Annotated in this window: 51 protein-coding genes and 2 pseudogenes (1 of these 53 running past the window's edge); 38 read left to right on the top strand and 15 right to left on the bottom strand. The window is 64.7% G+C overall.

What is annotated here, in order from left to right; all coding sequences use genetic code 11:
* Positions 1 to 1,054 carry the 5' portion of a TolC family protein gene (locus tag WH265_RS14825; protein WP_339558776.1) on the bottom strand. 305 nt of this gene lie to the left of the window's left edge, so only the first 1,054 of its 1,359 coding nucleotides appear in the window; its start codon is at positions 1,052 to 1,054; its stop codon lies beyond the left edge, outside the window.
* A gap of 210 nt (positions 1,055 to 1,264) precedes the next feature.
* On the opposite strand from WH265_RS14825, the gene WH265_RS14820 reads away from it, so the two are divergent.
* The 5 genes from WH265_RS14820 (at position 1,265) to WH265_RS14800 (ending at position 5,039) form a co-directional block, all read left to right on the top strand.
* Positions 1,265 to 1,954, top strand: a complete 690-nt coding sequence (locus WH265_RS14820; RefSeq protein ID WP_027010427.1) for a heavy metal response regulator transcription factor — start codon at positions 1,265 to 1,267, stop codon at positions 1,952 to 1,954.
* Positions 1,951 to 3,312: a heavy metal sensor histidine kinase gene (locus tag WH265_RS14815; protein WP_339558775.1), complete on the top strand. Its 1,362-nt coding sequence runs from the start codon at positions 1,951 to 1,953 to the stop codon at positions 3,310 to 3,312. Before WH265_RS14820 ends, WH265_RS14815 begins: the two co-directional genes overlap by 4 nt.
* Positions 3,313 to 3,424: 112 nt before the next feature.
* Positions 3,425 to 3,919, top strand: coding sequence for a MarR family winged helix-turn-helix transcriptional regulator (locus WH265_RS14810; protein ID WP_339558774.1), 495 nt, complete (start codon positions 3,425 to 3,427; stop codon positions 3,917 to 3,919).
* On the top strand, positions 3,916 to 4,686 hold the full coding sequence (locus WH265_RS14805; protein WP_339558773.1) for a DNA alkylation repair protein: 771 nt from the start codon (positions 3,916 to 3,918) through the stop codon (positions 4,684 to 4,686). Before WH265_RS14810 ends, WH265_RS14805 begins: the two co-directional genes overlap by 4 nt.
* A 14-nt stretch (positions 4,687 to 4,700) precedes the next feature.
* Entirely contained in the window at positions 4,701 to 5,039 is a 339-nt protein-coding gene (locus WH265_RS14800) for a DUF6616 family protein (protein ID WP_339534746.1), read from the top strand.
* Positions 5,040 to 5,052: 13 nt separating this feature from the next.
* On the opposite strand, the gene WH265_RS14795 is transcribed toward WH265_RS14800, so the two are convergent.
* The 4 genes from WH265_RS14795 to dbpA all read right to left on the bottom strand — a co-directional run bounded on the left by WH265_RS14795 (position 5,053) and on the right by dbpA (position 8,629).
* Positions 5,053 to 5,634: a sugar O-acetyltransferase gene (locus WH265_RS14795; RefSeq protein ID WP_339558772.1), complete on the bottom strand. Its 582-nt coding sequence runs from the start codon at positions 5,632 to 5,634 to the stop codon at positions 5,053 to 5,055.
* Positions 5,635 to 5,719: 85 nt separating this feature from the next.
* Entirely contained in the window at positions 5,720 to 6,184 is a 465-nt protein-coding gene (gene dtd, locus WH265_RS14790) for a D-aminoacyl-tRNA deacylase (RefSeq protein ID WP_339534742.1), read from the bottom strand.
* Between the two features lie 59 nt (positions 6,185 to 6,243).
* On the bottom strand, positions 6,244 to 7,197 hold the full coding sequence (locus tag WH265_RS14785) for a cation diffusion facilitator family transporter (RefSeq protein WP_339558771.1): 954 nt from the start codon (positions 7,195 to 7,197) through the stop codon (positions 6,244 to 6,246).
* A 22-nt stretch (positions 7,198 to 7,219) separates the two neighbouring features.
* Positions 7,220 to 8,629, bottom strand: a complete 1,410-nt coding sequence (dbpA, locus tag WH265_RS14780; protein WP_021024953.1) for an ATP-dependent RNA helicase DbpA — start codon at positions 8,627 to 8,629, stop codon at positions 7,220 to 7,222.
* Between the two features lie 155 nt (positions 8,630 to 8,784).
* Here dbpA and WH265_RS14775 point away from each other — a divergent pair, with 155 nt between their 5' ends.
* Complete coding sequence (locus WH265_RS14775; RefSeq protein WP_021024952.1) at positions 8,785 to 10,269, top strand: AMP nucleosidase; 1,485 nt, start codon at positions 8,785 to 8,787, stop codon at positions 10,267 to 10,269.
* A gap of 173 nt (positions 10,270 to 10,442) precedes the next feature.
* Positions 10,443 to 12,149 (top strand): tannase/feruloyl esterase family alpha/beta hydrolase, encoded by a 1,707-nt coding sequence (locus tag WH265_RS14770; protein WP_339558770.1) that lies wholly within the window; start codon positions 10,443 to 10,445, stop codon positions 12,147 to 12,149.
* Positions 12,150 to 12,265: 116 nt separating this feature from the next.
* Here the strand turns inward: WH265_RS14770 and purT are convergent, their stop codons facing one another.
* Positions 12,266 to 13,495 (bottom strand): formate-dependent phosphoribosylglycinamide formyltransferase, encoded by a 1,230-nt coding sequence (purT, locus tag WH265_RS14765; RefSeq protein WP_339558769.1) that lies wholly within the window; start codon positions 13,493 to 13,495, stop codon positions 12,266 to 12,268.
* Between the two features lie 155 nt (positions 13,496 to 13,650).
* Here purT and WH265_RS14760 point away from each other — a divergent pair, with 155 nt between their 5' ends.
* The 6 genes from WH265_RS14760 (at position 13,651) to WH265_RS14735 (ending at position 18,055) form a co-directional block, all read left to right on the top strand.
* A complete protein-coding gene (locus tag WH265_RS14760; protein ID WP_148293008.1) occupies positions 13,651 to 14,547 on the top strand; it encodes a 3-hydroxybutyryl-CoA dehydrogenase in 897 nt (298 codons plus the stop codon).
* A gap of 36 nt (positions 14,548 to 14,583) precedes the next feature.
* Positions 14,584 to 14,958 (top strand): hypothetical protein, encoded by a 375-nt coding sequence (locus tag WH265_RS14755; protein ID WP_339516308.1) that lies wholly within the window; start codon positions 14,584 to 14,586, stop codon positions 14,956 to 14,958.
* A 33-nt stretch (positions 14,959 to 14,991) separates the two neighbouring features.
* Entirely contained in the window at positions 14,992 to 15,795 is an 804-nt protein-coding gene (locus tag WH265_RS14750) for an HpcH/HpaI aldolase family protein (RefSeq protein ID WP_021024947.1), read from the top strand.
* A gap of 157 nt (positions 15,796 to 15,952) precedes the next feature.
* Entirely contained in the window at positions 15,953 to 16,423 is a 471-nt protein-coding gene (locus WH265_RS14745) for a MarR family winged helix-turn-helix transcriptional regulator (protein WP_021024946.1), read from the top strand.
* 42 nt (positions 16,424 to 16,465) lie between these two features.
* Positions 16,466 to 16,885: an organic hydroperoxide resistance protein gene (locus tag WH265_RS14740; protein WP_027010425.1), complete on the top strand. Its 420-nt coding sequence runs from the start codon at positions 16,466 to 16,468 to the stop codon at positions 16,883 to 16,885.
* Between the two features lie 117 nt (positions 16,886 to 17,002).
* Positions 17,003 to 18,055, top strand: a complete 1,053-nt coding sequence (locus tag WH265_RS14735; protein ID WP_339558768.1) for a serine/threonine protein kinase — start codon at positions 17,003 to 17,005, stop codon at positions 18,053 to 18,055.
* Between the two features lie 181 nt (positions 18,056 to 18,236).
* Here WH265_RS14735 and WH265_RS14730 read toward each other — a convergent pair whose 3' ends face one another.
* A complete protein-coding gene (locus WH265_RS14730; RefSeq protein WP_339558970.1) occupies positions 18,237 to 18,722 on the bottom strand; it encodes a hypothetical protein in 486 nt (161 codons plus the stop codon).
* Positions 18,723 to 18,936: 214 nt separating this feature from the next.
* On the opposite strand from WH265_RS14730, the gene WH265_RS14725 reads away from it, so the two are divergent.
* The gene (locus tag WH265_RS14725; protein ID WP_339558767.1) at positions 18,937 to 20,148 is read left to right on the top strand and encodes an MFS transporter; all 1,212 of its coding nucleotides are present in this window, start codon (positions 18,937 to 18,939) and stop codon (positions 20,146 to 20,148) included.
* Between the two features lie 2 nt (positions 20,149 to 20,150).
* Here WH265_RS14725 and WH265_RS14720 read toward each other — a convergent pair whose 3' ends face one another.
* The 4 genes from WH265_RS14720 to htpG all read right to left on the bottom strand — a co-directional run bounded on the left by WH265_RS14720 (position 20,151) and on the right by htpG (position 28,835).
* Positions 20,151 to 20,879 carry an exosortase H-associated membrane protein gene (locus WH265_RS14720; protein WP_339558766.1) on the bottom strand — a complete coding sequence of 243 codons (729 nt, stop codon included), beginning with the start codon at positions 20,877 to 20,879 and terminating at the stop codon, positions 20,151 to 20,153.
* A gap of 96 nt (positions 20,880 to 20,975) precedes the next feature.
* Positions 20,976 to 21,527: an exosortase H gene (gene xrtH, locus WH265_RS14715; protein ID WP_116927747.1), complete on the bottom strand. Its 552-nt coding sequence runs from the start codon at positions 21,525 to 21,527 to the stop codon at positions 20,976 to 20,978.
* 180 nt (positions 21,528 to 21,707) lie between these two features.
* Entirely contained in the window at positions 21,708 to 25,895 is a 4,188-nt protein-coding gene (locus tag WH265_RS14710; RefSeq protein WP_339558765.1) for a hypothetical protein, read from the bottom strand.
* A gap of 990 nt (positions 25,896 to 26,885) precedes the next feature.
* Positions 26,886 to 28,835 (bottom strand): molecular chaperone HtpG, encoded by a 1,950-nt coding sequence (gene htpG / locus WH265_RS14705; RefSeq protein WP_339558764.1) that lies wholly within the window; start codon positions 28,833 to 28,835, stop codon positions 26,886 to 26,888.
* A 410-nt stretch (positions 28,836 to 29,245) separates the two neighbouring features.
* On the opposite strand from htpG, the gene WH265_RS14700 reads away from it, so the two are divergent.
* From WH265_RS14700 to WH265_RS14670, 7 genes and pseudogenes are all read left to right on the top strand, one after another.
* Positions 29,246 to 31,393: a hypothetical protein gene (locus WH265_RS14700; RefSeq protein ID WP_339558763.1), complete on the top strand. Its 2,148-nt coding sequence runs from the start codon at positions 29,246 to 29,248 to the stop codon at positions 31,391 to 31,393.
* Positions 31,394 to 31,490: 97 nt separating this feature from the next.
* Positions 31,491 to 32,111, top strand: a complete 621-nt coding sequence (locus WH265_RS14695) for a hypothetical protein (protein ID WP_232539510.1) — start codon at positions 31,491 to 31,493, stop codon at positions 32,109 to 32,111.
* Positions 32,111 to 32,782: a hypothetical protein gene (locus WH265_RS14690; protein ID WP_339534720.1), complete on the top strand. Its 672-nt coding sequence runs from the start codon at positions 32,111 to 32,113 to the stop codon at positions 32,780 to 32,782. The genes WH265_RS14695 and WH265_RS14690 overlap by 1 nt, the downstream gene beginning before the upstream one ends.
* 12 nt (positions 32,783 to 32,794) lie before the next feature.
* Positions 32,795 to 33,286: a hypothetical protein gene (locus tag WH265_RS14685; protein WP_339534718.1), complete on the top strand. Its 492-nt coding sequence runs from the start codon at positions 32,795 to 32,797 to the stop codon at positions 33,284 to 33,286.
* Entirely contained in the window at positions 33,283 to 34,098 is an 816-nt protein-coding gene (locus WH265_RS14680) for a hypothetical protein (protein ID WP_339558762.1), read from the top strand. The genes WH265_RS14685 and WH265_RS14680 overlap by 4 nt, the downstream gene beginning before the upstream one ends.
* The gene (locus WH265_RS14675) at positions 34,095 to 34,760 is read left to right on the top strand and encodes a hypothetical protein (protein WP_339558761.1); all 666 of its coding nucleotides are present in this window, start codon (positions 34,095 to 34,097) and stop codon (positions 34,758 to 34,760) included. Before WH265_RS14680 ends, WH265_RS14675 begins: the two co-directional genes overlap by 4 nt.
* 38 nt (positions 34,761 to 34,798) lie before the next feature.
* Positions 34,799 to 35,131: pseudogene (locus tag WH265_RS14670) on the top strand (amidase family protein); the annotation flags it as partial.
* Between the two features lies 1 nt (position 35,132).
* Here the strand turns inward: WH265_RS14670 and WH265_RS14665 are convergent.
* A pseudogene (locus WH265_RS14665) lies at positions 35,133 to 35,633 on the bottom strand (ATP-binding protein); the annotation flags it as partial.
* A 411-nt stretch (positions 35,634 to 36,044) separates the two neighbouring features.
* Between WH265_RS14665 and WH265_RS14660 the strand changes: the two are divergent.
* The 8 genes from WH265_RS14660 (at position 36,045) to WH265_RS14625 (ending at position 43,355) form a co-directional block, all read left to right on the top strand.
* The gene (locus WH265_RS14660) at positions 36,045 to 38,183 is read left to right on the top strand and encodes a hypothetical protein (protein WP_339558760.1); all 2,139 of its coding nucleotides are present in this window, start codon (positions 36,045 to 36,047) and stop codon (positions 38,181 to 38,183) included.
* Between the two features lie 61 nt (positions 38,184 to 38,244).
* Positions 38,245 to 38,859, top strand: a complete 615-nt coding sequence (locus tag WH265_RS14655) for a hypothetical protein (protein ID WP_339558759.1) — start codon at positions 38,245 to 38,247, stop codon at positions 38,857 to 38,859.
* Positions 38,859 to 39,515 carry a hypothetical protein gene (locus tag WH265_RS14650; protein ID WP_339558758.1) on the top strand — a complete coding sequence of 219 codons (657 nt, stop codon included), beginning with the start codon at positions 38,859 to 38,861 and terminating at the stop codon, positions 39,513 to 39,515. The genes WH265_RS14655 and WH265_RS14650 overlap by 1 nt, the downstream gene beginning before the upstream one ends.
* 13 nt (positions 39,516 to 39,528) lie before the next feature.
* Positions 39,529 to 40,020, top strand: a complete 492-nt coding sequence (locus WH265_RS14645) for a hypothetical protein (protein WP_339558757.1) — start codon at positions 39,529 to 39,531, stop codon at positions 40,018 to 40,020.
* Complete coding sequence (locus WH265_RS14640) at positions 40,017 to 40,832, top strand: hypothetical protein (protein WP_339558756.1); 816 nt, start codon at positions 40,017 to 40,019, stop codon at positions 40,830 to 40,832. Before WH265_RS14645 ends, WH265_RS14640 begins: the two co-directional genes overlap by 4 nt.
* Complete coding sequence (locus WH265_RS14635) at positions 40,829 to 41,494, top strand: hypothetical protein (protein ID WP_339558755.1); 666 nt, start codon at positions 40,829 to 40,831, stop codon at positions 41,492 to 41,494. The genes WH265_RS14640 and WH265_RS14635 overlap by 4 nt, the downstream gene beginning before the upstream one ends.
* Before the next feature lie 76 nt (positions 41,495 to 41,570).
* The gene (locus tag WH265_RS14630) at positions 41,571 to 42,887 is read left to right on the top strand and encodes an amidase (RefSeq protein WP_339558754.1); all 1,317 of its coding nucleotides are present in this window, start codon (positions 41,571 to 41,573) and stop codon (positions 42,885 to 42,887) included.
* A 9-nt stretch (positions 42,888 to 42,896) separates the two neighbouring features.
* Entirely contained in the window at positions 42,897 to 43,355 is a 459-nt protein-coding gene (locus WH265_RS14625; protein WP_339558753.1) for a hypothetical protein, read from the top strand.
* Between the two features lie 73 nt (positions 43,356 to 43,428).
* On the opposite strand, the gene WH265_RS14620 is transcribed toward WH265_RS14625, so the two are convergent.
* Positions 43,429 to 45,102, bottom strand: coding sequence for a pseudouridine synthase (locus WH265_RS14620; protein WP_339558752.1), 1,674 nt, complete (start codon positions 45,100 to 45,102; stop codon positions 43,429 to 43,431).
* Between the two features lie 333 nt (positions 45,103 to 45,435).
* Here WH265_RS14620 and WH265_RS14615 point away from each other — a divergent pair, with 333 nt between their 5' ends.
* Entirely contained in the window at positions 45,436 to 45,660 is a 225-nt protein-coding gene (locus tag WH265_RS14615) for a hypothetical protein (protein ID WP_339558751.1), read from the top strand.
* A gap of 5 nt (positions 45,661 to 45,665) precedes the next feature.
* Here the strand turns inward: WH265_RS14615 and WH265_RS14610 are convergent, their stop codons facing one another.
* On the bottom strand, positions 45,666 to 46,406 hold the full coding sequence (locus tag WH265_RS14610; protein WP_021028675.1) for a Crp/Fnr family transcriptional regulator: 741 nt from the start codon (positions 46,404 to 46,406) through the stop codon (positions 45,666 to 45,668).
* Positions 46,407 to 46,606: 200 nt separating this feature from the next.
* On the opposite strand from WH265_RS14610, the gene WH265_RS14605 reads away from it, so the two are divergent.
* Complete coding sequence (locus WH265_RS14605) at positions 46,607 to 46,861, top strand: acyl-CoA-binding protein (RefSeq protein WP_021028674.1); 255 nt, start codon at positions 46,607 to 46,609, stop codon at positions 46,859 to 46,861.
* 11 nt (positions 46,862 to 46,872) lie between these two features.
* Here the strand turns inward: WH265_RS14605 and WH265_RS14600 are convergent, their stop codons facing one another.
* A complete protein-coding gene (locus WH265_RS14600; RefSeq protein WP_339558750.1) occupies positions 46,873 to 47,841 on the bottom strand; it encodes an alpha/beta hydrolase family protein in 969 nt (322 codons plus the stop codon).
* Positions 47,842 to 48,027: 186 nt separating this feature from the next.
* Here WH265_RS14600 and WH265_RS14595 point away from each other — a divergent pair, with 186 nt between their 5' ends.
* The 7 genes from WH265_RS14595 to WH265_RS14565 all read left to right on the top strand — a co-directional run bounded on the left by WH265_RS14595 (position 48,028) and on the right by WH265_RS14565 (position 56,540).
* Positions 48,028 to 49,974: an AMP-dependent synthetase/ligase gene (locus WH265_RS14595; RefSeq protein ID WP_339558749.1), complete on the top strand. Its 1,947-nt coding sequence runs from the start codon at positions 48,028 to 48,030 to the stop codon at positions 49,972 to 49,974.
* A 25-nt stretch (positions 49,975 to 49,999) separates the two neighbouring features.
* Complete coding sequence (locus WH265_RS14590; RefSeq protein ID WP_133855165.1) at positions 50,000 to 50,782, top strand: ABC transporter ATP-binding protein; 783 nt, start codon at positions 50,000 to 50,002, stop codon at positions 50,780 to 50,782.
* A gap of 22 nt (positions 50,783 to 50,804) precedes the next feature.
* A complete protein-coding gene (locus WH265_RS14585) occupies positions 50,805 to 51,734 on the top strand; it encodes a branched-chain amino acid ABC transporter permease (protein WP_021028670.1) in 930 nt (309 codons plus the stop codon).
* A 15-nt stretch (positions 51,735 to 51,749) separates the two neighbouring features.
* Positions 51,750 to 52,814 carry a branched-chain amino acid ABC transporter permease gene (locus WH265_RS14580; protein WP_021028668.1) on the top strand — a complete coding sequence of 355 codons (1,065 nt, stop codon included), beginning with the start codon at positions 51,750 to 51,752 and terminating at the stop codon, positions 52,812 to 52,814.
* 77 nt (positions 52,815 to 52,891) lie between these two features.
* Positions 52,892 to 54,205: an ABC transporter substrate-binding protein gene (locus WH265_RS14575; RefSeq protein ID WP_021028667.1), complete on the top strand. Its 1,314-nt coding sequence runs from the start codon at positions 52,892 to 52,894 to the stop codon at positions 54,203 to 54,205.
* A gap of 131 nt (positions 54,206 to 54,336) precedes the next feature.
* Positions 54,337 to 55,176, top strand: coding sequence for an ABC transporter ATP-binding protein (locus WH265_RS14570; RefSeq protein WP_021028666.1), 840 nt, complete (start codon positions 54,337 to 54,339; stop codon positions 55,174 to 55,176).
* 104 nt (positions 55,177 to 55,280) lie between these two features.
* Positions 55,281 to 56,540 (top strand): phenylacetate--CoA ligase family protein, encoded by a 1,260-nt coding sequence (locus tag WH265_RS14565; protein WP_339558748.1) that lies wholly within the window; start codon positions 55,281 to 55,283, stop codon positions 56,538 to 56,540.
* The last annotated feature ends 72 nt before the right edge of the window (positions 56,541 to 56,612 follow it).

Here is a 56,612-nt window from a genome sequence, read left to right as displayed (position 1 = left end):
GCTGCTGCTCGGCCTGGTCCACCTTGCGCAGCGCCTGCAGCTGGTTGCCGGCGTTGCGGTCAAACAGTGGCAAGGGGATGCTGACGCCAACAAACACCTGGTTGCGCCCCACATCCTGCGCGCGCTTGACGCCCAGGGTCACGGTAGGGTCCTGCACGCGTTTGGCACGCTCCAGCGCCGATGTGGCCTGGCTTTGCGCCAGCGCGCGCTGCGCCAGCACCATGGCGGGCGCCTCATCGAGGCGCTGGTCCAGCTGCTCGGCAGTCGGGGCCGCCGTGGTGGTCAAGAAGTCGCCGCTGGCCAGCCCCAGCTCCGTACCGCGCCCGCCCCAGAGCGCGGCCAGGTTGTGCTGCGCCACGCCGGTCAATGAGCGCGCCTGCTCCAGCTCCATCGCCGCATTGGCCTGCGCCACCTGGGCGCGGCTGGCCTCCAGCGGCGGCACCTTGCCGGCCTGCACGCGCTTGTTGGCGGCATCCAGCGCCTGGGTCGCCAGCGCATGGGTCTGGGTCGCAAAATCCACCCGCTGCTGGGCCAGCAGCAGCTCATTGAAGTGGATCTGCAGCTGGTAGCGCAAGGCCGCCAGTGCGGCCACGACACCGGCTTCGGCCGCTGACTTTTCGGTATCAGCCAGCTGCATGCGTGCCTCGCGCTTGCCGCCCAGCTCGATCAGCTGGTTGATCTGCACGGTGTGGGTGCGCGTCTCGCGGCGGGTGTCTTCGATGCTGACAGCCAGCTCCGGGTTGGGACGCGCCTGGCTTTGCACCACCAGGCCTTCGGCGGCAGCTGCGCCATGGCGGGCCGCCTGCAAACCGGGGTTGGCCGCCAGGGCCTTGTCCCAGGCGGCGGCCAGCGTGATCGCCGGGTTGGCCTGCGCCGGCGCAGAGGCCGTGGCTCGCTCCAGGCCTTGGGCGGGTGCCTGGGCCTGGGCCTGGGGCAGCCAGGCGCTGGCCAGCGCGGCGCTCAGCAGCCAGGCTGGCCATGCCGGGCCTCGATGGCCTGGTGTGTGAGGGGGATGGATGCCGGCCCGGGTGGGGACTGGCTGCGGGGTGGTCATGGTGGCTTCTCCTGTGGTGGCAGACCGCGCGCAACCTGGCCTTGGCAGCGCAGGGCCCGCCAGCGGCGGCCCGCACCGCAGGCCCCAGTTGCAGGCGGTATCCCTATGCGATGCCAGCGACTGTAGAAAGCGGCAACGAACACCAGGCCGACGGGAACATGACAAATTTGTAATCCATGCCCGCGCGCACCATCAGGGACAATGGCAGCCATGAGACTGCTGCTGATTGAAGACGAAGCCAAGCTCGGCGAGTACCTTCGCAAAGGTCTGGCCGAGGAGAGCTATACGGTCGATGTCGCCACCAACGGCATCGATGGCCTGCACCTGGCCATGGAGCTGGACTACGACCTGGTCGTGCTCGACGGCATGCTGCCGGGCATCGACGGTTTTGCAGTGCTGGCGGCATTGCGCCAGGCCAAATCCACCCCGGTGCTGATGCTGACGGCCCGCAGCGATGTGCAAGACCGGGTGCGCGGCCTGCAAAGCGGCGCCGATGACTACCTGATCAAGCCTTTTGCGTTTTCCGAGCTGGTGGCCCGCATCCAGGTGCTGCTGCGCCGTGCGCAGGCCCACCCGGCGTCGCCCGAGCCCACGGTGCTGCGCCAGGCCGATCTGGAGCTGGACCTGATCCGCCGCAAGGCCGTGCGCGCCGGTGTGCGGCTCGATCTGACGGCCAAGGAGTTCAACCTGCTCGCCTTGCTGCTGCGCCGCCAGGGCGAGGTGCTCTCGCGCACCGAGCTGGCCTCGCAGGTCTGGGACATGAACTTTGACAGCGAGACCAATGTGGTCGAAGTGGCCGTGCGGCGCCTGCGCATGAAGGTGGACCAGCCTTTTGCCGCGCCCTTGATCCACACCGTGCGCGGCATGGGCTATGTGCTGGAGAGCCGGGCCCAGCCATGACCCCGACTACCGCCGTACCGCACCTGGGGCGCCGGCTCTCGCGCTGGATGGCGCTGCTGTCGATGCTGGGCCTGGGCGCCGTCAGCCTGGTGGTGTTTCTGGTGTTCGACAACACCTTGTCAGCCCGCCAAAAGGAGATGCTGGACCAAAAGCAGCAGTCGCTGATGCATGTGCTGCGCGATGACAGCACGGCCCACCGCGACAAGGCGCTGGACCACCTGCTGACCGATTTTCTGGCCGGCCACGGCGACTATGCGATCCGCGTGGTGGACAACCAGGGCCATGTGCTGTTCGACAGCATCCCGCCCGACTGGAGCGGCCACCACACCATGCAGCGCAGTTTTGCCGTCGGCATCACCGCGCCCCAGTACCACCAGGCGCGCGCCGCCACCGCCACCTTGGTGATGGACCTGCGCCCCGACGAGGCCTTGCTGCGCGGCCTGGGCTGGACCTTGTTTGCGGCCATGGTCGCCGGCTCCTTGCTGCTGGCGCTGTTTGGCGGCCTGCTGGTGCAGCGCAGCCTGCAGCCCATCGCCTCGCTGGTCTCGCAGATCAGCCTGCTGTCGGCCCGCGATTTTGAGCGCCGACTCGACGGCAGCGGCCTGCCCCAGGAGCTGCAGCCCATCGTCACGCAGTTCAATGCCCTGCTCGACCGCCTGGCCGATGCCTACCGCCAGCTCGAAGCCTTCAACGCCGATGTGGCGCACGAGCTCAACACGCCGCTGGCCACCTTGATCAGCAGCACCGAAGTGGTCTTGCGCAAGCCCCGCTCGGTGGATGAGCTGCGCGATGTGCTGGAGTCCAACCTGGAGGACCTGCGCCGCATCGCCGCGATGGTGGGCGACATGCTGTTTCTCTCGCGTGCCGACCAGGGCGTGGGCGCGCGCGAGACCGGGGTCGTCAGCCTGGCCGCCGTGGCCCAGGATGTGGTGGAGTTCTATGAGGCCGTCGCGCTCGATGCCGACCTGCGCCTGGAAGTGCTGGGCGACGCGCAGGCCCAGGTCGATGCGCCGCTGGTGCGGCGCGCACTGTCCAACCTGCTGAGCAATGCCACCCGCTATGCGCTGGCAGGCTCTGCGATCCGTATCGACATTCGCACGCGCTGGCAGCACGAGCATGCCCATGCGGTCATCTCCGTGACCAACACCGGACCCGACATTGCGCCCGAACACCTGCGCCACCTGTTTGACCGCTTCTACCGCGCCGATGCCTCGCGCCACAACGCCGAGCGCCACCATGGCCTGGGCCTGGCCATTGTCAAAGCCATCGCCAAGATGCATGGTGGCTCGGTGTTTGCCCAGTCGCAGGGCGGCGAGACGACGTTTGGGCTGATTCTGCCGGTGGCGCCCGTCCTGTGACGGCGCGCTGCTTCTAGCCACACAGCGCGTTCGCCAACCGCCATCCCCATGGCTTGCCACCAGGCAGCATGCTTTGCACATATAATTAGCCACCTTACTATTAGCCACCACCATGCAACTCGCCCAAAAATACAATGCCCTGCTGGACGAAGCCCAGCGGCGCGGCATGCCCGATGTGGCAGGGATTCGCCTTTGCTTCCAGACGCTCACGCTGGCAGCAGACATTGACCGCGACTGCGCCCGCTTGCTGGCGCCGCATGGCCTGTCGGAAGGGCGCTTTGTGCTGCTGTTCCTGCTGGAGGCAGCGGCCGATGGCCTGGCGCCCAATACCTTGGCCGAGCGTGCGGGCGTGACCCGGGCCACCGTCACCGGCCTGCTCGATGGCCTGGAGCGCGAAGGCCTGGTTGCCCGCCATGCCGAGGCCAGCGACCGCCGCGCGCTGCGCATACGGCTCACCGGCAAAGGCCGGCAGCTGGCCCAACAGGTGTTTGCCCAGCACAGCCACTGGATCGCCGGGCTGTACGGCGGCCTGTCGGCCAGCGAGCGCCAGCAGCTGGCCCAGCTGCTGGACAAGGTGGCCCGCAACCTGGGCCAGGCAGCGCCATGAGCAACCCCCGCAAAGGCGCCAGCCGCGCTGCTGATATTCCCGCCGATGTGCTGCAAGCACTGTCCAACGGCGAAATCGCCACCGCCACGCTGGCCGAATGCACGGCGCTGGACCAGGCGCAGCTGCTGCGCACCGTCTTTCCCGGTCTCTCTGCCCAGACCCTGCAGCAAGCCGATGCGGCTTGCACGCTGGGCATTCTGGGGCGCATGGGCCGCATCGGCGAGCTGCTGCTGAATGCGCTGGGCGCCGAAGGCATCGCGCAGTGCCGCAGCCACCGGGCCGACACCGTGCGCGGCTGGGCCTGTTTTATGGTGGGTGCCCAAGTGGGGCTGGCCCTGCCGGCACGCCTGGCCGCCATTGAAAGCCTGGCCGACGATGGGCATTTTGGCGTGCGCGAATGGGCCTGGATGGCCTTGCGCCCGCATCTGGCCAGCGCTCTGGACGAGGCCATCGCACAGCTGCGGCCCTGGACAGCATCGCCGTCTGACAAGCTGCGCCGCTTTGCCTGCGAGGCACTGCGCCCGCGTGGCGTCTGGTGTGCCCATATCGCCGCGCTCAAAAAGGCGCCCGCGCAGGCCCTGCCGCTGCTGCAAGCGCTGCGTACTGACCCCTCCATCTATGTGCAGGATTCCGTCGCCAACTGGCTCAACGACGCCGCCAAGGACCAGCCCGGCTGGGTGCGCGAGCTCTGCAGCCAGTGGCTGGGCGATACGCCATCGCCCAGCACCGCACGTATCTGCCAACGCGCGCTGCGCAGTATTCGCTGAAATAAGCCCCAGCCATGTCTTGCTACCTTGTCGAACTCTACACCCCGAACGCCGCCTGGCAGGCGCTGCCTGCTGCACAGCGCCAGCAGTTTCTGGCCACCATCGGCCAGGGCCTGGGGCAGCTTTCCAGCCTGGGGATTGAACTGTTGTCGCTGGCAGAGACCGATGCCGCCATTGCGCAAGCCAGCCCGCACCAGTACCTGGGCATCTGGCGCTTTCCTGATCCACAAGCACGCGATGCCTTGCTGGCCGCGATCGAGGCCAGCGGCTGGTACCAGTACTTTGCGCATGTGAATGCCGCCAGTGGTACAGGCGCTGTGGATGCCCATCTGGCAGCATTGGCAGCGGCTTGAGGAACCGCCCTACTCAGGCATAGGCCTGTGCATCCTTGTCGGTGATGGCCCGCAGCACCCGCGCCGGGTTGCCGGCGCTCACCACGCCTTCGGGCACATCCTTGGTAACGATGGCGCCAGCCGCAATCACGCTGCCCGCACCGATGCTGACACCGGGCAGCACCTGCACGCCCGCCCCGATCCAGACGTTGTCGCCAATGGTGATGGGCAGGGCGAATTCCAGCCCCTGGTTGCGCCGCGCGGCATCGAGCGGGTGGCCGGAGGTGTAGAGGCCGACATTGGGCGCGATAAAGACGTTGTTGCCGATGCGGACCTTGGCGGCATCGAGGATGACCAGGTTCACATTGGTGTAGAAGTTGTCGCCAATCTCGATGTTGAAGCCGTAGTCGCACAAGAAGGGGCCATCGAACACGGGATTGCGGCCCAGCTTGCCCAGCAGGCCGCGCAAGACCGCTTCGCGCTCTGCACGCCGGTGCGCGCTAATTTGCTGGAAGGCACACAGCTTTTCCTTGGCGGCATCGCGCAGCTGCAGCACGCTGGGGTCATGGTTGGCGTCGTACAGCAGGCCGGCAGCGGCTTTTTCCATCTCGGTCATCGGTGTCTCTCGTCCTCTCGGTGGCAAAAGGACTGAGTCTAGCTGCTGCTTGGCTAGCTTCCGATGACCTGGCTGTGGATAGGCTTCAAGCGCCCGGCGCCGCAGCGGCCGGCGCAATGCGCAGCGGGATCGTCACCGGGCCGTCATTCATCAGGTAGACCTTCATGTCGGCGCCAAAGCGGCCCGTCGCCACCTCCGGGTGCTGCGCGCGCGCCTGCGCCACGACATAGTCGTACAGGCGCTCGCCATCGGCTGGGGGCGCGGCCTGGGTAAAGCTGGGGCGGTTGCCGCCGCTGGTGTCTGCCGCCAACGTGAACTGGCTCACGATCAGCAGGCCGCCGGCCACATCGACGACGCTCTTGTTCATCTTGCCGGCCTCGTCCTGAAAGATGCGCAGCTTGAGCATCTTGGCCAACCACTTGTCGGCTTCTGCCTGGCTGTCGCCGCGCTCGGCGCAGACCAGGGCCAGCAGGCCATGGCCGATCTGGCCGACCACCTGGCCGTCCACTTCAACACGCGCTTCGCGCACCCGTTGCAATACGCTGATCATCGGAGATTCTTGCTTCCGGAAAGGCGGCAGGCCAGGGCGCTGCAGCCGGGGTTCATGGTTCAGGGGCTGGGTGCATCGCCAACGCGCTGCACGGCCTCGGTCTGGGTTTGTACGCCCAGCGGCAACACTTCCATGCTGATGCGTGCCTGCGGCAGCTCCTGCAGCAAAGCGGCCTCCAGCTGCATGCGCAGCTGGGTGGCATGGGCGAGGGTCCAGCCGCCGGGCATGTGCAGGTGCATGTCGATAAAGTGCAGCGCGCCGGCGCGCCGGGTGCTGAGCTTGTCGCAATGCACAGCGCCGCCGGTTTGCGCCTCAAAGCTGCGCACGCAGTGCTCGATCTTGGCAAGGGTCTCCGCATCGATGGACTCGTCCATCAGGCCCTGCGACGAACGCCAGACCAGCTGGCCACCCTCTTTGAAGATATGCAAGGCCACCGCAATGCCCAGCACTGCATCGAGCCAATGCCAGCCCGTCAGCATTGCCAGCAGCAAGCCGCCGACCACACCGACCGAGGTCCAGACATCGGTCATCAGGTGGCGGCCATCGCCTTCCAGCGCCATCGAATGGTGCGCGCGGGCCGCCCGCAACATGACGAAGGCCAGCCCGCCGTTGAGCGCCGTGCTGAGCATGGACAGCGCAATGCCCCAGCCCAGCTGCTCGAGCGGCTGGGGATGGAGCAAACGGTCCACCGAAGCCCAGACGATGGCCATGGCCGCGCCAAAGATCAGCAGGCCCTCAAAGCCGGCCGAGAAGTACTCCGCCTTGGTGTGGCCATAGGGGTGGCCCTCGTCAGCCGGGCGCTTGGCAATGGTGACCATGCCCAGCGCAAACAGCGCGCCCACCAGGTTGACCAGCGATTCCAGCGCATCGGACAGCAGGCCCACCGAGCCGCTGACGGCCCAGGCGCTGGTCTTCAAGGCAATGGTGGCAATGGCCACCACCACCGAGATGCGCAGCAGGTTCTCGGGCGTGGTCCAGCGGCTGTGCGCTGCGGCGGGTAAGGCAGGTTTCATGGCGGGCGGGGTGCGGCCGGGTTTACAGCAGGCGCGCCTTGACAGTCTTGCCCTTGACCCGGCCGCTGTTGAGCCGGTCCACCGCCTGGTGGGCGATATCTCGGCTGACGGCCACATAGGTCGAGAAGTCGTTCACATTGATCTTGCCGATCTGCTCCTTGGTATAGCCAAAGTCGCGTGTCATCGCGCCCAGCACATCGCCGGCACGGATCTTTTCCTTGCGTCCGCCGATGATCTGGATGGTGCGCATCGCTGGCACCATGGGTTGGTTGGAGGCGGGGGTCAGCTCGCTCAGCGGGTGCCATTGCGACTCGCGCCCTTGCAGCAGCTCGATCTTGCCGACCGAGCCCATTTCGTCCATGCTGGCCAGGCTCAGCGCCAGGCCTTCGGCATCGCCTCGGCCGGTGCGGCCAATGCGGTGGATATGCACTTCGGCATCGGGCGTGGTGTCCACATTGATGACGGCGGCGAGGTTGGCGATATCGAGGCCGCGCGCGGCCACATCGGTGGCCACCAGCACGCTGCAGCTGCGGTTGGCAAACTGCACCAGCACCTCGTCGCGCTCGCGCTGTTCCAGCTCGCCAAACAGCGCCAAGGCGCTTACGCCCTGGGCCTGCAGCACCTCGACCAGGTCGCGGCACTGCTGCTTGGTGTTGCAAAAGGCGATGGACGATTCGGGCCGGAAATGCGCCAGCAGCTGCGATACGGCATGCAGGCGCTCGGATTCCTTGACCTCGTACCAGCGCTGCGCGATCTTGTGCGCGCTGTGCTGCGAGGCGACCTTGACGGTCTGCGGATCGCGCATAAAGCGCTCGGCCAGCTGGGCAATGCCCTCGGGGTAGGTGGCCGAGAACAGCAGGGTCTGGCGCTCGGCCGGGCATTGGCTGGCCACGGTGACGATGTCGCCATAAAAGCCCATGTCCAGCATGCGGTCGGCCTCGTCCAGCACCAAGGTGTTGAGCGCGGCCAGGTCGATCACGCCGCGCTCCATCAGGTCCATCACCCGGCCCGGGGTGCCAACGATGATGTGGGCACCGTTTTCCAGGCTGGCGATCTGGTTGCGCGAAGGCACACCGCCATAGACGGTGACGACCTTGATGTTCTCTTCGGCGCGCGCCAGGCGACGGATTTCGGTGGCGACCTGGTCGGCCAGCTCACGGGTGGGGCAGAGCACCAGCGATTGCACGGCAAACCAGCGCGGGTTCAGCCGGGCGAGCAGGGCCAGGCCAAAGGCGGCCGTCTTGCCGCTGCCGGTGCTGGCCTGGGCAATGACATCCTTGCCTTGCAGCGCAAAGGGCAGGCTGGCCGCCTGGATCGCCGTCATCTGCGTGTAGCCCAGCTGCTGCAGATTGGCCTGCATGGTCTGGCCCAGGGGCAGTTGGCTGAAAGAGCTGGCGTCCGCTGCGTTGGCGGTGGTATTTGGTGCATTCATGGCGCAATTATCCCGCGCCCGGCCTGGCAGCCGCTGGCGGCCCTGCGGGTACCCCTGAATCCGGCCTTGGCGCCGCCGGCCACCGGTGCCGACTGCCAGCAACACCGGGCCCTGATTTGTCATGCCAGGGCCCCAAAGCAGATGCACAATGGTGCATGACCTTTACCAAACCTGCCTTTACCGCACCGACCAGCCACCGCACGGCTTCCTCCGCGCTGGCGCAGGTCCAGGCCATCTATGCCGAGCAAATCGGCTTTCTGCGCCAGGCCATGCAGCGCTTTGTAGCCGGCGAGACTCCGGCGGCCCCCTACCGCGCCTGCTACCCCTTTGTGCGCCTGCACACGCGCACCGTGGCCCGGGCCGACAGCAAGCTCGCCTATGGCTTTGTCGAGGGCCCCGGCCACTACGAGACCACGCTGACCCGCCCCGACCTGTTTGCCAACTACTATGCCGAGCAGTTCCGGCTGCTGATCGAGAACCACGGCGTGGAGCTGGAGGTGGGCACCAGCAACCAGCCCATCCCCATCCATTTCTCGTTTGCCGACAACGACCATATCGAAGGCCAGCTGAGCGCCGAGCGCCGCATGCTGATGCGCGATGTGTTTGACCTGCCCGACCTGCATGCGATGGACGACGGCATCGCCAACGGCACCTGGGAGCCCAAACCGGGCGAGGCGCATCCGCTGTCGCTGTTCACCGCGCCGCGCATGGACTACTCGCTCCAGCGCCTGCGCCACTACACCGGCACCCTGCCCGAGTGGTTCCAGAACTTTGTGCTGTTCACCAACTACCAGTTCTATATCGACGAGTTCATCCGCCTGGGCCGTGCCGAGATGGCCAACCCGGACAGCGAGTACATCGCCTTTATCGAGCCGGGCAATGTCGTCACCCGCCGCCAGGGCCTGGCGCCCGAAGCGGTGGACGCGCTGGGCAACCCGCCGCCGCGCCTGCCGCAGATGCCCGCCTACCACCTGGTGCGCGCCGACCAGTCGGGCACGACCATGGTCAACATCGGCGTGGGCCCGGCCAATGCCAAGACCATCACCGACCATATCGCCGTGCTGCGCCCCCATGCCTGGATGATGCTGGGCCACTGCGCCGGCCTGCGCAACAGCCAGCAGCTGGGCGACTATGTGCTGGCCCATGCCTATGTGCGCGAGGACCATGTGCTCGACGAAGAGCTGCCGCTGTGGGTGCCCATCCCGGCGCTGGCCGAGATCCAGGTCGCCCTGCAGCAGGCGGTGGCCGATGTCACCCAGGTGCCCGAGGACGACCTCAAGCGCTTCATGCGCACGGGCACTGTGGCCAGCACCGACAACCGCAACTGGGAGCTGCTGCCCGACAACACCCCCCAGCGCCGCTTTAGCCAGAGCCGGGCCGTGGCGCTCGATATGGAAAGTGCCACCATTGCCGCCAATGGCTTTCGCTTTCGCGTGCCCTACGGCACCTTGCTGTGCGTGAGCGACAAACCGCTGCACGGCGAGATCAAACTGCCCGGCATGGCCAACCACTTCTACCGCGAGCGGGTGGACCAGCATCTGCGCATCGGCATGCGTGCGGTCAACATCCTGCGTGAAGGCGGCGTGGACCGGCTGCACAGCCGCAAGCTGCGCAGCTTTGCCGAGGTGGCTTTCCAGTAAAAGCCGCATCGGCAGCGCCCCTACTCCAATGCCAGCACAAGCGTGCTGGCTTTTTTACTTATGGGGAACTACCTAACTGCAAACCCTGTGGATAACTGTGGGCGTCACTTCCACAATGGTCGGCGGGCCGTAAAGAAGCCTTTGCGCCCGCACCATAACAACCAGGAGACACAGTGACCACAACCATCCTCCCACCCCTGCGGCGCTTTATCCCTCTGACGGCCGTCGCCAGCGCGGTCCTTGCGCTGTCCGCTTGCGGCAGCGGCGGCTCCCACAGCTTTAACTTTGACGAGGCCAGCCTGGCGCTGGCCAAGCAGCAGGTGGCGGCCAGCCAGATCGGCCTGCCCACCAGCGGAGCCACGGTGACCTCGACCGAAACGCCAACGGCTGCCAGTGGCGCGCAGCCGCCCGCCTCGGTACGGGCCAATATCTCGATCGCCCCGGTCGACCCCGGCGCCCCGGCCATCAAGATGGGCCTGCTGCTGCCCAAGGAGTGGAACGGCAAGGTGGTGATGGTGGGCGGCGGCGGCTACAACGGCGTGATGCCCAGCCTCTACACCTACCCGGCCGCCCCCGCCAGCCAGGGTGCCTACCCGCTGCTCAACCAGGGCTATGCGGTGTTTGGCAGCGACTCGGGCCACCAGGCAGGGGCTGCCGGCAGCCGCGACGGCAGCTTTGGCACGAATGACGAAGCGGTCGCCAACTTCTCGGGCGCTGCACTGAAAAAGGTCAGCGACGTGGCCGATGTGCTGGTGACGCGCTTTTACGGCAAAAAGCCGGACAAGCGCTACTTCATGGGCGGCTCCACCGGCGGGCGCGAAGCACTGGCCGTGGCGCAGAAATGGCCGTCCGACTGGGATGGCGTAGTCGCCTGGTACCCGGCCTGGAATGCGGCCAGCCTCGATCTGCAGTTTGGCCGCATCAGCCGCGCCTTTGCCCAGCCCGGCGCCTACCCCAGCCTGGGCCAGCGCAAGCTGCTGCGCCAGGCGGCGCTGGAGAAGTGCGATGCGCTCGACGGCGTGCAGGACGGCGTGGTCAGCAATGTGGCGGCCTGCAACAGCCAGTTTGACCCTGCTACCGCTACGCTCAATGGCCAGCCGCTGCGCTGCCCTGGCGGCGCGAGCCAGGAGGGCTGCCTGTCCGACGCGATGATCAGCGCGCTCAAGACCTACAACAGCGAAATCCGCTTCAGCGCGCCGCTGGGCAGCGGCGAGACGCAGTACCCCGGCTTCAACGTCTGGGGCTCGGAGCTGGGCGAGGAAGGCAGCAGCCCGCTGCAGCCCACCGTCAACCTGCTGGCGATGAACACCACCGCCCCGGCCAGCCCCGCGCCGCTCACCGCCCCGTACTGGGCCGTGTTCTGGGACCAGTGGGTGCGCTATTTTGTGACCCGAGATGCCAACTTTGACGCGCTGTCACTGGACCCGCAAAACCCCGGCGCCTGGAGCGACCGCATCAACCAGCTCACCAAGCTGCAGGACATCAACAGCACCGACCTGTCGGCCTTCAACAAGCGCGGCGGCAAGCTGCTGATGGCCCATGGCACCGCCGACGTGCTCGTCAGCACCCGCGCCACCGCGCAGTACTGGCAGCGCCTGGAGCAGACCATGGGCGCCCCTGCCGTCAAGGGCTTTGCCCGCTACTACGAAGTGCCCGGTTACGGCCATGCAGCCAGCACCGCCTTCAATGCCAACTGGGACTCGCTCAAGGCGCTGGACCAGTGGGTGACCGCTGGCACCGCGCCTGGTGCCCAGGTGGTCAGCGACACCGCTGGCGTGCCGGGCCGCACCCGGCCGCTGTGCGAGTACCCGACCTGGCCGCGCTACAAGGGCAGTGGTGATGTGAACGTGGCCGACAACTACAGCTGCCAAACCAACTAAAAGCGGCCTCAGCAAGCCAGCAAAACAAAAGCATCTGGACGCCCTTCTCAAGGGCAGCCAGATGCTTTTTTATCGGATAAATCTAATGCGGTGCTGAGCGCTCGCTCAGCAGCCGTTTACTCCGCCACGCGGGGCTTGACCAGCGCTGCCGCCTTTTTGGCGTTGTCGCGCGCGGCATCGGTATCGGCCGCGCGGGCCAGCGCCACGCCCATGCGGCGGCGGCTAAAGCTCTCGGGCTTGCCAAACAGGCGCACCTCGGTGCCGGGGATCTGCAAGGCGGCATCGACGCCGTCAAACACAATGCCCTGGGCATCGACACCGCCGTAGATCACGGCGCTGGCGCCAGCGGTCTTCAGGCTGGTGTCCACCGGCAGGCCCAGGATGGCGCGGGCATGCAGCTCGAACTCGTTTTGCCACTGGGTGATCATGGTGACCATGCCGGTGTCATGCGGGCGCGGGCTCACTTCGCTGAACCAGACCTGGTCGCCCTTGACGAACAGCTCCACGCCAAACAGGCCCAGGCCAGCGGGCTCGCCGTTCAGGCCGGAGCCCAGGTCGCTGGTGATGGCACGGGCAATGTCCTGCGCCAAGGTCAGCGCAGCGGGCGCCATGCGCGCGGGCTGCCAGCTCTCCACATAGTCGCCCTGCACCTGCACATGGCCGATGGGCTCGCAGAAATGGGTTTCGATCTGGCCGGCCGCATTCTTGGCGCGCACGGTCAGCAAGGTGATTTCGTAGTCAAAGTCGATAAAGCCTTCGACGATGATGCGGCCGCCCTGCACCCGGCCACCTGCCATCGCGTAGTTCCAGGCCTTTTCCACATCGGCCGGGCCATCGATCTTGCTCTGGCCCTTGCCCGAGCTGCTCATCACCGGCTTGACCACGCAGGGGTAGCCAATGCCGCCATCGATGGCGGCCTGCAGCTCGGCCAGGCTGTCGCAGAACTGGTAGGGACTGGTGGGCAGGCCCAGGGTCTCGGCGGCCAGGCGGCGGATGCCTTCGCGGTCCATCGTCAACCGGGTGGCGCGGGCCGTCGGCACCACGCGCACGGTGCCAGCGGCCTCCAACGCCTGCAGCGCGGGCGTGGCAATGGCTTCGATCTCGGGCACCACCAGGTCGGGCTTTTCGGCCTCGATCAGCGCCGTCAGCTGGGCCGGGTCGCTCATCGTGATGGTGCGGGCATGGTGCGCCACCTGTTGGCCGGGCGCGTTGTCATAGCGGTCCACCGCCACCGTCTCCACGCCCAGGCGCTGCAAGGCAATCAGCACCTCCTTGCCCAGCTCGCCGCTGCCCAGCAGCATGACTTTGGTTGCGTTCTTGGTGAGCGGGGTGCCGAAGGTGGTCATATCAGGTCGTGTCAACAAAGGGGCTGCGGCGCAGCGATGGGGGGCATTTTAGAACCCTCGCCTATCCCCGCGCTCTGTCGCCCAGTTTGTGCCGCACTGCAACACCAGCCGCTATGATCTTGGCACCGGGCTTGCCGATAGGCACTGCAGGGCGGATGCAGGCCAGCCCCTCTCCCAGCAACAGGACCCAAGGAAGACAGATGACGATCCAGACCGTAGGCGTAATTGGTGCAGGCACCATGGGCAACGGCATTGCGCAGACCTGCGCGGTGGCCGGGCTGAATGTGGTGATGGTGGACATTTCGGAGGCGGCCGTGCAAAAGGGCCTGGCAACGGTGGGCAGTAGCCTGGACCGCCTGATCAAGAAGGAAAAGATCAGCGAAGCCGACAAGGCCGCCGCCCTCGCGCGCATCCAGGGCAGCACCCGCTATGAAGACCTGCAAAAGGCCCAGCTGGTGATCGAGGCGGCCACCGAGAACTACGAGCTCAAGCTCAAGATCCTGCAGCAGGTCGATGCGCTGCTCGACCCTTCGGTGCTGCTGGCCTCGAACACCTCGTCGATCTCGATCACCCAGCTGGCAGCCGCCACCAAGCGCGCGGACAAGTTCATCGGCATGCACTTCTTCAACCCCGTGCCGCTGATGGCGCTGGTCGAGGTGATCCGTGGCCTGCAAACCAGCGATGCCACGCACGATGCGGTCAAGGCGCTGGCCGAGAGCCTGGGCAAGTCGCCGATCAGCGTGAAGAACTCGCCCGGCTTTGTCGTCAACCGCATTCTGGTGCCGATGATCAACGAGGCCTTCTATGTGCTGGCCGAAGGCATTGCGTCGGCCCAGGACATCGATGACGGCATGAAGCTCGGCTGCAGCCACCCGATTGGCCCGCTGGCCCTGGCCGACATGATCGGCCTGGATGTCTGCCTGGCCGTGATGGAGGTCTACCTGAAAGACTTTGGCGACAGCAAATACCGCCCCTGCCCGCTGCTCAAGGAAATGGTCGCCGCCGGCCAGCTGGGCCGCAAGACCGGCAAGGGCGTCTACAGCTACGCCTGAGCGCGCGCGCCCGCGCTGCCCAGCGATCCCTGCCCCATGTCCGCGCCACGCCGCACCCCGATCTGGAAAAAGGCCCTGCCGGTGACTGCACTGGTGCTGGCCCTGGTGGCCTGCATGGCCGGCTTTCGCCTCTGGAAGCAGCAGCTCGAAGAGGCGCCGGTCGATGCGCTCTACCGCGACTACCTGGCCTATGTGGCCGCCCGGGTGCCGGCCGCCGATCTGCACCTCAAGCGCTACTACCAGCGCTATGGGCGCGACACGGTGGCGGCCAAGCATTTCAAGCCCATCTGCCGCAGCGTGACGGCCATGGCGGACCAGCAGGCGCTGGACCTGGGCGCCAGCGAGTGGCACACCCTGGCCGGCAGCTGCCGCACGCGGCTGAGCAACGACGAGATCCACCTTCTGCCCTGAGCAAACACCTCATCACATACAACAGAGACAAGCATGCCAACACCCAACCTCTTCAAAAAAGCCATGGCCGCCGGCCAGGCGCAGATCGGCCTGTGGTCGGCCTTTCCCTCGCCCTACATCACCGAGCTGCTGGCCGGTAGCGGCTATGACTGGATCATGCTCGACACCGAGCATTCGCCCAACGATGTGCCCCAGGTGCTGCAGCAGCTCCAGGCGGTAGAAGCCGCCCTGCAGCCCCGCCCGACCAGCGCCGTGGTGCGCCCGGCCTGGAACGATCCAGTCCTCATCAAGCGCTACCTGGACATTGGCGCCCAGACCATTCTGATCCCCTTTGTGCAAAACGCCGACGAGGCCCGCGCCGCCGTGCAGGCCATGCGCTATGCGCCCCAGGGCATTCGCGGCATGGGCGGCTCGATGCGCGCCAGCAACTTTGGCCGCGACATGCAGTATGTGGACGATGCCGACAAGGAGCTGTGCCTGCTGGTGCAGGTGGAAACCGCGCAGGCGCTGGACCAGATCGAGGCCATCGCAGCCGTCGATGGCGTGGATGGCATCTTTATCGGCCCGGCCGATCTGTCGGCCAGCATGGGCTACCCTGGCCAGCCGCGCCACCCGGTCGTCAATGCCGCGATTGACAACGCCATCACCCGCATCCGCGCGGCCGGCAAGGCCCCCGGCATCCTGATGGTGGACGAGGCCCGCGCCCGCGAATGCCTGGCGCTGGGCGCGCAGTTTGTCGCCGTCTCGATGGACCTGATCCTGCTGCGCACCGCTGCCGATGCGGTGGCGGCCAAGTTCAAGGACAGCAGCGGCCAAGTGGTGCAGACGGCTTACTGAGAACGCTAGGCGACCCAGCTTCCGTCTGAGACGCGGGTTGCCTCTTCCTAAGACGAATCCAGGGCCCCTGCACCGGCCCTTGCCAAACACCCTGCTCCCGGCAGGTGATTCCCCAATTAAGTTGCACACAATTTAATTGAGCACGATAATTCAACCCATGCCCAACGCCACCCCTGCCACTGCCCACAACGCGCTGCTGCTCGACCAGCAGCTGTGTTTTGCGCTGTACTCCAGCTCGCTGGCGATGACCAAGCTGTACAAGCCCTTGCTCGAACCATTGGGTTTGACCTACCCGCAGTACCTGGTGCTCTTGGTACTGTGGGAGGGCGATGGCTGCATGGTCTCCGAGCTGGGCGAGCGTCTGTATCTGGATTCGGGTACTTTGACGCCGCTGCTCAAGCGCATGCAGACCGCAGGTTGGCTGCAGCGCCAGCGTGACAGCGACGATGAGCGCCGTGTGCGCGTGTATCTGACGGAGGCCGGCCGCCAGCTGCGCGAGCAAGCCGCGGCCATCCCTGCCTGTGTGCTCGCGCACAGCCAATGCACGGTGCAGGAGCTGCAGGCATTGACACAACAGATCCAACAGCTGCGCAGCCGACTGGCCGCGCCGCTGCCCGCCGCTTCTTGATGAAGCATGTTTTTTCGTTCCACCCTTGACCAGGAGTTCACCATGGCTACTCTCGAAAAAGTTCTGTACACCGCCCACGCACACACCACCGGCGGACGCGACGGCGCATCGCGCACCAATGATGGCCGCCTGGATGTGCAGCTGTCCTCGCCCGGCACCAGCGGCCAGGGCACCAACCCCGAGCAGCTGTTTGCCGCCGGTTATTCCGCCTGCTTTATCGGCGCGATGAAGGCCGTGGCCGGCAAGCAAAAGCTCGCTCTGCCCGATGGCCTGTCGATCGACGCCGAAGTGGACCTGGGCCCCATCCCCAATGCCTACGGCATCGCTGCCCGCCTGACGGTCAACCTGCCCGGCATGGACAAGGCCGTGGCCGAAAAGCTGGTGCATGACGCCGACCTGGTCTGCCCTTACTCGAACGCCACCCGCGGCAATATCGACAAGACCCTGACCGTGGTGGTCTAAGTCGCGCAGTTCAACGATTGACGCTCTCCAGTGCAGCCGGTGCATGCCTTGCATGCCCGGCTTTTTTGCGTCTCCGTGGTCAAGATGGCCGTCACAAGATGGGCGCACAATGGCGGTATGCACGATACCGATGACTATCCGCCCAGCAGCCCCGCGCAGGAACATGCCTATGCCGCGCTGACCCCCGATGTGGTGCTTGACGCACTGGCGTCGGTGGGCCTGTGGGGCGATGGCCGCCTGAACCCGCTGTCTTCCTACGAAAACCGCGTCTACCAAGTCTGGCTGGAAGACGGCAGCAAGGTGGTCTGCAAGTTCTACCGCCCGGGCCGCTGGAGCGATGCGGCCATTGCCGAGGAGCACCAGTTCTCCCAGCAGCTGGCCGACGCTGAAGTGCCCGTGGTTGCGCCCCTGCAGCTGGGCGGCCACAGCCTGCTGCAGCATGGCGGCTTTCGCTTTTCCGTATCGCCCTGGCGGGGCGGGCGCCAGCCCGATCTGGACGACTGGGAGGTGCTCGAATGGGTGGGGCGCTTTCTGGCCCGCATCCACACCGTGGGTGAGGCCCGGCCCTTTGTGCACCGCCCCAGCATCAACGCCCAGGACTTTGCCCGCGAGCCCCACGACTGGCTGATGGCCCATGGCGCCATCCCGCCCGGCCAGCGCAGCGCCTGGAGCGATGCCTGCCGCCGCGCCACCGACAAGATCTGCGAGATCATCGACCCGGGCAACGGCAGCGGCCACTTTGCCGCAGGCAGCTACCGCAGCCTGCGCCTGCATGGCGACTGCCACCCGGGCAATGTGCTGTGGGTGCCGCCCGAGCACCAGGGCGGCGGCCCGCATTTTGTCGACCTCGATGACACGCGCAGCGGCCCGGCCGTGCAGGACCTGTGGATGCTGCTGTCGGGCGACCGCCAGCAGCAAAGCGCGCAGCTGTCGACGCTGGTCGAAGGCTATGAACAGTTCCGCCCCTTTGACCGGCGCGAGCTGGCACTGATCGAGCCGCTGCGCACGCTGCGCCTGATCCACTACAGCGCCTGGCTGGCGCGGCGCTTTGACGACCCGATCTTTCCGATCCACTTCCCCTGGTTTGGCAGCGAGGCCTACTGGCAGGAGCAAACCCAGATGCTGCAGGCGCAGCTCATCGCGATGGATGAGCCGCCGCTGTACGTTTAAGCGCCACCCGTTTTTTAAAGAGCCGCTAACATGGCCCAGCAAACCAAAGGTTTGCGATTGAGACTAGGCGTCCCCGACTAGGCGTCCCCGACTAGGCGTCAAGCCGCAGGCAGTACAGTAGTACGACAAGGCTTGGCGCGGCCGGCGAGGCAACGACGTATCAAGGGTTGTGTTCGCGGCTCTAACAGCGGTTGCTCAAGCGGCAGTCGGGCAGCAGTTGCCCATCAGCACCGCGCCACTGCAGCTGGGCATCATGCTCACCCCTGGGTGGGTTGACCACGCCAGGCACGACCACGCCGGGCTGTGCGGCCTGGGCATGGTTAGGTGCAGCAGCGGGGGCAGATGCGGGCGCTGCCGGGTCATACAGCACCGTGCCGGTGCCCACCCCCACGCCCACCTGGGCGCCCCCGACGGAGGTGCCGACCCCGACACCTGCATTGCCCGTCACCTGGCCGCGCTGGTTGACCCCTACGCCGACACCGACAGGGCCCACGCCCGTGCCCACCCCGGCGCTGACCCCACCACTGCCCAGCCCCACGCCGACCGAGAACGGCCCCACCGGCACACCCACACCCACATAGGGCGAGCAGGCGGACAGCGCAGCCACGGACAAGGCGGCAGCGGCCGCACGGCAGGGGTGGGAGAGGAAAGAGCGCATGGCAGGCATTCGGATCATGGCTATTTTTAACAGCGATTGCCACACCAGCCTCTGGCGCAAGGACATTGCATTCCGATGTCCTACGCCCAGCGATGGGCACCCCGACAGCGCGGGGACATGCCGGGCCTGACTCCCTACAATCCAGGCCACCGTCCTTTCCGGGCCAGCCGCCACCCGCCGCTGGCCTGCTGCTGCCACCGCAGCCCCGCCCCAAGTTCTGATCATGAAATACCAATGGCCGCCCTATTTCTGGGTGTGCTTCTCGATGTGCGTCGGCGTCATGGGCACGGCGCTGGCCAGCCCGCTCTACCCGCTCTACCAGGCCCAGTGGCAGCTGCCGCCCAGCGCGATCACCCAGGTGTTTGTGCTCTATATGGCCGCAGCGCTCACCAGCCTGATGCTGCTGGGCGCGATCACGACCCGCTATGGTTTTTTCAAGGTGCTGCGCGCGGGGGTGATGCTGATGAGCGCAGGCGTGCTGCTGTCGGCACTGGCCTGGAACATGCAGGTGTTTGGCTTGAGCCGCATCATCATTGGCCTGGCCTCGGGGATGATCACCACCTCGGCCTCGCTGGGCCTGACCCAGCTCAACACCAGCGGCGACACGCAGCGGGCCGCTGCCACCACCAGCCTGACGATTGCCTTTGGCTTTGGCCTGGGGCCCATTGTTGGTGGCCTGGTCGCGCAATGGGCGCCTTTTCCGCTGCGCAGCGCCTATCTGCCGTCCCTGCTGCTGAGCGCCTTGGCGATTTATTCGCTGTTCCAGGTGCAGTTGCCGGCCCACCTGCAGCCGGCGCCTGCCAGCAGCAGTTTTGGCCTGCGCCAGCTGATGCCGCGCCTCACCTTCCCCGAACGCGCGGCGCTGCGCCGCTACGGCCTGGCGTCGATGGGCGCCTTCTGTGCCTTTGGCATGTTCAGCCTGTTTGCCTCGCTCGCGCCCAGCTTTATGCAAAGCATGCTGCCCTGGCACGGGCCGGCCATCAGCGGGCCGTCGATCGGCTTCATCCTGCTGCTGTCGGCCGCCTCGCAGTATGCCGCCAAGGGCTTTGTCACCCGCAAGGTGCTGATCACCGGCTATGGCGCGCTGGCGCTGTGCAATCTGCTGCTGATCGCCAATGTGTTTGCCAGCTCGCCGGCGGTGTTCTTGCTCTGCGTGCTGAGCGCTGCACTCGGCCATGGCCTATGCAACCTGGGCGGTATCTCGGTGGTCAACCGGGTGGCGCGGGCTGACAACCGGGCCGGCCTGCTGGCCACCTACCTGGTCATTGGCTATGTGGGCACGATCTTGCCGATTCTGGGGATTGGCTGGCTGTCCGACCAGGTGGGCCTGTCGCGCGCGCTGCTCGTGTTTTGTGCAGTGTTTGCGCTGCTGTCCACGGCGCTGGCGCTGGCCACCTGGCGCACCCCAGTGCCGGCGCCCGCTGCCAAGCACTAGCCTTATTTGCGCGGCGGCAAGGTGATGCTGATCTCGTGCGAGATCTCGGGACCGCTCTCGGCCGGGCGGATCACCTGCTCAGGCGGTGGTGGTGGCGGGGGGCGTACTACGGTGGGGCGCGGCGCCAGCTTGGGCTGGATGTTTTTCTTCCAGGCCTCGACCAGCACCTCGTTGACAAACTGGCGGTCCAGCCACAGCCACAGCAAAAACGGCACCAGGGTGGGCAGCACCAGACTGCCCAGCTGGTAGCCATAGGCGAGCAAGTCCAGCTGGGTCTGCGAGATCTTGAGCAGGCGCAGGTCGAGGTTGGTGGCCAGCACCATCTGCATCAGCAAGCTGGTGGAGATGCTGAACGCCTGGAACGGCAGCAAGATCACATAGCCTAGCACCGCGCGCCAGATGCGGCCCTTGCGCCAGGCAGCCAGCAGCAGTGCCAAGAAGATCGGAAAGCCGTAGGCATAGCGGCCCGGGTCGCCATCGACCGAGATCTCGGCCCAGCGGCCACCGGTGTTGGCATTGGCGACACCCACCGAGGTGTCGACCTCGATCTTGCCGGGCGCAATATGCACCTGCTTGACCCAGCCCGCAGCCAGGTCCAGCATGCCTTCCTTGGAGATCACCGCCACCGGGTAGCTCATCCACGGCGACAGCTGCACCCACAAGGTGGTCAGCACGATGATGCCGGCAAAGGCCAGCAGCGCAAATCGCTGTATCGGGTTCAAGCGCTTCATCCCTCTTCCTCTGTATCCGCCCTCCTGGGGGCTCTGTGCTTCTTCTCGTGCCTATGGAAAAAAGCCAGCAGTGCTTGCACTGCTGGCCGGTTCAAATCAGGCGGCTGCCAGCGTGGGCTCGGCCCCCGAGCCCGAGGGAGGCGGTTGGTCCGAGCCATCCTCTGCCCGCTTGGCGCGCTGGCCGGCACGCACCCAGACCAGCCAGACGACCAGCACGTCCAGCATGATCAGCGCCTGCCACAGGTACTCATGGGCAAAGTTGAAGGCCGTCATGTTCCATTGGCCCAGGTAGAACAGGCTGATCACGCGCACGATATTGACCGCTTGCACCGCGATAAAGCCCAGCACCAGGCCGATGAGCTTGTGGCGCCAGCTCGACGGAAAAGCCATGATGGCGGCAAACAACACAATGCAGGCCTCGATGCCATTGCAACCGGCCTCGATCGACACGCCAAAATTGGTGGCATGGTTCCACAGCACCTTGCCTTCGGCCACGGCAGACTTGTCAAACCAGGTCACCAAAAAGGCGCAGATCTGCGCCAACATTGCCGTCCAGGGCTCCACCAGGTGCTTTTGCACCCAGCTGAGCATATTGAGACCAAACAAAGTGAGCTGCAGCCCCAGAAATACAAAAAAGAAGCGAACCATGGTACGTGCCTGCTGTCGTCGAAGTGGACGTAGGAGCAAATATAGCCGTTAAAGTTCTGGCCGGGGGAAATGCCTCTGTCAACAACTGGTGTTCGTGCGGCAAATCCCCCACGCACAAAAAAGCCGCGCATGGCTATGCGCGGCTGGGGTGCTGGAGGCAAATCCTATGGCATAGCCTTATCAGCTGCGGCGTCCCAGTCGCAGTGCGGCCAGGCCAGCCATGGCCAGCGCCATCAGCAGCAGCGCGCCGGGGGCCAAGGCAGGCACCGGCACCGCCGTCTGGTCACCGGGCCGGCCTTCGCCGCCGCCATTGTCCTTGCCAGCAATGGTCGTGGTCGCCGAGCTTTCGTTGTTGCTCGGGTCGCTATCGCCGGGCAGGTCCACCACGGCGGTATTGACCAGGCTGGCCGGGCCTTGCAGCGCGGCATCCACGGTGGTCTCCACCGTCAAGCTCACAGACGCACCCACGGCCAGCGGCTCCAGCGCACAGTCCAGCGTGCGGCTGCCTGCGTCAAAACGGCAGGCCGGCGAGGCTTGCACAAAGACCAGGCCTTCTGGCAAGACATCGGTCACGCTGGCCTCGCGGCTGTCGGCCGGGCCGTTGTTCACAACGGTCAAGGTGTAGGTCAGCGCATCGCCTGCGGCGGCCTGGGCTTTGTCCACCGATTTGGTCAACGCCAGGTCCACCAGCGCCAGCGGCGTCTCGGTGTGGCTGTCGTTGTTGGTCTCGTCGGTATCGCCGGGGCTCGTCAGGCGGGCGCTGTTGACCACCAGGGTCTGCCCTTCGGTACGCGAGAGCAGCTTGGCGCTGAAGGGGAAGGCCACTTGCTCACCGGCATGGAGCGTGGTGATCTCGCAGCGCAAGGCGCGCGTGGCCTCGTCATAGCTGCAGCCGGCAGGGGCCGCGCCTTCCAGCGCCAGGCCTTCGGGCAGCACATCGCTGACGACCGCCTGGCCGTTCACCAGGTCATTGCGCGGGCTGGCTGCCGGGTCTTCCTCGTTCTTCACCGTCAAGGTGTAGGCGATCAGATCGCCCACATCGACGGCGCTGGTGGCCGAGCTGGTCTTGGTCAGCGACAGGTCCACATAGCGCAGCTTGTCCAGCTCATCGGGCGAGATTTGCGCCGGGTCATAGGTGGAGGTGCGGTCCGTGGTCTGGTTATTCTTGCTGACATCCATGCCGTCGAGCACTTCCACATCGGCCTTCACGGTTGCGCTGTGGTTGACGGTGCCTACGGCACGGCCATCGAGCAGTGCAGCGGGCTCCATCGTGAACTTGATCGCCACCGATTCATTGGGCGCCAACCAGGGGAAATCACAGACCAGGCTGCCCGCCAGCGCGCCGGCGGCCGGCACGGTACAGCTGTCCAGACCCATGCGGCTATCCCCATTGGCCAGCTGCACGCTGTCGAGCGAGACAAAGCGGAAGTCGGCCGTCGATCCCGCTGCCGGGAACTGGTCCACCATCTGCACCCCCGTCGCATAGGACTGCGATGCACCGCTGTTGGTCACCGTGATCGTGTACTGGGTCTTGCCGGTGTCCAGCGGGATGCCGTCGTTGGTGTGGCGCATGTTCACCAGCACATCGACCTGGGGCTTGCCCAGCGGCACGGTTTCGTTGGCGCTGTTGTTGCCCAGGTCCGTCTCCGGCGTGACCGAGGCCACGACGACGCTGTTGTCCAGCTGAGGCGGGTAGTCCTTGGCAGGCGAGCGCAGCTGGTAGCTGACGGTCTTTTGCGCGTTCTCGGCGAGCGCATCGGTCCAGACGCAGGTCATCGTGCGGTTGGCTTCGGTGATCTCCAGGCCAGCGGCAAACCTGGCGCCGCCGCTCAAGCTGCAGCTGCCACCGCTGATGCTGGGCGCAGAGCCCACCAAGATGGTGTTCAGCGGCAGGCGATCGGTCACGCGGACCTGGCGCGCCTGCGAGGGGCCGCTGTTCTTGGCTGTCAAGGTGTAGGTGATCGCCTGGCCAGCGGCAGCGCTCTCGGGTGCGGCCTGCTTGGTCACGGTCAGATCGGTCAGTGCTTCGAGCACTACCGAGGCCTGCGCACGGTTGTTGGCGGTGTTGAACTCCGCCGTGTCGGGCGAGCTCACATCGGCCACATTGACAATGGTGTTGGTCTGCGTGGCATCTTCCTGGGGGTCCACATACTGGCGCGCCTTGATGACGACCAGATACGCAACATCCGGGTCGGCAGGCAGGTTGCGCAGGGTGCAGCTGACGGTCGCAGACTTCTGGTGGTTGTCACCCGAAATGCTGCAGCCATCGGAGGCGGCAGTGCTGCCCGCCTTCAAACCCAGCATCTGGGCCTGCGACACCTCAGGCATTTGCACCTCGGCCGTCAGATAGCGGCTGTTGTCATAGGCTTTCACACCCAGTACGCCTGCGCTGGCGTCGGTCAGCAGGTTGCCGATGACATCGGTCACCGTGACGGTTTGCGCAGCCTGCAGGTCTAGATTGCGCGCATTCTCGGGCACATCGTTTTTCACGCGCAGGGTGTAGACCACCTCGGCACCCGAGGCCTTCGCGCCATCTGTGATCACCGCAGACTTGCTGATCGACAGGTCGGCCTGGCGCTCGGATATGTTGACTTTGTTGCTGCTCACGATCTGGCCCAGCGGCGCACCGTCACGTCCCTGCATACCCACCAGTGCAGCGCCGTTGGCGATGGAGGCAAACTGGCCGTTTGCCGCATCGATGTGGGCCACCACATTGAGCAAGAGCTCCGAGCTGCTACCAGCGGCAATGCCGCCGCTGAAGGTGCAGGTCAGCAGTTTCCCCAGGTCAGTGGCCGTGCCGCTTGCGGGGCTGCAGACCCAGGGCGACCCGGCGGCCACACCCAGAAACTGCAGTTGGCCGTCGAGCTGGTCGGTCACCGTCATGGTCTGGCCGGGCAGCACATCCAGCGGCCCATTGTTCTTGATCTTGATCGCGTACTGGTATTCCTGGCCGGAGGCAATCACCGACGCCGTCGTGCTTTTGCTCAGCGCCAGATTGACCTTGTTGCTGACCAGCACGCTCGCCTGCGCCTGGTTGTTGGCGCCCACATTGGCGGGCGGCTCATTGCTGGCCGAGACCTCGGCCGCGTTATTGATGACGCTCTCTGCCGCCACCGAAGACACATCCACCAAGGCCTTGACCGTGATCTGCGGCAGGTTCGGGGTAAAGGCACCGCTGTACTGGCAGCGGACCACTTGCGCGTTGTTGCTGCAGATCCAGTCCACTCCAGCAGCAGACGCAAAGCTGACACCAGCCGGCAGGGTGTCGGTGACGACAATGTCCTGCGGCACCAATTCACCGGCGACCCGCTTGGCGCTCAGCGTGTAGGTGACCGGCACAGGCGCGCTGGCCTGCTTGTCCAGCACCTTGGGATTGACGACCTTGGTGAGCGCCATGTCCAGGTTCACATTGGGCTGGACCTGGATCTGCACATCATCGGTGTTGTTGTCAGGGTCGGCATCCAGAAACAGCTGACCGGTGGCGGTCTCGCCCGACACCGACACCGCGCTGGCCACCTGGCCGCCGCTGGTCTTGACCAGCAAGGGCACGCTCAGCAGCGGCAAATCCTGGCCACGGCCAACGGACTGGCCATCAGGCACGGTGTAGCTGCAGCTCCATACCGGCACGGGCTGGTTGGCGCTCGTGTCTTCGGCCAGCTTGCACACCCAGCCATCGCCGCCCGGGCTGCCCTGGAACTCGGTGCCCTCGGGCTGCGGAAAACGCAGCTGGGCCTTTTCACCCGCCTTGAGCGCAAAGGCATAGGGCGAGTCGGCATTGCGCACCTGCAGCTGGTAGTCGACCTTGTCGCCCTGGGTGTGGCTTGCGCCATTCACTGGCGCGAGGATCTGTACGGCCAGATCGGCGCGCTCATAGGTGGTGATCGTGCGCTCGATGCGGCTGTGGTTGGGGGCCGCCTCGCCCGCATCCGGATCCGCGTTGTCGGGGCTGGAGGCAGACGCCTGCGCCGTCCAGTCCGTCCCCGCGCTGGGCAGCTTGACGCGAAAGTCCACCGCGACAAAATCGGTCGCCGTCACCAACGCAAGATTGCATGCCAGCGCAGCGCCTGCCTCGATGGTGTCGCCGGCCTTGGGCAGCGGCTGGGCACATTGCACGCCGGCGGGCGCGACGATTTCCTGAAAAATGGCGCCCGCTGGCAGCTGCTGCAGCAGCGACACATTGGCGACCTCGCCGCTGCCGCCATTGAGCTTGACCTTGGCGCGGTAGACAAAGTCGGCGCCCACCGGGCCGTCGACCGACCCGCTCTCCGCCACGGCCCCGGTCTGGGCCACAAAGGCGTCATGGTTCACAAAGATGTCGTAGCGGGTCGACTGCGCAGCGGCCACCGCCGGAAGCAGACCAGAGACCAAGGCAAGGGCAACGCTGCATCGCAAGGGGCTGCGTAGCGGCGGCGATCGATACGGGAGTAACACTTTCAACGTCCTGCTAAAAAAAGGCAAAGCTCCGCCCTCTCCTGAAAAAACAGAGATAACGGCTTGCGTGTTCAGTGAAATAAAAGGTTTTCGCTACATACCAAATATTTTCCGGGCCATCACAGAGATAAAGCCCAGCGGTAGTCACGAAACCTTAGAGGCCTGCTGTACCTGACAACAAGGGCTGCGAATGTAGCACCGGGATTCAAGCTATATATGCAATAAACTTTTAATAAATTTATTGACTATATAAAAATGATGCAGCAAAACGATGCAGCACCGGCCATAGCATTTCCGATGGCCGCGCGAGGGCTCTGCCATGCGCTGGGCTCTGTGCGCCAGCGTCGGCAAGCGGTGCAGGGTGAAGGCAGGGGCCGCCAAGCGCTGCACCGGTGGCGCGGCAGCGCATTCCGCAGTCTCCTGGGGATCACTTCGCAATAACTTGATTTACCTAGCAAATAACAGATCTACGACAAGCAGGCACTGTTTGAAGGCGTGGCCAGCGCCGAGACAAAGGCACTTGCTGCCCATGGCTGGAAAGCAGACCAGCACCTTCGTGCTGCAGCGTCTTTGGCGTCCTCTCGGCAGGCTGGCGCCGAGTGAATAAAACAATTAGATACAGTGTTGAGAAATCCAGAGACGGCCCATGGTCCGCTGAGAAGTTCTGCCTCCCCATATGTCAACAATTCTTAACTTTTATTTTGTCGGGTATTGGGAAAATATTTACAGGTGAAAGTAAGTACTCCCCTTGGGCGACAAAAGAAAATAATCAATCGGGATTTTAAAAAACCAAGCAGATGGCCAGTGCTGCGGCATCAGAGAAATATCCATCTGCAGCACATACCATGCAACTGCCAGGCGACAGATAAAAAAATCCCCGCCCGGTTTTTCGACCGGCGGGGATTTTTATGCGGTGTACTGCTGCTTTTATGCCAGCAGAGCATTCACCCGTTTGACGTAGGCGGCAGGGTCGTCGGGCAAACCGCCTTCGGCCAGCACCGCCTGGTCAAACAGGATCTGGGCGAGGTCGTGGAAGTGCACAGAGCCGTCCAGCTTCTTGACCAGCGGGTGCTCCGGATTGACCTCCAGCACCGGCTTGGATTCGGGCGCTGGCTGGCCGGCCTGCTTGAGCAGGCGCGCCAGTTGCAGGCTCATGCCGCTGTCCGAGACCACGAGGCAAGCGGGCGAGTCCACCAGGCGGCTGGTGGCACGCACGTCATCAGCACGGTCCTTCAAGGCTTCCTTGAGCTGGGCCAGCACCGGTTTGAAGGCTTCGGCGGCTTCTTCGGCGGCTTTCTTCTCTTCGTCGTTTTGCAGCTTGCCCAGATCGACAGCGCCCTTGGCCACCGATTGCAGCGGCGTGCCATCAAAGTCCTGCAGGAAGTTCAGCGCCCACTCGTCGACCCGGTCGGTCATCAGCAGCACCTCGATGCCCTTTTTCTTGAACACTTCGAGCTGCGGGCTGCTCTTGGCCGCGGCCAAGGTGTCGGCGGTGATGTAGTAGATGGCGTCCTGGCCCTCTTTCATGCGCGCCTTGTAGTCGGCAAACGAGGTGTTCAGGCCTTCCTGCGTGGTCGATGCAAAGCGCAGCAGCTTGGCGATGCGCTCCTTGTTGCCCATGTCCTCGCCCAGGCCTTCCTTGAGCACGGCGCCAAACTCGCCGTAGAAGCGGCTGTACTTGCCCTCCTTGGCCTTGTCGTCTTCGCTCACCACATCCACCACGCCATCGCTGCCCTCGGCCGCTGGCTGGGGCTTGTCATGGCGGGCCAGGTCCTCGAGCATGGACAGCACGCGCTTGACCGAGCCATCGCGGATCAGGCGCACATCGCGGCTTTCCTGCAGCAGCTCGCGGCTCACGTTCAGCGGCAGGTCGGCCGAGTCGATCACGCCTTTGACAAAGCGCAGGTACTGCGGCATCAGCGCCTGGGCATCGTCCATGATGAAGACGCGCTTGACGTAGAGCTTGATGCCCGCGTGCTTGCCCTGCTGGTACAGGTCAAACGGCGCCTTGGCGGGGATGTAGAGCAGCTGCGTGTACTCGGTATTGCCTTCGACGCGGTTGTGGCTCCAGGTCAGCGGGTCTTCGTAGTCATGGCTGATGGCCTTGTAGAAGTCCTGGTACTGCTCGGGCGTGATGTCCTTCTTGGCGCGGGTCCACAAGGCGCTGGCCTTGTTCACGGTTTCCCACTCGCCGGTCTTGGCCATCTCGCCGGGCTGGTCGTTCTCGCCCTCGTTCCACTCTTCCTTTTCCATCAGGATGGGCAGGCTGATGTGGTCGGAGTACTTGGCGATCACTTCCTTGAGCTTGTAGCCGTTCAAGAAGTCCTGCGCGTCCTCGCGCAGGTGCAGGGTGATGCTGGTGCCGCGCTGGGCACGGTCGATCTGCTCGACCTCAAAGTCGCCCATGCCGCCGCTGGTCCAGCGCACGCCTTCCGACGCCTCCGTACCCGCGCGGCGCGACTCGACGGTGATCTTGTCGGCCACGATGAAGCCCGAGTAAAAGCCCACGCCGAACTGGCCGATCAGCTGCGAATCTGCCTTCTGGTCGCCACTGAGCTTGTCCATGAAGGCCTTGGTGCCGCTCTTGGCGATCGTGCCCAGGTTGTCGATGGCCTCTTGCGTGGTCATGCCAATGCCGGTGTCGGTGATGGTCAGGGTCTTGGCCTTGTCGTCATAGGACACGCGCACTTCCAGCTCAGGCTGGTCGCCGTACAAACTACTGTCATTGAGTGCTTCAAAGCGCAGTTTGTCGCATGCATCCGACGCATTGGAGATCAGCTCGCGCAAGAAGATCTCTTGGTTCGAATACAGCGAATGCGTCACCAGGTGAAGCAGTTGGGCCACTTCGGCCTGGAAGGAATGGGTTTTTTTGGTCATGGGAGCTCAGTCTTCATCAACACAGATCAAGGGTCTATATGGGTGCAGACCGCGCCGCTTCAAGGTATACCGTCATTTTAGGAATTGCTTATCAAAACAATCTATATCAAGCAAAGATTTATGACATAGATCGCTGATAAATGATCATGATCACCCGTAGAGGAGATTTTTCATTTTCTTTCTACGCGCCATCCCACTTCAATGTTATCTCCCCTGACACACTTAACGTTGTGTATCAAATCTTGACATTTGATTGGTGGCATCCGCGCAAAATAAACTCAACGTTAGTTAACTTTTAATTACAAATGAATGTTGTTGAGCGGCATCCCTTGTACAGCGGCACTGGTTTCTTCCAGGCGTTTACAGGGCTTGCCGCTTGGGGGATGTGGGTGCTGGTGCTTGGTGGGCATGTGTCCCTAGCCCAAGCACAGAACGATCAGGCAGTCAGTGCCCAGGTGGAGTCACTGAGCGCTGCCCAGGCAGAGCAGGCCCGGCTGCGCGCCACCATCGAGGCGGCGCCCGCCGCCTACGAGGACAACTTCATGAGCGCCGATGAACTGACGGCCCTGCGGGCCGGTGAAGCCGAAGAAGTCGACCCCAGCACCTTGCCGCTGGGGCTGCGCAGCTGGGTGCTGGAGAGCCGCCTGGGCATCGCCCGTTCCGACAACGGCCCGTTGGGCAGCCAAAGCGGCACCGAGCTGGGCCAGCGCATCCAGTACCGCCAGCAAACCCTGAACTATGGCGAGTGGCTGCTGCAGGCCGATGTGCGCAGCATGCATGGCGGCCAAGACGCCTTCAATGGCATTGGCGCCCTGGGCTATGCCCGCCAATCCAGCAGCCAGCGCATCACCGTGCAGAACCTGGCTATGCCCGTGACACCGGGCATCCGCATGGATACCACCATCGGCGACGGCTACAGCGAGCTGACCCGGGGCCTGGGCCAGAACTACCGCCTGATGCTGGGCACCAGCACCGTGCGGGGCCTGTCCACCCGCATCTATGGCGTGGACTTTGACATCAGCGCCGGCATGGGCCAGCGGGGCGATTTGCTGGGCGGCCCCTATCCCGGCTTCGAGAAGAGCCAGGGCACAGTCGCCTGGGTAGGCGCCACCCAGCGCCTGGGTGGCGCCTGGTATGCCGCCGGCCAACTGAACCAGGCCAATAACGTTGCAGCGGTGGACTATGGCCTCTGGAGCGACCAGGGCAGCGGCAGCAAGCGGGTCAGCAGCTGGGCTGCAGCACTGGGCTATGGATCGCCCACGCAGCAGGACGGCGCATTGCGCGGCCGACTGACCGCGCTGGGCAGCAGCACAAGCAGCGATTCGGCACAAACCCCTTCTGGCGGCGCACAAGGCCTGTACCTGGAGGCAGACATCAAGCTGGGCCGCTACCGCCATACCTGGGGTGCCTATGTCACCCGCCCCAATCTGCATTTTGGTGACTACCTGCTGCCCTCGGGCACGCAAGGCGCTTACTGGCGCATGGACCATAGTACCAGCCGCATGAGCTGGGGCACGGGGGTAGATGTGGAGCGCATGCGCGCCAGCAGTTGGCCGGCCCAGCAAGGCCAGACCCGCGTGGGGCTGAGCGGAAATCTGCACTACCAGCTGGACCGCCGCACCACGCTGGGCGGCAACCTCAACCTGTACCAGACCCGCTATGCGGGCGACGGCCAGGGCGGTGGCCTGGATGGCAAGATGCGCAGCCTCTATGCCTATGGCTACTACCAGACCCGCTTTGGCGAGCTGCCACGCTCGCGCTTCAGCCTGAGCCTGCGCAGCAATGAGCAAATTGTGCTGGGCGATGGCACCGCCACCGGCCGTGAGCTGCAGTGGGAGCAGGACTGGATCAGTGCCCAGCGCGAGACCATGCGTCCTGAGTTGGTCACCACCCTAGGCTGGGCGGACGACCGCAGCAACGGCATCACCCAGCACTACCCCACGGCCGGCGTGCAGGGCCGCTACTGGCCCAGCAGTACGCTGAGCATTTCCGGCAACCTGCGCTACACCTCGCAAAGCGGTGGGCTCTCCACCAGCCGGGGCTTGTCCGGCAATCTGCTGGCAGAAAAGCAGTGGGGCAATGGCTGGAGCATGGGCCTGGGCGTGCTGCTGAACCAGGCGCGTCTGGCTACCACCCAGGTGCTCAGCTGGACCAGCCCGCAGATCTACCGCAGCAACGACAAGACCGCCTATGTCTACCTGCGCTGGGAAGGCGGCACCGGCCGGCCCTTTGCCGTCGCCGGCGGCATGCCTGGCAATGGCAGCGGCAGTGTCAGCGGCCGCGTGTTCTACGACGCCAACAAGGATGGCCGCATCCAGCCCGATGAAACCGGCGCACAAGGCATTGAGGTGGTGCTGGACGGCCGCTACCGCAGCACCACCGATGCCGAAGGCCGCTTCTTTTTCCCGATGGTTGGCGTAGGCCGCCATCAGCTCAGCATCACGCTCGACAGCGTGCCCCTGCCCTGGGGCGCTGCCGACGGCACGGTACTGAGCGTCGATGTTCCGCTGCGTGGCGAAGCCAACGCCGAGATCCCCATCACCAAGGTGGAGGACTAACCATGCAGCAGAACCCAGGCCCCCGCTTGCGCACCCCGTGCACGGTGTGGGCCAAACCCCGGCGCTCAGGCGCTTGCTCTCTTGAAAGACTCGAACCATGAAACACCCAAAATTGAAAGCATTGGCGCTGGGATCTGCCCTGGCGCTGGCCTACGCCGGCCATGCCTTGGCGGAAAGCCAATACGGCTTCTCCTCGGCCGGTACGGGCACCGTGACCGCCACCGCCAAGGTCAACCTGAGCGTGGTCATCCCCAAGCTGATCCTGCTCAAGGTGGGTTCCAGCAATGCCGTCCAGGACACCGTCACCTGGAACGCAACGCTGACCATTCCGCCCACCCCCGGCACCACGCCCACGGCCACCGCCAACAACGTCCAGGTGCCCTGGGATGGCACCGCGCCCACCGTGGCCGTCACCCCTACAGGCAACGTGCTGTCGGTGGCTGCCTGGACCAATGCCGGCACTGCCAACATCAATTGCGCCGTGGGTGCCTGGAGCCCGGCCGCAGGCGGCCCACCCAATGCCAACTTCACCGTGACAGCAGCAGGTGCAACGCCGGTCCCCCATCCCGGCGCCAACCTGGGCGCATGCGCATCCACCACGCTCACCCCCAACACCTTGTTGAGTGGCACCTGGACCTATGCGCTGACCGGCACGGCCACCGCCTGGAGCGCCGGCACCTACACCGGCTCCGTCACCTATACGGCGACAGGCGTCTGATGCGCAAGCGCGATGCAACCACCGCCGCGCGTGCCGCCCTGCGGGCAGCACGCGTACCGCTGAGTGCGGGGCTGGTACTGCTCGCCTGCGGCATCACGGTGCCCGCCAACGCCGTCATCATCACGGTCAGCGACAGCGCAAGCACCGCCAACTATGCGCTGTCGCTGCAGGTGGGATCTGCTGCCGGTACCGATACGGTGCAGTTCAATGTCTCAGGCAACAATGCGGGCCTTACACCCACCGCCGTCACCGGCTCACCCGCCATTGATATCTCGGTCACGCCGGTGCGCCCGATCATTGCTTCGGAAGTCGCCCGGCCCGTCACCTTGCGGGTGGACTCCAGCGCCGGCCTGGTCTGCCAAAGCGGCGCCTGTGGCAGCACCGTCATCCCGTTCAGCAAGATCAGTTGGACAGTCAGCAACAGCAGTGGCTCGGCAGCCGGAGATATTCAGAGCGGTCAGTTCAACGGTGCGACCAACCAACAGATCGCCAGCTTCAACGCCAATGCCAACATCTGCTCGATTCCGATCATCATTCTTTGTCTGGGCACCTGGACGTACCAGACGCGCAACATGAATGCCACGCGCATGACATTCAGCTATGCCAACGACACGTTCTACCCGGCAGGGATCTACCGGGGCACGGTGTATTTCACCGCGTCGATGGAATAAGGAGACGGGTCCATGCCCAGCTTTCGCCTTCGCTGTTGTGCTGCTCTATTGGCCATGGCCGGCGCCTGCGGCCAAGGCGCCCATGCCCAGGCCACCCGGCTGGACGACTCCAGCTCCCCACGTCCCCAGATCAACTCGGATTTTCGCAATGCGCAGATGCTGGATCCGAACACCATCAGCCTGCCTTTCGGACATGTGGAATACCGCTTGGCCACCGCCGCCTATGTGGGCAAGCAGGCCCGCATTTACTACGTCATCCCGTTGGCGGTAGCCGGCCTGCGCTCGCCCATGGGCATGCAGGTGCAATGGCGCAGCAGCGGGCTGTTCCAGGGCGGCATGGGCCGGCCCGGCGACCGCGTGCTGGTCTGGAGCGGCGTGGTGCGTGCGCCCTGGATCACCGAGAGTTTTGACTTGCAGCTGCGCCTGGACCAACGCCAGTTGCAGATGGGCCAGGGCGGCAGCCTGCGCTTTGAATCCTATTTTGAGATAGAGACCCAGCCATGACCGTTTTCCGCTTTTTCCGCCACTCGCTGTCCCTGGCCTTGCCCCTGGTCAGTTGCCTGACCCATGCCGCCCCGTTCGAGATGGCGATCGCCCCGTCGCGCTTTGAGCTGAGTGCCAAAAACGGCGAGCGCATTGGCCAGTCCATTGACCTGCACAACCTGGGCTCGGCAGCAACAGCCTTGTCGGTACGGACACTGGACTGGAGCTACTCGGAAGAAGGCCAGATTACCTACCACGATGAGTTGCTGCCCGGCAGTTGCCGCCCCTGGGTAGCGCTGGAGCGCCGCACCGTCAAAGTGCCAGCGCAGACCAAGCAGGCCTTTCGCTTCCAGATCACGCCGCCGGCCGATGCGCCGCGTGGTGAATGCCGCTTCATGATCGCCATCGAAGGGGTGGAGCCCGCCCAGCAGACCATCATCCAGAGCGGGGGCGCCAGCCTGAGTCTGCCGGTCACCGGCCGCATTGCCGTGGCCGTCTATGTGATGCTGGGCGGCGCCGAGCCCAAGCTTGAAGTGCAGCAGATCGGCATGCGCGACATTGCCGGCACGCGCAGCCCGGCCATCACCGTGCGCAACAGCGGTGATGCCCATGGCCGCCTCGAAGGCACGGTGGACGCCAAGGATGCCAAGGGTCGCGACTTTATGCTGGCCGTGGAAGGCACCCCCATCATGCCCGGCCAGACCCGCCACCTGGCGCTGGTCCCCAAGGGCGAAGATGGACAGCCTGCCATTCAGCCCAGCTACCCCATCAAGGCCAGTGGCCTGCTGGACTGGGACAAGGGCAGCTTCAAGCTGAATGCGGATTTCCAATGAGCACGCAGCGCTGCCCACTGAAGCTGTTGCGCCATGCGCTGCTGCCACTGGTGCTGACTGCCCTGTGCCCAGCGGCGCAGGCAGGCAGTGCCACCTCTGGCACCGGCAACCTGCCACGCAACACCCCGGCGGTGGCGCTGAACTTTTCCATCCAGATCGACAAGTATGTGTTTTTCCGCATCGGCGATGGCGCCTGGCCCACACCCGGCGGCACCACCTCACAGGTGGGTTTTAACCTAAGCCCCACCATTCCTGCGGTACCCATCACGCCCATCAATGGCAACAACACCGCCGTCAACTGGAACGGCGCAGCGCCCGCATTTGCCGTCACCGCCAGCGGCAATGTGCTGCCGGTCGAGGTGCGCAGCAATGGCGGCCAGGTCAGCGTCTATGCCACGGTCACCACCCCGCTGACCAGCGGCAGCAACACCATTCCGATGAACATGGTCAGCATCACCAGCAGCGACGCGGCCCTGCCGGCTCCCACCCTTCCGGCCAGCGGCACCGGCACCAGCGTCAATGTCACCGGGGGCGGCACCGGCACCGTCAACAGCCTGGTCACCATCCGGACGGCCAACTGGACCTTTGGCTACAACAGCGCCATCAGTCGCACAGCCGGCAATTACAGTGGGCAGCTGAGCTTTACCGCTGCCGTGCCTTGAGACTACTGCAGCGCCTGCGATAGACGCTGCAAGCCCTGGTGTCGGTCAAGGACCTGCTCGATGTGGCTGGCCAGGTGACCACCGCCGGCGCAAAAATGCGCCGCCAAAGCGCCCCGGCCACGCACGATGCGCCGGTGGTGCAGCGCCTGCGCGCTGCCGGCGCGGTGATCGTCGGCAAGACGAATATGACGGAGTTCGCGTTCTCGGGCGTGGGCATCACCCCCCATTTCGGCACACCGGGCAATGCCGCCGATGTGCTGCACATCCCTGGCGACTCCTCCTCGGGTGCCGGGGTCAGCGTCGGCCGGGGCCTGGTCGATATCGCCATTGGCTCGGACACCGGAGGCTCGGTGCGCATTCCCGCCGCCTTAAGTCGCCCATGCCGCCGCTGGTCCAGCGCACGTCTTCCGACGCCTCCGCACCCGCGCGGCGCGACTCGACCGTGATCTTGTCGGCCACGATAAAGCCCGAGTAAAAGCCCACGCCAAACTGGCCGATCAGCTGCGAATCGGCCTTCTGGTCGCCGCTCGGCTTGTCCATGAAGGCCTTGGTGCCGCTCTTGGCGATCGTGCCCAGGTTGTCGATGGCCTCTTGCGTAGTCATGCCGATGCCGATGCCGATGCCGGTGTCGGTGATGGTCAAGGTCTTGGCCTTGTCATCGAAGGACACGCGCACTTCCAGATCGGGCTGGTCGCCGTACAGACCGCTGTCATTGAGCGCTTCAAAGCGCAGCTTGTCGCATGCATCCGACGCATTGGCGATCAGCTCTCGCAAAAAAATCTCCTGGTTCGAATACAGCGAATGCGTCACCAAGTGAAGCAGTTGGGCCACTTCGACCTGGAAGGAATGGTTTTTTTGGTCATGGGAGCTCAGTCTGCATCAACACAGATCAAGGGTCTATATGGGTGCAAGGCTTGCCGCCTAAAGCCGTCTTGCTATCTATTAATTGTTTATCCAAAAAACATATAACAATAATAGTTTTTCAGCATAAAACCACCGCAAAACCAAGCTAAAAACTTTCATGAATTTCTTCAAATTTCTTTACATGATGACATGTATCTATTTGTTATGTTCTCTGACACACTTAACGTAAAGTATCGAACTTTTATGATTGATTGCTTGTGTTTTTAGTCAAAAGACCAGGCCATGAAAGCTAACTTCTGATTACAAATGAGTGTTTTCCAACGGCCATTCTTTCACTGCGGTACTGGTCTCTTCCAGACGCTTTCAAGGGATGCCGTGTGGGAGAGCTTGGCCCTGGGCCTGTGTTTGTATGCCCTCCCGATGAAAGCGCAGAGCGAGGCAGCAGCCAGCGCCAAGGTGGAGTCACTGAGCCCCGCCCAAGCCGAACAAGCCCGGCTGCGCGCCACCATCGACGCCGCGCCTGCCGCCTATGAGGACAACTTCATGAGCGCCGATGAACTGACGGCCCTGCGGGCCGGTGAAGCCGAAGAAGTCGACCCCAGCACCTTGCCGCCGGGGCTGCGCAGCTGGGTGCTGGAAAGCCGCCTGGGTGTCGCCCATTCCGACAATGGCGGACTGGGCAGTGAGCAGGGCACCGAACTGGGCCAGCGCATCCAGTACCGCCAGCAAACCCTGAACTATGGCGAATGGTTGCTGCAGGCTGATGTGCGCAGCATGCAGGGCGGCCAAGACAGCTTGAACGGCATTGGTGCACTGGGCTATGCCCGCCAATCCAGCAGCCAGCGCATCACCGTGCAGAACCTGGCCATGCCCATTACGCCGGGCATCCGCATGGACACCACCATCGGCGACGGCTACAGCGAGCTGACGACCGGGCTGAGCCAGAACTACCGGCTGATGCTAGGCACCAGCACCTTGCGTGGGCTGTCCACCCGCATCAATGGCGCGGACTTTAACCTCAGCGCTGGCATGGGTGCACGCGGCGAACTGCTGGGCGGCCCCTACCCCGGCTTCGAGAAAAGCCAGGGCACGATCGCCTGGGTGGGCGCTACCCAGCGCCTGGGCGGGGCCTGGTATGCCGCTGGTCAACTGAACCAGGCCAACAACTTTTCCCCGATGGACTACGGCCTGTGGAACGACCAGGGCAGTGGCAACAAAAGAGCCAGCAGCTGGGCCGCCGCGCTGGGTTATGGCTCACCCACACAGCAGGATGGCGGGTTGCGCAGCCGACTCACCGTGCTTGGCAGCACGGTCCACAGCGACTCGGCACAAACCCCTTCGGGCAGTGCGCAAGGCCTCTACCTGGAGGCCGACACCCGCGTCGGCCGCTATCGCCATGCCTGGGGCGCCTATGTGACCCGGCCCAATCTGTATTTTGGCGACTACCTGTTGACCTCGGGCAACCAGGGCGCGTACTGGCGCGTGGACCACAGCAGCAGTCGCCTGAGCTGGGGTACCGGCCTGGATATCGAACGCACACGAGCCAGCAGCCAGCCCGCGCAGCAAGGCCAGACACGCGTAGGCATCAACGGCAATGTCCACTACCAGATAGACCGCCGCACCGCACTGGGCGGCAACCTCAACGTCTACCAGACCCGCTATGCAGGAGACGGCCAGGGTGCTGGCCTCGATGGCAAGATGCGCAGCCTCTACGCTTATGGCTACTACCAGACCCGCTTTGGCGAGCTGCCACGCTCGCGCTTCAGCCTGAGCCTGCGCAGCAATGAGCAGATTGTGCTGGGCGACGGCACCGCCACCGGGCGCGAGCTGCAGTGGGAGCAGGACTGGATCAGCGCCCAGCGCGAGACCATGCGCCCCGAGCTGGTCACCACGCTGGGCTGGGCCGATGACCGCAGCAACGGCAGCCACCAGCGCTACCCCACGGCCGGGGTACAGGGCCGCTACTGGGCCAGCAGTACGCTGAGCATTTCCGGCAACCTGCGCTACACCTCGCAAAGCGGTGGGCTCTCCACAAGCCGGGGCCTGTCGGGCAATCTGCTGGCAGAAAAACAATGGGGCAATGGCTGGAGCATGGGCCTGGGCATGCTGCTCAACCAGGCGCGGCTGGCCACCACCCAGGTGCTCAGCTGGACCAGCCCACAAATCTACCGCAGCAACGACAAGACCGCCTATGTCTATCTGCGTTGGGAAGGCGGCACAGGCCGTCCCTTTGCTGTTGCGGGCGGCATGGCCGGCAATGGCAGCGGCAGTGTCGGCGGCCGCGTGTTCTACGACGCCAACAAGGATGGCCGCATCCAGCCCGACGAAACCGGCGCGCAAGGCATTGAGGTGGTGCTCGATGGGCGCTACCGCGCCACCACCGATGCCGAAGGCCGCTTCTTATTCCCGATGGTCGGCGTAGGCCGCCATCAGCTCAGCCTCACGCTCGACAGCGTGCCCCTGCCCTGGGGCGCAGCCGATGGCGCAGTGCTGGGCGTCGATGTTCCGTTGCGTGGCGAAGCCAACGCCGAAATCCCCATTACCAAGGTGGAGGAATGACCATGCTGCAGAACCCCAGCGCACCCGCGCTTTGCTTCTCCCTCTCCTTTTAGGACTCACTATGAAACACCCAAAACTCCATGCACTCGCACTGGGCGCTGCCCTTGCGGTAGCCTGCACCGGCCAGGCACTCGCTGAAAGCCAGTATGGCTACTCCTCGACCGGATCCGGCTCCGTGACCGCCACCGCCACCGTCAAACTAAGCGTTGTCGTCCCCAAGCTGATCTTGCTCAAGGTGGGCAGCAGCAACGGCGTCCAGGACACCGTATCCTGGACTACCGCGCTGACCATTCCACCGACTCCCGGTACCACGCCAACCACGACCGCCAACAACACCGTAGTGCCCTGGAATGGAACTGCGGCTCCTACCGCGGCAACCACCGCCACCGGCAACGTGGTAAATGTTTCTGCCTGGACGAATGCCACCAGTGCCAATATCAATTGCGCCATCGGCACATGGGTCGGCACTGGCGGTCCGGCCAATGCCGACTTCGAGGTGACCACCGCTGGCTCCTTACCTCATCCTGGTGGCAATCTTGGCGCTTGCGCATCCACCACGATCAACTCCAACACCCTGTTGACCGGGACTTGGACCTATGCATTGACCGGCACTCCAACTAGCTGGAAGGCAGGCACCTACACTAACTCCGTGGTCTACACGGCAACAGGCGTCTGATGCGCAAGCGCGATGCAACCACCACTGTGCGTTCCGCCTTGCTGGCAGCACGCGCACCGCTGAACGCGGGCTTGGTGCTGCTCGCCTGCGGCATCAGCGTGCCTGCCAACGCTGTAATCACCACCGTCAGCGACACCGGCAGCAGCTATGCGCTGTCGCTGCAGGTGGGGTCTGCTGCCGGGGTGGACACCGTGCAGTTCAATGTCACCGGGAACAACGTGGGCCTCACGCCCACGCCTGTGACGGGCACGCCGGCGATTGATATCTCGGTCACGCCGATGCGGCCTGTTTCCACCTCATCCACCGCCAGACCGGTGACAGTGCGGGTGGACTCCAGCATTGCACTGAGCTGTGTCAGCGGCCCCTGCGGCGGCACCAACATACCGTTCAGCAAAATCAGCTGGACCAGCACTGGCAACGGCGGCGCTGGCGATATCCAGAACGGCCAGTTCACAGGTGCGGCCAACCAGCAGCTGGCCAGCTTCAACGCCAATGCCACCTTCTGTTCGTTCCCGCTCATTATTTTTTGCTTGGGCTGGACCTACCAGTCCAATGCGATAAGCGCCACGCGTTTGACGTTCAGCTTTGCCAACGACACGATCTACCCGGCAGGCACCTACCAGGGCACGGTGTATTTCACCGCGTCGATGGAATAAAGGAGGCTCGCGCATGCCACGTTTTTGCTTTCCGTGCTTCAGTGTCTTGCTGGCAGCCGCATGCGCCTGGGCCCCAGGCGCGTATGCACAGGCCACGCGGCTGGATGATTCCAGCTCCCCCCGCGCCCAGGTGGGCGCCGATTTCCGCAGTGCGCAGATGCTGGACAACCAGACCATCAGCCTGCCCTTTGGGCATGTGGAATACCGCCTGGCCACCGCCGCCTATGTAGGCAAGCAGGCGCGCATCTACTACGTCATTCCGCTTGCCGTGGCGGGTCTGCGCTCGCCCGCGGGCATGCAGGTGCAGTGGCGCAGCAGCGGCCAGTTCCAGCCCGGCATGGGCCGCCCCGGTGACCGGGTTCAGGTCTGGACCGGTGTGGTGCGCACGCCCTGGATCACCGAAAACTTTGACCTGCAGCTGCGCATTGACCGCCGCGAGCTGCAGATGGGCCAGGGCGGCAGCCTGCGCTTTGAATCCTATTTTGAAATCGAGACCCAGCCATGAGCTCTTTCACTTTTGCGCGCCGCGCCCTGGCCCTGGCCTTGCCACTCATCACTGGCCTGGCCCAATCCGCCGCTTTCGAGATGGCCGTGTCGCCCTCGCGCTTTGAGCTGAGTGCCAAAAACGGCGAGCGCATTGGCCAGTCCATTGACCTGCACAACCTGGGCTCGGCAGCAACAGCCTTGTCGGTACGGACACTGGACTGGAGCTACTCGGAAGAAGGTCAAATCACCTACCACGATGAGTTGCTGCCCGGCAGTTGCCGCCCCTGGGTAGCGCTGGAGCGCCGCACCGTCAAAGTGCCAGCGCAGACCAAGCAGGCCTTTCGCTTCCAGATCACGCCACCGGCCGATGCAGCGCGCGGAGAATGCCGCTTCATGATCGCCATCGAAGGGGTGGAGCCCGCCCAGCAGACCATCATCCAGAGCGGGGGCGCCAACCTGAGCCTGCCGGTCACCGGCCGCATTGCCGTGGCCGTCTATGTGATGCTGGGCGGCGCTGAGCCCAAGCTCGAAGTGCAGCAGATCGGCATGCGCGACATCGCCGGCAAACGTATTCCCGCCATCACCGTGCGCAACAGCGGCGATGCCCATGGCCGGCTGGATGGCACCGTCGACGCCAAGGATGCACAAGGCCGCGACTTTATGCTCGCCGTCGAGGGAACCCCCATCATGCCGGGCCAGACTCGGCACCTGGCCTTGGTCCCCAAGGCGGACGACGGCCAGACTGCGCTGCAGCCCAGCTTCCCGGTCAAGGCCAGCGGCATGCTGGACTGGGACAAGGGCAGCTTCAAGCTGAATGCTGAGTTCCCATGACCAGGCAGCGCCGCCAGTTGGGTCTTATGCGTCAGGCGCTACTGCTGATGCTGGCAGCGGGGAGTGCCGGGGTGCAGGCTGCCAGTTCAACCGCAGGCCCTAGCAACAATCCGGCGCTCACAACCCCCCGGGTGGCGCTGAACTTTTCCATCCAGATCGACAAGTTCCTGTTCTTTCGCATCGGCGATGGTGCCTGGCCCACACCGGGCGGCACCACCTCGCAGGTCAGCTTTAATCTGAGCCCGTCCATTCCTGCGGTGCCCACCACGCCGACCACGGGCAACAACACGGCCGTCAACTGGAATGGCACGGCGCCCACGTTTGCGGTTGCCGCCAGCGGCAATGTGCTGCCCGTGGAGGTGCGCAGCAATGGCGGCCAGGTCAGCGTTTTCGCCACCGTCACCACGGCGCTGACCAGTGGCGCCAACACCATTCCGATGAACATGGTCAGCATCACCAGCAGCGACGCGGCCCTGCCGGCGCCCACCATTCCCGCCAGCGGTACCGGCACCAGTGTCAATGTCACCGGGGGCGGCACCGGCACGGTCAACAGCCTGGTCACCATCCGCAATGCCAACTGGACCTTTGGCTACAACAGCACCATCAGCCGCACGGCCGGCAACTACAGCGGGCAGTTAAGCTTCACAGCGTCCGTGCCTTGAGGCCCTGCGCGAGACCCTGCAGCCCCTGGTTATTGGTTACGATGGCATTCCCATCAGATTTTTGAATGATTTCGCCATGCCCACCAGCGCCGAACGCCTTGCCCAGAGCCTGCAGACCCTGAACTCGCTGGGCGACGAGGCGCAGCGCATCTTCACCCAGCTCTACCCCGAGTCCGCCCAAGAGGCCGCGCAGGCCGCAGACCAGCGCGCAGCGCGCGGCCTGTCGCTGGGCCCGCTCGATGGCAAGCTCGTGTCCATCAAGGACCTGCTCGATGTCGCAGGCCAGGTGACCACCGCCGGCGCAAAAATGCGCCGGCACAGCGCCCCGGCCGCACAAGATGCGCCGGTGGTGCAGCGCCTGCGCGCTGCCGGCGCGGTGATCGTCGGCAAGACGAATATGACGGAGTTCGCGTTCTCGGGCGTGGGCATCAACCCCCATTTCGGCACGCCGGGCAATGCGGCCAATGCGCTGCACATCCCCGGCGGCTCGTCCTCCGGCGCTGGGGTCAGCGTCGGCCGGGGCCTGGTCGATATCGCCATTGGCTCGGACACCGGCGGCTCGGTACGCATCCCCGCCGCCTTCAATGGCGTCACCGGCTTCAAGCCCACGCAGGCGCGGGTCTCGCGCGACGGGGCATTTGCGCTGTCCTACACCCTCGATGCGCTGGGCCCGCTGGCCCGCACGGTGGCCGATTGCGCGGCCGCCGACGCCACCATGGCCGGCACCATCCCCCAAGCCCTGCCCCCGCGCAGCCTGCAAGGCCTGCGCATTGGCCTGCCCCAGGGCCTGCCCTGGACCGATTGCAGCGACGAGGTGCTGGCCCAGACCGAGCAGGCCATCGCCACATTGCAGGCGCAAGGCGCCAGCATCCGCAAGCTGCCCTGGCAAGCGCTGATGGCCGCCCCTGCGCAGTTGCAAAGCGAGGGCACCTTGATTGCAGCCGAGGCCGCCGCCATCCACCAGCAGGCGCTGGTGCAGCAGCGCGATGCCTTTGACCCACGCGTGCTCTCGCGCATGGACAAGGGCCGTGCGTTGAGCGCGCCCTACTACATCCAGCTGCTGCAACAGCGCCAGCAATGGATGGCCCAGATGGATGCCGCCATGCAGGAGGTGGACCTGCTGCTGCTGCCCACCATCGCCATCACCGCGCCAGCCATTGCACCGCTGCTGGAGGACGACAGCGCCTTCTTCGCCGCCAATGCACTGATTTTGCGCAACACCTCGATCTTCAACTTCTACGACCTGCCGGCCATTTCGCTGCCGCTGCCGCTGCCGCTGCCGCGCTCTGCGGGCAGCCTGCCCGTCGGCCTGATGCTGGTGGGCGCGCGCATGCAGGACGCCAACTTGCTGGCCCTGGCCGCTGCCGCCGAGCAGGCGCTGGCCCAGGCATAAGGACGCCGCATGGGACGCGCAAGCCTGCAATGGACCGACGAGATGCTGGCCGCCTTGGGGACGGACAAGGATGCGGTGCTGGCCGAGCGCTGGGGCACCAGCGCCAAGACGGTGAACCTCAAGCGCAACAGCCTGGGCATTGCCGCCTTTGGCCATGTGGACTGGACGCCGGAGATGCTCGCCGCGCTGGGCCAGGACAGCGATGCCAGCCTGGCCACGCAATGGGGCATCAGCAAGGCCAGCGTCGTGGCCAAGCGTGGATCCCTAGGCATTGCCCCGCTGGACAGCAGCCGGGGCAAGCACAGCCAGCACAGCTGGCAGCCCAACGAAGTGATGCTGCTGGGCACCGCATCCGACGCCGATGTGGCTGCGCAGTTGGGCCTGAGCCTCGCCGCAGTGCGCAATGCGCGCATGGCCCGCGGCATTGCAGCGGCGCGCCCGCACAAACCGCCTATCGCCAAAAACTAAGCCCTCCCAGACCCGTCAGGCCGGAGAGGGCTTTCAAGCCACCGCCCTCAAGGAGAGCGGATGCGCAGTCAGCTTAGAACTGCTCGTTCTCGCCCAGATAGCGCCACTGCCCCACCGGCAGATTGCCCAGCACCACCTTGCCGATGCGGATGCGCTTCAGGCCCACGACAAACAGGCCCACGGCCTCGCACATGCGGCGGATCTGGCGCTTCTTGCCTTCGCGCAGCACAAAGCGCAGCTGCTCGGGGTTTTGCCATTCCACGCCAGCGGGCAGCAGCGCTTCGCCATCCAGCGACAGGCCATGGCGCAGCAGCGCCAGCTTGTCGCCAGGGAAGTGCTGCTGCACATCCTGCTCAACGGCGCCATAGGTCACGCGCACCAGGTATTCCTTCTCGACCTCGGAGTCCTCGCCAATGATGTGCTTGGCAATGCGGCCGTCCTGGGTCATCACCAAGAGGCCAATCGAGTCGATATCCAGACGGCCGCAAGGGGCCAGGCCCTTGAGCTGGCTGAAGTTGAACCGGGTCTTGCTGTGGTCCTCGCGCCAGTGGTTGGGCGGGTTGACCAGCACCACCGCCGGCTCATGGCCGTCTTCGGCCTGACCGCTGACATAGCCCATGGGCTTGTTGATCAGAATCGTCACCTGCTGGGCCTGCAAGTCCTGCGCCTCGCGCTGGATCTCGATCTTGTCGGTCAGCTCCACCAGCTGGCCCATCGTCGCGACCACGCCATTGACCAGCACCCAGCCGTTCTCGATCCAGGCATCGCCCTCGCGGCGCGAGCACAGGCCCAGGTCGGACAGGCGCTTGTTCACGCGCACCTGGCCTTCGGCCTTCAACTGCTCATTCTGGGCCTGGGCCTTGGCGGTCTGCATCGTGCGCTGGGGCGCATCGGCACGCCAGACGTTGGACGGCATCTCGCGGCGCGGGGCTTCCCGGCGCGGGGCATCCCGGCGCGGGGCATCCCGGCGCGGAGCTTCGTCGCGTGGGCGCTCGGAGCGGAAGCCATCCTGGCGTGGACCGGCGCCAAAGGAACGGGGGCCGTCCGAGCGGGGACCAAAGCCACGGGGGCCGTCATTGCGGCGGTCATCCTGGCGTGGACCAAAGCTACGTGGGCCGTCGTTACGGCGGTCGTCCTGGCGGGGGCCAAAGCTACGTGGGCCTTCGTTACGGCGGTCGTCCTGGCGGGGGCCTGCGGGACGGCGGCCATCCTGGCGCGGGTCGCGCGAGCCAGCACCTACCGAGACAAAGTCACCGCGCCCGGCATAGGGGCGCCCGGCGGAGGGGCGGCCAGCATCGGGGCGACCCGCATAAGGGCGCGCATCGTCACGGCGGCCACCATCAGCGCGGTCGCCAAAACGGCGATCCTGGCCGTAGCCACCACCGCGTGCCTCGCCACGGCCAAAACCGCCGTCGCGGCTGTCGCGGCCCGGCCTGTCGAGGCCCGGCCTATCGAGGCCCGGCCTATCGCGGCCCGGCCAGCTATCCCGACTGTCGCGCGCGTCACGGTTATCACGACCATCACGGCTGTCCCTGCCGCCTCGGTTGTCGCTGAATCGGCTGTCGCCGCCAGGGCGGGGCCCTGTGGGGCGTGGGCCACCAGCTGATCGCGGACGGTCCGCACCCGGCCCTCCGTCACGGCCACGCGCGACGGGAGCGGGCGCGGGTTTGCGGGTCAGGGTGAGTTTTTTGCGGCCTTCGCCATCGTCGGCGGCAGGCGAATCAGCTGGAGAGCGAGGATTTGACATAGCCCGCTATTGTCGCGTGTCTTGCCATTCCAAGCAGGGCGCACGGCTATGGCAGCTGTGGATAAGTCTGTGCACAAAGAGGAGCAGGCCCCCTGCCTGTTTTTTCAGCAGCACTTACAACTTGGCCCCTTACTTACGTAAATGCCCAGCCGCTGGCCATGCGCCTCCGCATTCCCACCGCTATCGCCCACCACCACAGCCCGCCAAGCCCCTGCCCATGCGGGTTAGCGCGATATGCATCGGAATGCGTATAGATGTGAGCACTGCAAGCGCGCTTAAAAGCAGCAATTATTGAGGCGTAGCATGGACTTATTCATTATTGAGGAGATAAGAATGAAGACCACTAGCCAAAGCACCCCGCGCCATGCGCTGTACTGGCTGCCCGCTGCTGCCCTGGTCCTGGGCGTTGCGGCTTTGAGCGGTTGCGACAAGGGCGCCTCCAACGCGCCGATGCCACGCGCCACTCCGGACAACACCACGCCCGGAGGCTCGATGCCCGCACCGCCACCTGCAGGGGCGACGCCTGAGACGCCCGCCGCCCCGGCCACCAAGCCATAACGGCGCTACAAATCGAAATCGGCGCGCTGCGGCTTGACCAGCCAGCCCTGTCCGCGCAGGGCCTGCAGATCGAGCACACGCAGGCCGCCGTACTCAATGCGGATAAAGCCCTGGTGCTGCAAGGCAGCCAGGGCTTCGTTCACCCGCTGGCGCGACAGGCCCACCAGGTAGGCCAGCTCCTGCTGGGTGATGCGCAGCACGTCGCTCACCCCCGGGCAGAGCACGGGGTTGAACAGCGCAGCGAGCGTGCGGGCCACCCGCTCCTCGGGCCGGTTCAAACGGTCGATCTCGCGGGCGCTGATGAACTGCGCCAGCCGCTCGTTGAGCTGGTGCATCACAAAGCGGTTAAAGCCCAGCGAATGGTCCAGCAGCCAATGGAAGGCATCGACGGGGATACCGCAGACGGAGCTTTTGCGCAGCGCCTGGATGTCGTAGCGGTAGATCTCGCGTTTGAGCGCCGTGCCCTCGCCAAACCAGCCGGTGCGCGGCAGGCCGGCAAAGGTCATCGTGCGGCCCTCGCTGTCTTCGGCGCTCATCTTCAAGAGGCCCTCGATCACGCCAAACCAGTAGGTCACCGGCTTGCCGACGCGGCAGACATACTCGCCCGGCTCGGCCTCGGTCACCATCAGCTGGCGCACGGCATAGTCGCGCTCGGCAGGCTGCAGAACGGGGATCCAGGGGATGTCGGCCACTTCCGCAGCATGCGGGGCACGGCGGCGTTGGTAGAGAGAGGCATGCGGGCTCATGGCGGCCAAGAATGCACCAGCTTGATGCGGCTGCAAAGGGGGTGGCTACCAAGGCCAGTCCTGCATTTGTCACCTGCGCAGCAAGCCGGCGCTGCGGGCAGTCGCAGCCGTGAGACATCAGCAAAATGCCCGGGCTTGCGCGCGCTGCTGCAAGCTACACTGGCAGCCCTGCTCCATCATCCCCACACCATGAGGTCCCCATGTCCGATCTGAACACCGCCTTTGAAGCTGCCAAGGAAGCCGCCCTGAACATGAGCGAGCGCCCCGACAACCAGACCCTGCTCAAGCTCTATGGTCTGTACAAGCAAGGCGCGCATGGCGACAACAACGAGCCCAAACCCGGCTTTACCGACTTTGTTGCCTCGGCCAAGTGGAACGCCTGGAACCAGTGCAAGGGCATGGCGCAGGATGATGCGAAGCAGCAGTACATCGACATGATCCAAGAGCTGCTCTAAACCAGCCTTAGCTATAGTTGCTGGCGGAAAAACGCCAGCACCTCAGCCGCCCAGCGCTGTTGAAAAGCGCGGCGGTCAAAGCCTGCCGGGTCGCTGCAGATCTGGGGCGCGGCGGCCGCCAGCTGCGCACTGCAGGGCGCCAAAAACGCAAAGTGCGCGGCACCTGCCACCCCATGCACGGGCGGCTTGGCCGTCTTACCGGCAGGCAGCCATTGGGCCAACGCCTGCACCGAGCCCGCTGGCACCCCTTCCCCACCTTGTTCTGATGCCCACAGCTGCAGCGGCAGCTTCAGCTTTTCCAAACCACTGCTGGCACCAAAAGCCGCCAGCGGATCGGCCAGCACCATGGCTTTGATGCGTGGCTCCGGCTGGGGCTTCAGCGCAGGCGCCTGTCCCTGCGCGATCGCCTGGCACAGGGGCGACTGCGGCTCGGGGCAATGGCCCGCCAACTGCGCAAAATCGGGCCTGGCACCGGCGAGTACCAGACCGGTATAGGCCCCGCGTGAAAAACCCAAAAAGCCGATGCGCTGCGCATCCAGCACGGCGCTCCAGCGGCTGTCTGCCAGCACGCCATTGATCGCGCGGCGCACATCGGCGGGCCGCGCTTCCAGCGCCGCAAAACTGCCGCCTTGCACCAGGTTCAGCGCCGAATCCAGGCGGTGGTTCAGGCTCAGCACAGCGATACCGCCATCGGCCAGCGCAGCGGCCAGGTTCCAGTGGCTGAGCGCACTGCCCGCATAGCCATGCGAGATAACCACCCAGGGCAGCTTGCCGCTGGCAGCGACCGGGCAATTGTCCGTCGCCATCAGCTCAAAAGGCCCGCGCTTGATGGGCTCTGGCGGCTGGGCGCAAGGCGTCCAAAGCATGGCCTGCAGCGGCGGCTCGCCCGCGACCGTGAACCGCTGCAGGCCCGCGCTGTGTGCCGCCCAAGCGCTACCCGCCAACAGCGCTGCCAGCAGCGCAGATCGACAACGTCCCATCCGATATCTCCCCTTCTTCGGCCCAAGCGCCGGAATATTTGCCAGCCGCAGGAAAGTACCTACAGCGTTTTCCCGCAGATTGTCGTCATAAAGACAAAACAACGTCAAAGCTGAATCTACATTCGGTTTCAACAGGACGCAAGGCATGGCACTTGTGATCTACAAAAAACGGCATAGGAGACAACCATGTCAACGACATTTCCCAAGCTATTGCTGCAGCACGCGGCCAATCGGCCCGGGGCCGCAGCATTGCGTGAAAAGGAATACGGCATTTGGCAAAGCTATAGCTGGTCCGAGCTGGCGGTGATGGTGGCCAAGATAGCGGCCGGTCTGTCGCAAGCGGGCCTGGCGCGCGGCGAGCACCTGGTGCTGATGGGGGCCAACCGCCCGCGCCTGTATGCCAGCATGCTGGCCGCCCAGTCGATTGGCGCCATCCCTGTGCCGCTTTACCAGGATGCGGTGGCGGCCGAATGCGTGTTTCCGCTGAACAATGCCGAGGTGCGTTTTTGCCTGGTCGAAGACCAGGAACAGGTCGACAAGCTGCTGGAGCTGCGCGAGCAATGCCCGCAGATCAGCCATGTCTACTACGACGACCCACGGGGCCTGCGCAACTACGAAGAGCCCGGCCTGGCCTCGCTCGACAGCCTGATCGCCAGCGGCGAGACCTTTGTTGCGGCCAACCCCGGCTGGTTCCAGCAGCAGGTCGATGCCACCCACAACGGCGATGTGGCGGCGATGTTCTTCACCTCCGGCACCACCGGCAACCCCAAGGGCGTGGTGCACACGCATAGCTCCTTGCTGGAGAGCGCCTCCGCCGGCGCCGAGTTTGAAAAGCTCGGCCATGGCGAGGAAGTGCTGGCCTACCTGCCCCCGGCCTGGATCGGCCAGAACATCTTCAGCTACTCGCAATGGCTGGCCTGCGGCTATGTGGTGAACTGCCCCGAGTCCAATGCCACCGTGCAGATCGACCTCAAGGAAGTCGGCCCCACCTACTACTTTGCGCCGCCGCGCGTGTTCGAAGGCATCCTCACCAGCGTGATGATCCGCATGGAAGACGCCGGCCTCATCAAGCGCAAGATGTTCCAGCACTTCATGGCGGTGGCCAAGCGTGTGGGCCCGGCGCTGCGCGATGGCCAGCCGGTGAGCCTCTTGGACAAGATCAGCTACAAGCTGGGCGACCTGATGGTGTTTGGCCCGCTGCGCAACAACATGGGCTTTAGCCGCGTGCGCGTGGCCTATACGGCCGGCGAGGCGATTGGCCCCGACCTGTTCAGCTTTTTCCGCTCCATCGGCATCAACTTGAAGCAGCTCTACGGCTCGACCGAGACCGCCGTGTTCGTCTGCATCCAGCCCGACAACCAGGTGTTTGCCGATACCGTGGGCAACCCGATTCGCGGCGTCGAGATCAAGATGGCCGACAACGGCGAGATTCTGGTGAAGTCCCCCGGCCTCTTGAAGGAGTACTACAAGAACCCCAAGGCAACGGCCGAGGTGCTGAGCGAAGACGGCTGGTACCACACCAGCGATGCAGGCTTTCTGGACAAGAGCGGCCAGCTCAAGATCATCGACCGCGTCAAGGACGTCGGGCGCCTCAAAGGCGGCAGCAACGACGGCGCGATGTTTGCACCCAAGTATGTCGAGAACAAGCTCAAGTTCTTCCCCTTCATCAAGGAGGCCGTGGCCCTGGGGGATGGGCGCGAGAAGGTCTGCGCGATGATCAATATCGACTTCGAAGCTGTCGGCAACTGGGCCGAGCGCCAGAACCTGCCCTACGCCGGCTACACCGACCTGGCGCAAAAGCCACAGGTCTACACCTTGATCCAGAACTGTGTCGAGAAGGTCAATGCCGACCTGGCCACCGATGCGATGCTGGCCGGCAGCCAGGTGACGCGCTTCCTGATCCTGCACAAGGAGCTCGATGCCGATGACGGCGAGCTGACCCGTACCAACAAGGTGCGCCGTGGCTTTATCGCCGACAAGTACGGCGTGCTGGTCGATGCGCTCTACGCCGGGCGCAGCGAGCAGTTCATCGAGACCCAGGTGAAGTTTGAAGACGGCCGCAGCGGCAGCGTCAGCGCCACCTTGAAGATCGCCGACAGCAAGACCTTCGCGCCGCTGAAGTCGGTTGCCTGAGCGCCCAGCCAAGAGAAAGCCACCCATGAGCAAAAAAATCGGTGACGTCATTCTTGATATCAAGAACATCAGCCTGCGCTTTGGCGGCGTCAAGGCGCTGACGGATATCTCCTTCAACGTCAAGGAGCATGAGATCCGCTCCATCATCGGCCCCAACGGCGCCGGCAAGAGCTCCATGCTCAACTGCATCAACGGCGTCTATACGCCGTCCGAAGGCGCGATCAGCTTTCGCGGCCAGACCTTTGCGCACATGAACAGCCGCCAGGTTGCCGAGATGGGCGTGGCCCGCACCTTCCAGAACCTGGCGCTGTTCAAGGGCATGAGCGTGATCGACAACATCATGACCGGCCGCAACCTGAAGATCAAAAGCAACCTGCTGATGCAGGCGCTGCGCCTGGGCCCGGCCCAGCGCGAGGAGATCCAGCAGCGGGAGTTTGTCGAGCACATCATCGACTTTCTGGAGATCCAGGCTTTCCGCAAGACACCCGTGGGCCAGCTGCCCTACGGCCTGCAAAAACGGGTCGACCTGGGCCGCGCGCTGGCGATGGAGCCCAAGGTGCTGCTGCTCGACGAACCGATGGCCGGCATGAACGTCGAGGAAAAGCAGGACATGTGCCGCTTCATCCTCGATGTGAACGACGAGTTCGGCACCACCATCGTGCTGATCGAGCACGACATGGGCGTGGTGATGGATATCTCCGACCGGGTGGTGGTGCTGGATTACGGCAAGAAGATTGGCGACGGCACGCCCGAAGAAGTCCGCAATAACGAAGATGTGATCCGCGCCTATCTGGGCGCGGGCCACTGAGCACAGACCCCAGGGGACCGCAATGGCATTTTTTCTTGAAACTTTGTTTGGTGGCCTGATGGTGGGCATGCTCTACGCGCTCATCGCGCTGGGCTTTGTGCTGATCTTCAAGGCCTCGGGCGTCTTCAACTTCGCCATGGGGGCGATGGTGCTGTTTGCCGCGCTGGCGATGGCCCGCTTTTCCGAATGGATTCCGAAGTGGCTGGGCATGGAGCCCGGTGTGCTCAGCATCGCGCTGGCGCTCGTCGTCGCCATGGTCATCATGGTCGGCGTTGCCTGGGCGATCGAGCGCTTTGCGCTGCGCTACCTCGTCAACCAGGAGCCCATCGCGCTGCTGATGGCCACCCTGGGCATCGCCTACTTCCTCGACGGCCTGGGCCCGATGATCTTTGGCTCGGCCGTCTACAGCATCAATGTGGGCATGCCCAAGGACCCCATGTTCGTGCTGGAAAACATGTTCCAGGGCGGCGTGCTGATCAGCCAGGAAGACCTGTATGCCGCCGGCATTGCCGCCGTGCTGGTGCTGGTGCTGAGCGTCTTCTTCCAAAAGACCAAGACCGGCCGCGCGCTGCGCGCCGTGGCCGATGACCACCAGGCCGCCCAGTCCATCGGCATTCCGCTCTCGCGCATCTGGGTCATTGTCTGGTCGGTGGCTGGCTGTGTGGCGCTGGTGGTCGGCATCATCTGGGGCTCCAAGCTGGGCGTGCAGTATTCGCTGTCGCTGGTCGCCCTGAAGGCCTTGCCGGTCGTGATCCTGGGCGGCCTCACCTCGGTGCCCGGAGCCATCGTCGGCGGTCTAATCATCGGCGTGGGTGAGAAGCTCTCCGAGGTCTACCTGGGCCCCTATGTGGGCGGCGGTATCGAGACCTGGTTTGCCTACGGCCTGGCGCTGTGCTTCCTGCTGTTCCGTCCCCAAGGTTTGTTTGGTGACAAGATCATTGACCGCGTGTAACTGGAGACCTGACCTATGTTTTATCGTGAAAATGGCCAGTTCAAGACCAGCTACGCGGCCGATCAGCAGATCTTCCCGGTGCTGCAGGACAAGTGGGCGATGCTCGCCCTGCTGCTGGTGGCCTTTGTGCTGGTGCCCCTGGGCTTTAGCGACTACACCTTCAAGGCGGTGCTGATCCCCTTTCTGATCATGTCGCTGGGCGCCATCGGGCTCAACATCCTGGTGGGCTACTGCGGCCAGATCTCGCTGGGCACCGGCGCCTTCATGGCAGCCGGCGCCTATGCGGCCTACAACTTCCATGTGCGCTTTGAAGGCATGCCGCTGATCCTGTCGCTGATCGGTGGCGGCCTGGTGTCCATGCTGGTGGGCGTGCTGTTTGGCCTGCCCAGCCTGCGCATTCGCGGCCTGTACCTGGCCGTGGCCACCCTGGCGGCCCAGTTCTTCATGGACTGGCTCACCAGCCGCGCCGCCTGGGTCAGCAACTACTCCTCGTCCGGTTCGGTCAGCGCCGGCAAGCTGCAGGTGTTCGGCATGCCAATCGAGACGCCAGTGCAGAAGTACCTGTTCTGCCTGGTCATCCTCTGTGTGCTGGGCCTGATGGCCAAGAACCTGGTGCGCAGCGCCATCGGCCGCGAGTGGATGGCCATGCGCGACATGGATGTGGCCGCCAGCGTGATCGGCATCCGCCCCATGTACGCCAAGCTCTCGGCCTTTGCCGTCAGCAGCTTTATCGTCGGCATTGCTGGCGCGCTCTGGGGCTTTGTCCACCTGGGCGCCTGGGAGCCCGCCGCCTTCAGCCTGGACCGTTCCTTCCAGCTGCTGTTCATGATCATCATCGGCGGCCTGGGCTCCATCGTGGGCAGCATCTTTGGCGCGGCCTTCTTTGTGCTGCTGCCGATCTTTCTGACCCAGGTGCCGCACTGGCTGGGCCTGCCGATCTCGACGGCGACCGCCACCTACCTGGAGCACATGGTGTTTGGCGCGCTGATCGTGTTTTTCCTGATTGTCGAACCCCATGGATTGGCCAAGCTGTGGGCCACGGCCCGCCAGAAGTTGCGTCTGTGGCCGTTCCCGCATTGAGTGTTTTTTACCGAGAGCAACGCAGAGTGTTCGCAAGTGGGGGTCACCCGCCCCAACAACCCTAAGGAGATAGAACCATGTCTTTCAAGAAAGCTGTGATCGCCGCTGCTACGGCAGCCCTGGGTATGGGGGCCATGATGGCTGCCCCGGCCGCGCAAGCCCAGGAGCAATTCGTTCCGCTGCTGGTCTACCGCACCGGCCAGTTCGCACCGCTGGGCATCCCATGGGGTGACGGCAAGCAGGACTACCTCAAGCTCGTCAATGCCAAGGGCGGCATCAACGGCGTGAAGATCAAGTTCGAAGAGTGCGAAACCGCCTACGACACCGCCAAGGGCGTGGAATGCTATGAGCGCCTCAAGGGCCGCGACGGCGGCGCTTCCGGCTTTGACACGCAATCGACCGGCATCACCTTTGCCGTGACCGACAAGGCCGCGGGCGACAAGATGCCCGTCATCACCCCTGGTTACGGCCTGTCGCAATCGGCCGATGGCAAGGTGTTCGAGTGGAACTTCCCGCTGCTGGGCAACTACTGGACCGCTGCCGATTCCATCGTGCAGGACATCCTGAAGAAGGAAAAGGGCAGCCTCAAGGGCAAGAAGATCGCGCTGGTCTACCATGACTCGCCTTATGGCAAGGAACCCATCCCGCTGCTGCAAAAGCGCGCCGCCAAGGAAGGCTTTGACCTGATGCTGCTGCCCGTCACCGCCCCCGGCGTAGAGCAGAAATCCACCTGGCTGCAGATCCGCCAGAACCGCCCTGACTATGTGCTGCTGTGGTCGGCCGGCGTGATGACGCCAACTGCCGTGCGCGAAGCCCAGGCCACCGGCTACCCGCGCGAGAAGATGTACGCCATCTGGTGGGGCGGCTCCGACCATGACGTCAAGGACATCGGTGCCGGCGCCAAGGGCTACAACACCGTCACCATCCACAACACCGCCGAGCGCGACAAGGTGCATGACGACGTGAAGGCCTCGCTGTACGACAAGGGCCAGGGCACTGCGTCCGATCCCAAGGAGCTGGGCCAGCTGGCACACACGCGCGGCATGGTGATCGCGATGCTGCAGGTCGAAGCCATCCGCACCGCCCAAGAGAAGTACGGCAAGGGCAAGGTCATGACCTCCGAGCAAGTGCGCTGGGGCCTGGAAAACATGAACATGACCCAGGAGCGCCTCAACGAGCTGGGCTTTGGCAAGATCATCCGCCCCTTCAAGACCAGCTGTGACAACCACCTGGGTGCCGACTGGGCGCGTATCGCCACCTGGGACGGCAGCAAGTTCAACGTGACCTCGGACTGGTACCAATCGGACAAGACCTTGATCGACCCGCTGGTCAAGGAGTACGCCGACAAGTACGCCAAGGAAAAGAACGTGACGCCGCGTTCCTGCAGCTAAGGCTGCGTGGTCCCTGGGCCTGATGGGCCCGGGGCCTCTCGTGGCTGGCCCCTGGCGCCCTTCCCTTGCGGAAGGCGCCCGCTTCCCCGGGGCCGCCCGCCATCCATTTTGTTGAGAGATCAGGTGACGGCATGACCGATTCCCCGCAAACAGCTTCCACCCCATCCGCAGCAGCGCCGCTTTTGGTCGTCAACGGCATCGAGGTGATCTACAACCATGTGATCCTGGTGCTCAAAGGCGTCTCGCTGTCGGTGCCGCGCGAATCGATCGTGGCCATCCTGGGCGGCAATGGCGCCGGCAAGACCACCACCTTGCGCGCCATCTCCAACCTGCTCAAGGGCGAGCGCGGCGAGGTCACCAAGGGCAGCATCGAGCTCGAAGGCGAACGCATCGAGGCGCTGACCCCATCGGACCTGGTCAAGCGCGGCGTCGTGCAGGTCATGGAAGGCCGGCACTGCTTTGCCCACCTGACCATCGAAGAAAACCTGCTGACCGGCAGCTACACCCGCACCAGCAAGGGCGAGATTGCCGCCAACCTGGACAAGGTCTACAACTATTTCCCCCGCCTCAAGACGCGCCGCACCAGCCAGGCGGCCTACACCTCGGGCGGCGAGCAGCAGATGTGCGCCATTGGCCGCGCGCTGATGAGCAACCCGCGCCTGGTGCTGCTCGATGAGCCCTCGATGGGCCTGGCCCCGCAGATCGTTGAAGAAGTCTTCAACATCGTGCAGGACCTGAACCAGAAGGAAAAGGTCACCTTCGTGCTGGCCGAGCAGAACACCAATATGGCGCTGAAGTACGCCGACTACGGCTACATCATGGAGAGCGGCCGCATCATGATGGACGGCGCCGCCAAGGACCTCGCCAACAACGAAGACGTCAAGGAGTTCTACCTGGGCATGGGCGGCGGCGAGCGCAAGAGCTTCAAGGACGTCAAGAGCTACAAGCGCAGAAAGCGCTGGCTGGCCTAAGCCCCTGCAACGATCCGATTACCGCGCCGGCCGATGCCCAGATGCCGGCGTCTGCGGCAGATTCGCCCCCAAAAAATACCGACTACCCGTCCCGGAGAAACCGCATGAGCCCGCACTACGACGATCTGGAGTCCCGCGCCCCCGCTGCCCGCGAAGCCGATCTGATGGCCCGCCTGCCCGCCCAGATTCGGCACGCCCAGCAACACTCCCCCGCCTTTGCCAGCATCCTGCAAGGCGTCGATGCCGCCAGCATCAACAGCCGCGCGGCGCTGGCGCAGCTGCCCGTCACCCGCAAGCATGAGCTGCTCGAGCGCCAGAAGGCCGAGCGCGCCCAGCACCCGGGCCGCGCCATCTTTGGCGGCTTCAACACCGCGCCCTTTGGCAGCGCCATGCCGCGCATGTTTGCCAGCCCCGGCCCCATCTATGAACCCGAAGGCCGGCGCAGTGACTACTGGCGTATGGCCCGCGCCATCTATGCGGCCGGCTTTCGCGCCGGTGAGCTGGTGCACAACAGCTTCAGCTACCACTTTGTGCCCGCCGGCTCGATGATGGAATCGGGCGCCCAGGCGCTGGGCGCCACCGTGTTCCCCGCCGGCACCGGCCAGACCGAGCAGCAGGTGCAGGCCATGGCCGATCTGCACCCCCATGGCTACATCGGCACGCCCAGCTTTTTGAAGATCATCCTGGAAAAGGCCGAAGCCCAGGGCCAGCGCATTGCATCGCTGACCAAGGCGCTCGTCTCCGGCGAGGCCTGCCCGCCCTCGCTGCGCGACTGGTTCAGCGCCCGGGGTGTCGCCGCCTACCAGTGCTATGCCACCGCCGACCTGGGCCTGATCGCCTACGAGACCGAAGCCCGTGAAGGCCTGGTGCTGGACGAGAACGTGATTGTCGAGATCGTGCGCCCCGGCACCGGCGACCCGGTGGCCGAAGGCGAGGTCGGCGAGCTGGTCGTCACCACGCTCAACACCGACTACCCGCTGATCCGCTTTGGCACCGGCGACCTCTCGGCCATCCTCCCCGGCCAATGCCCCAGCGGCCGCACCAACACCCGCATCAAGGGCTGGATGGGCCGCGCCGACCAAACCACCAAGGTGCGCGGCATGTTTGTGCACCCCGGCCAGATCGCCGAGATCGTCAAACGCTTTCCCCAGGTGCAAAAGGCGCGCTTGGTCGTCAGCGGCGCCATGGCCCAGGACCAGATGAGCCTGCAGGTGGAAACCACCGAGCTGGGCGCCGGCCTGGCCGAACAGATCGCCGACGCCGTGCGCGAAGTCACCAAGCTGCGCGCCGACATCGCGCTGCTGCGCCCGGGCGAGCTGCCCAATGATGGCAAGGTGATTGAGGATGCGCGGAGTTACGACTGAGCGCGGTTGCGATCCAGCAAATTGACTACGCAAAACGGCCACATCGCCCAAGGCGATGTGGGCGTTTTGTTT

Origin of the sequence: Comamonas sp. MYb396 (assembly GCF_037479555.1) — a bacterium.
Lineage (GTDB): Bacteria > Pseudomonadota > Gammaproteobacteria > Burkholderiales > Burkholderiaceae_C > Comamonas.
This window is presented reverse-complemented; position numbering and strand designations above follow the sequence as displayed.

Excerpts from the sequence above, each read along its gene's own strand:
- WH265_RS14820 (WP_027010427.1), top strand. The coding sequence starts at position 1,265 with ATGAGACTGCTGCTGATTGAAGACGAAGCCAAGCTCGGCGAGTACCTT.
- WH265_RS14815 (WP_339558775.1), top strand. The coding sequence starts at position 1,951 with ATGACCCCGACTACCGCCGTACCGCACCTGGGGCGCCGGCTCTCGCGC.
- WH265_RS14810 (WP_339558774.1), top strand. The coding sequence starts at position 3,425 with ATGCAACTCGCCCAAAAATACAATGCCCTGCTGGACGAAGCCCAGCGG.
- WH265_RS14805 (WP_339558773.1), top strand. The coding sequence starts at position 3,916 with ATGAGCAACCCCCGCAAAGGCGCCAGCCGCGCTGCTGATATTCCCGCC.
- WH265_RS14800 (WP_339534746.1), top strand. The coding sequence starts at position 4,701 with ATGTCTTGCTACCTTGTCGAACTCTACACCCCGAACGCCGCCTGGCAG.
- WH265_RS14795 (WP_339558772.1), bottom strand. The coding sequence starts at position 5,634 with ATGACCGAGATGGAAAAAGCCGCTGCCGGCCTGCTGTACGACGCCAAC.
- dtd (WP_339534742.1), bottom strand. The coding sequence starts at position 6,184 with ATGATCAGCGTATTGCAACGGGTGCGCGAAGCGCGTGTTGAAGTGGAC.
- WH265_RS14785 (WP_339558771.1), bottom strand. The coding sequence starts at position 7,197 with ATGAAACCTGCCTTACCCGCCGCAGCGCACAGCCGCTGGACCACGCCC.
- dbpA (WP_021024953.1), bottom strand. The coding sequence starts at position 8,629 with ATGAATGCACCAAATACCACCGCCAACGCAGCGGACGCCAGCTCTTTC.
- WH265_RS14775 (WP_021024952.1), top strand. The coding sequence starts at position 8,785 with ATGACCTTTACCAAACCTGCCTTTACCGCACCGACCAGCCACCGCACG.
- purT (WP_339558769.1), bottom strand. The coding sequence starts at position 13,495 with ATGACCACCTTCGGCACCCCGCTCACCAAGAACGCAACCAAAGTCATG.
- WH265_RS14760 (WP_148293008.1), top strand. The coding sequence starts at position 13,651 with ATGCAGGCCAGCCCCTCTCCCAGCAACAGGACCCAAGGAAGACAGATG.
- WH265_RS14755 (WP_339516308.1), top strand. The coding sequence starts at position 14,584 with ATGTCCGCGCCACGCCGCACCCCGATCTGGAAAAAGGCCCTGCCGGTG.
- WH265_RS14750 (WP_021024947.1), top strand. The coding sequence starts at position 14,992 with ATGCCAACACCCAACCTCTTCAAAAAAGCCATGGCCGCCGGCCAGGCG.
- WH265_RS14745 (WP_021024946.1), top strand. The coding sequence starts at position 15,953 with ATGCCCAACGCCACCCCTGCCACTGCCCACAACGCGCTGCTGCTCGAC.
- WH265_RS14740 (WP_027010425.1), top strand. The coding sequence starts at position 16,466 with ATGGCTACTCTCGAAAAAGTTCTGTACACCGCCCACGCACACACCACC.
- WH265_RS14735 (WP_339558768.1), top strand. The coding sequence starts at position 17,003 with ATGCACGATACCGATGACTATCCGCCCAGCAGCCCCGCGCAGGAACAT.
- WH265_RS14730 (WP_339558970.1), bottom strand. The coding sequence starts at position 18,722 with ATGCCTGCCATGCGCTCTTTCCTCTCCCACCCCTGCCGTGCGGCCGCT.
- WH265_RS14725 (WP_339558767.1), top strand. The coding sequence starts at position 18,937 with ATGAAATACCAATGGCCGCCCTATTTCTGGGTGTGCTTCTCGATGTGC.
- WH265_RS14720 (WP_339558766.1), bottom strand. The coding sequence starts at position 20,879 with ATGAAGCGCTTGAACCCGATACAGCGATTTGCGCTGCTGGCCTTTGCC.
- xrtH (WP_116927747.1), bottom strand. The coding sequence starts at position 21,527 with ATGGTTCGCTTCTTTTTTGTATTTCTGGGGCTGCAGCTCACTTTGTTT.
- htpG (WP_339558764.1), bottom strand. The coding sequence starts at position 28,835 with ATGACCAAAAAAACCCATTCCTTCCAGGCCGAAGTGGCCCAACTGCTT.
- WH265_RS14695 (WP_232539510.1), top strand. The coding sequence starts at position 31,491 with ATGAAACACCCAAAATTGAAAGCATTGGCGCTGGGATCTGCCCTGGCG.
- WH265_RS14690 (WP_339534720.1), top strand. The coding sequence starts at position 32,111 with ATGCGCAAGCGCGATGCAACCACCGCCGCGCGTGCCGCCCTGCGGGCA.
- WH265_RS14685 (WP_339534718.1), top strand. The coding sequence starts at position 32,795 with ATGCCCAGCTTTCGCCTTCGCTGTTGTGCTGCTCTATTGGCCATGGCC.
- WH265_RS14680 (WP_339558762.1), top strand. The coding sequence starts at position 33,283 with ATGACCGTTTTCCGCTTTTTCCGCCACTCGCTGTCCCTGGCCTTGCCC.
- WH265_RS14675 (WP_339558761.1), top strand. The coding sequence starts at position 34,095 with ATGAGCACGCAGCGCTGCCCACTGAAGCTGTTGCGCCATGCGCTGCTG.
- WH265_RS14660 (WP_339558760.1), top strand. The coding sequence starts at position 36,045 with ATGAAAGCGCAGAGCGAGGCAGCAGCCAGCGCCAAGGTGGAGTCACTG.
- WH265_RS14655 (WP_339558759.1), top strand. The coding sequence starts at position 38,245 with ATGAAACACCCAAAACTCCATGCACTCGCACTGGGCGCTGCCCTTGCG.
- WH265_RS14650 (WP_339558758.1), top strand. The coding sequence starts at position 38,859 with ATGCGCAAGCGCGATGCAACCACCACTGTGCGTTCCGCCTTGCTGGCA.
- WH265_RS14645 (WP_339558757.1), top strand. The coding sequence starts at position 39,529 with ATGCCACGTTTTTGCTTTCCGTGCTTCAGTGTCTTGCTGGCAGCCGCA.
- WH265_RS14640 (WP_339558756.1), top strand. The coding sequence starts at position 40,017 with ATGAGCTCTTTCACTTTTGCGCGCCGCGCCCTGGCCCTGGCCTTGCCA.
- WH265_RS14635 (WP_339558755.1), top strand. The coding sequence starts at position 40,829 with ATGACCAGGCAGCGCCGCCAGTTGGGTCTTATGCGTCAGGCGCTACTG.
- WH265_RS14630 (WP_339558754.1), top strand. The coding sequence starts at position 41,571 with ATGCCCACCAGCGCCGAACGCCTTGCCCAGAGCCTGCAGACCCTGAAC.
- WH265_RS14625 (WP_339558753.1), top strand. The coding sequence starts at position 42,897 with ATGGGACGCGCAAGCCTGCAATGGACCGACGAGATGCTGGCCGCCTTG.
- WH265_RS14620 (WP_339558752.1), bottom strand. The coding sequence starts at position 45,102 with ATGTCAAATCCTCGCTCTCCAGCTGATTCGCCTGCCGCCGACGATGGC.
- WH265_RS14615 (WP_339558751.1), top strand. The coding sequence starts at position 45,436 with ATGAAGACCACTAGCCAAAGCACCCCGCGCCATGCGCTGTACTGGCTG.
- WH265_RS14610 (WP_021028675.1), bottom strand. The coding sequence starts at position 46,406 with ATGAGCCCGCATGCCTCTCTCTACCAACGCCGCCGTGCCCCGCATGCT.
- WH265_RS14605 (WP_021028674.1), top strand. The coding sequence starts at position 46,607 with ATGTCCGATCTGAACACCGCCTTTGAAGCTGCCAAGGAAGCCGCCCTG.
- WH265_RS14600 (WP_339558750.1), bottom strand. The coding sequence starts at position 47,841 with ATGGGACGTTGTCGATCTGCGCTGCTGGCAGCGCTGTTGGCGGGTAGC.
- WH265_RS14595 (WP_339558749.1), top strand. The coding sequence starts at position 48,028 with ATGTCAACGACATTTCCCAAGCTATTGCTGCAGCACGCGGCCAATCGG.
- WH265_RS14590 (WP_133855165.1), top strand. The coding sequence starts at position 50,000 with ATGAGCAAAAAAATCGGTGACGTCATTCTTGATATCAAGAACATCAGC.
- WH265_RS14585 (WP_021028670.1), top strand. The coding sequence starts at position 50,805 with ATGGCATTTTTTCTTGAAACTTTGTTTGGTGGCCTGATGGTGGGCATG.
- WH265_RS14580 (WP_021028668.1), top strand. The coding sequence starts at position 51,750 with ATGTTTTATCGTGAAAATGGCCAGTTCAAGACCAGCTACGCGGCCGAT.
- WH265_RS14575 (WP_021028667.1), top strand. The coding sequence starts at position 52,892 with ATGTCTTTCAAGAAAGCTGTGATCGCCGCTGCTACGGCAGCCCTGGGT.
- WH265_RS14570 (WP_021028666.1), top strand. The coding sequence starts at position 54,337 with ATGACCGATTCCCCGCAAACAGCTTCCACCCCATCCGCAGCAGCGCCG.
- WH265_RS14565 (WP_339558748.1), top strand. The coding sequence starts at position 55,281 with ATGAGCCCGCACTACGACGATCTGGAGTCCCGCGCCCCCGCTGCCCGC.